Origin of the sequence: Sphingomonas immobilis, from assembly GCF_030580995.1 — a bacterium.
Classification (GTDB): domain Bacteria; phylum Pseudomonadota; class Alphaproteobacteria; order Sphingomonadales; family Sphingomonadaceae; genus Sphingomonas; species Sphingomonas immobilis.
This window is the reverse complement of the sequence record NZ_JAUQSZ010000012.1, coordinates 1-53,344: the sequence shown is the minus strand read 5'-3', so window position 1 is coordinate 53,344 and position 53,344 is coordinate 1. Positions and strand designations below refer to the sequence as shown.

61 protein-coding genes (1 of these 61 cut by a window edge) are annotated in these 53,344 nt (G+C 67.7%); 35 read left to right on the top strand and 26 right to left on the bottom strand.

Going from position 1 to position 53,344, the window contains the following annotated elements; genetic code table 11:
- Positions 1–1,531: the 5' portion of an ABCB family ABC transporter ATP-binding protein/permease gene (locus Q5H94_RS16215; protein ID WP_304562340.1), read on the bottom strand. Its footprint begins 290 nt before the window's first position; the window shows 1,531 of its 1,821 coding nt (coding positions 1–1,531); the start codon lies at positions 1,529–1,531; its stop codon lies off the left edge, out of view.
- Between the two features lie 93 nt (positions 1,532–1,624).
- Here Q5H94_RS16215 and Q5H94_RS16210 point away from each other — a divergent pair, with 93 nt between their 5' ends.
- Both Q5H94_RS16210 and Q5H94_RS16205 read left to right on the top strand, forming a co-directional pair.
- The gene (locus tag Q5H94_RS16210; protein WP_304562339.1) at positions 1,625–1,855 is read left to right on the top strand and encodes a hypothetical protein; all 231 of its coding nucleotides are present in this window, start codon (positions 1,625–1,627) and stop codon (positions 1,853–1,855) included.
- 36 nt (positions 1,856–1,891) lie between these two features.
- Positions 1,892–2,311: a hypothetical protein gene (locus Q5H94_RS16205; RefSeq protein WP_304562338.1), complete on the top strand. Its 420-nt coding sequence runs from the start codon at positions 1,892–1,894 to the stop codon at positions 2,309–2,311.
- 88 nt (positions 2,312–2,399) lie between these two features.
- On the opposite strand, the gene Q5H94_RS16200 is transcribed toward Q5H94_RS16205, so the two are convergent.
- The 3 genes from Q5H94_RS16200 to Q5H94_RS16190 all read right to left on the bottom strand — a co-directional run bounded on the left by Q5H94_RS16200 (position 2,400) and on the right by Q5H94_RS16190 (position 4,555).
- Positions 2,400–3,713, bottom strand: a complete 1,314-nt coding sequence (locus tag Q5H94_RS16200; RefSeq protein WP_304562337.1) for a hemolysin family protein — start codon at positions 3,711–3,713, stop codon at positions 2,400–2,402.
- Between the two features lie 67 nt (positions 3,714–3,780).
- Positions 3,781–4,209, bottom strand: a complete 429-nt coding sequence (locus Q5H94_RS16195) for a nucleoside deaminase (protein WP_304562460.1) — start codon at positions 4,207–4,209, stop codon at positions 3,781–3,783.
- A gap of 58 nt (positions 4,210–4,267) precedes the next feature.
- Entirely contained in the window at positions 4,268–4,555 is a 288-nt protein-coding gene (locus tag Q5H94_RS16190) for a hypothetical protein (protein ID WP_304562336.1), read from the bottom strand.
- Between the two features lie 271 nt (positions 4,556–4,826).
- Between Q5H94_RS16190 and rpmB the strand changes: the two genes are divergently transcribed.
- Complete coding sequence (rpmB, locus tag Q5H94_RS16185; RefSeq protein WP_304562335.1) at positions 4,827–5,126, top strand: 50S ribosomal protein L28; 300 nt, start codon at positions 4,827–4,829, stop codon at positions 5,124–5,126.
- A gap of 22 nt (positions 5,127–5,148) precedes the next feature.
- Here rpmB and Q5H94_RS16180 read toward each other — a convergent pair whose 3' ends face one another.
- Positions 5,149–6,174, bottom strand: coding sequence for an esterase-like activity of phytase family protein (locus tag Q5H94_RS16180; RefSeq protein WP_304562334.1), 1,026 nt, complete (start codon positions 6,172–6,174; stop codon positions 5,149–5,151).
- Between the two features lie 67 nt (positions 6,175–6,241).
- Positions 6,242–6,628, bottom strand: a complete 387-nt coding sequence (locus tag Q5H94_RS20545; RefSeq protein WP_431312183.1) for a hypothetical protein — start codon at positions 6,626–6,628, stop codon at positions 6,242–6,244.
- Positions 6,629–6,640: 12 nt separating this feature from the next.
- Between Q5H94_RS20545 and Q5H94_RS20540 the strand changes: the two genes are divergently transcribed.
- On the top strand, positions 6,641–6,781 hold the full coding sequence (locus Q5H94_RS20540; RefSeq protein ID WP_431312182.1) for a glycine zipper 2TM domain-containing protein: 141 nt from the start codon (positions 6,641–6,643) through the stop codon (positions 6,779–6,781).
- 378 nt (positions 6,782–7,159) lie between these two features.
- Here the strand turns inward: Q5H94_RS20540 and phbB are convergent, their stop codons facing one another.
- The 3 genes from phbB to Q5H94_RS16160 are packed head-to-tail and all read right to left on the bottom strand — an operon-like array spanning position 7,160 to position 11,132.
- Entirely contained in the window at positions 7,160–7,882 is a 723-nt protein-coding gene (gene phbB / locus Q5H94_RS16170) for an acetoacetyl-CoA reductase (RefSeq protein ID WP_304562332.1), read from the bottom strand.
- A gap of 29 nt (positions 7,883–7,911) precedes the next feature.
- Positions 7,912–8,913 carry a ferrochelatase gene (hemH, locus tag Q5H94_RS16165; RefSeq protein ID WP_304562331.1) on the bottom strand — a complete coding sequence of 334 codons (1,002 nt, stop codon included), beginning with the start codon at positions 8,911–8,913 and terminating at the stop codon, positions 7,912–7,914.
- Entirely contained in the window at positions 8,910–11,132 is a 2,223-nt protein-coding gene (locus Q5H94_RS16160) for a xanthine dehydrogenase family protein molybdopterin-binding subunit (RefSeq protein ID WP_304562330.1), read from the bottom strand. Before Q5H94_RS16160 ends, hemH begins: the two co-directional genes overlap by 4 nt.
- A 212-nt stretch (positions 11,133–11,344) precedes the next feature.
- On the opposite strand from Q5H94_RS16160, the gene lgt reads away from it, so the two are divergent.
- From lgt to Q5H94_RS16135, 5 genes are all read left to right on the top strand, one after another.
- Positions 11,345–12,211 carry a prolipoprotein diacylglyceryl transferase gene (lgt, locus tag Q5H94_RS16155; RefSeq protein WP_304562329.1) on the top strand — a complete coding sequence of 289 codons (867 nt, stop codon included), beginning with the start codon at positions 11,345–11,347 and terminating at the stop codon, positions 12,209–12,211.
- Between the two features lie 66 nt (positions 12,212–12,277).
- Complete coding sequence (locus tag Q5H94_RS16150) at positions 12,278–13,369, top strand: class I SAM-dependent methyltransferase (RefSeq protein WP_431312178.1); 1,092 nt, start codon at positions 12,278–12,280, stop codon at positions 13,367–13,369.
- On the top strand, positions 13,366–13,875 hold the full coding sequence (locus Q5H94_RS16145) for a GNAT family N-acetyltransferase (RefSeq protein WP_304562328.1): 510 nt from the start codon (positions 13,366–13,368) through the stop codon (positions 13,873–13,875). The genes Q5H94_RS16150 and Q5H94_RS16145 overlap by 4 nt, the downstream gene beginning before the upstream one ends.
- The gene (gene pgeF, locus Q5H94_RS16140) at positions 13,872–14,642 is read left to right on the top strand and encodes a peptidoglycan editing factor PgeF (RefSeq protein WP_304562327.1); all 771 of its coding nucleotides are present in this window, start codon (positions 13,872–13,874) and stop codon (positions 14,640–14,642) included. Before Q5H94_RS16145 ends, pgeF begins: the two co-directional genes overlap by 4 nt.
- Before the next feature lie 233 nt (positions 14,643–14,875).
- Positions 14,876–16,192 carry a cystathionine gamma-synthase family protein gene (locus tag Q5H94_RS16135; RefSeq protein WP_304562326.1) on the top strand — a complete coding sequence of 439 codons (1,317 nt, stop codon included), beginning with the start codon at positions 14,876–14,878 and terminating at the stop codon, positions 16,190–16,192.
- A gap of 122 nt (positions 16,193–16,314) precedes the next feature.
- Here the strand turns inward: Q5H94_RS16135 and Q5H94_RS16130 are convergent, their stop codons facing one another.
- The gene (locus Q5H94_RS16130; protein WP_304562325.1) at positions 16,315–18,249 is read right to left on the bottom strand and encodes a potassium transporter Kup; all 1,935 of its coding nucleotides are present in this window, start codon (positions 18,247–18,249) and stop codon (positions 16,315–16,317) included.
- A 144-nt stretch (positions 18,250–18,393) separates the two neighbouring features.
- On the opposite strand from Q5H94_RS16130, the gene pdeM reads away from it, so the two are divergent.
- Complete coding sequence (gene pdeM, locus Q5H94_RS16125) at positions 18,394–19,056, top strand: ligase-associated DNA damage response endonuclease PdeM (protein WP_304562324.1); 663 nt, start codon at positions 18,394–18,396, stop codon at positions 19,054–19,056.
- Between the two features lie 151 nt (positions 19,057–19,207).
- On the opposite strand, the gene dprA is transcribed toward pdeM, so the two are convergent.
- Positions 19,208–20,287, bottom strand: coding sequence for a DNA-processing protein DprA (gene dprA / locus Q5H94_RS16120; RefSeq protein ID WP_304562323.1), 1,080 nt, complete (start codon positions 20,285–20,287; stop codon positions 19,208–19,210).
- The gene (gene plsY, locus Q5H94_RS16115) at positions 20,280–20,885 is read right to left on the bottom strand and encodes a glycerol-3-phosphate 1-O-acyltransferase PlsY (RefSeq protein ID WP_304562322.1); all 606 of its coding nucleotides are present in this window, start codon (positions 20,883–20,885) and stop codon (positions 20,280–20,282) included. The genes dprA and plsY overlap by 8 nt, the downstream gene beginning before the upstream one ends.
- Positions 20,886–20,959: 74 nt before the next feature.
- Here plsY and murI point away from each other — a divergent pair, with 74 nt between their 5' ends.
- On the top strand, positions 20,960–21,757 hold the full coding sequence (murI, locus tag Q5H94_RS16110; RefSeq protein ID WP_304562321.1) for a glutamate racemase: 798 nt from the start codon (positions 20,960–20,962) through the stop codon (positions 21,755–21,757).
- Here murI and Q5H94_RS16105 read toward each other — a convergent pair.
- Positions 21,754–21,909, bottom strand: a complete 156-nt coding sequence (locus Q5H94_RS16105) for a hypothetical protein (protein ID WP_304562320.1) — start codon at positions 21,907–21,909, stop codon at positions 21,754–21,756. The two genes, murI and Q5H94_RS16105, sit on opposite strands and share 4 nt — an antisense overlap.
- 249 nt (positions 21,910–22,158) lie before the next feature.
- Between Q5H94_RS16105 and hemA the strand changes: the two genes are divergently transcribed.
- Both hemA and Q5H94_RS16095 read left to right on the top strand, forming a co-directional pair.
- Positions 22,159–23,400: a 5-aminolevulinate synthase gene (gene hemA / locus Q5H94_RS16100; protein ID WP_304562319.1), complete on the top strand. Its 1,242-nt coding sequence runs from the start codon at positions 22,159–22,161 to the stop codon at positions 23,398–23,400.
- A complete protein-coding gene (locus tag Q5H94_RS16095; RefSeq protein ID WP_304562318.1) occupies positions 23,400–23,843 on the top strand; it encodes an SF0329 family protein in 444 nt (147 codons plus the stop codon). Before hemA ends, Q5H94_RS16095 begins: the two co-directional genes overlap by 1 nt.
- A 163-nt stretch (positions 23,844–24,006) precedes the next feature.
- Here the strand turns inward: Q5H94_RS16095 and Q5H94_RS16090 are convergent, their stop codons facing one another.
- The 5 genes from Q5H94_RS16090 to Q5H94_RS16070 all read right to left on the bottom strand — a co-directional run bounded on the left by Q5H94_RS16090 (position 24,007) and on the right by Q5H94_RS16070 (position 28,052).
- Positions 24,007–24,657 (bottom strand): class I SAM-dependent methyltransferase, encoded by a 651-nt coding sequence (locus Q5H94_RS16090; RefSeq protein WP_304562317.1) that lies wholly within the window; start codon positions 24,655–24,657, stop codon positions 24,007–24,009.
- A 1-nt stretch (position 24,658) separates the two neighbouring features.
- Positions 24,659–25,885 (bottom strand): BtaA family protein, encoded by a 1,227-nt coding sequence (locus Q5H94_RS16085; protein ID WP_304562316.1) that lies wholly within the window; start codon positions 25,883–25,885, stop codon positions 24,659–24,661.
- Between the two features lie 260 nt (positions 25,886–26,145).
- Positions 26,146–26,706 (bottom strand): fasciclin domain-containing protein, encoded by a 561-nt coding sequence (locus Q5H94_RS16080; RefSeq protein ID WP_304562315.1) that lies wholly within the window; start codon positions 26,704–26,706, stop codon positions 26,146–26,148.
- Positions 26,707–26,778: 72 nt separating this feature from the next.
- Positions 26,779–27,489 carry an anti-sigma factor gene (locus tag Q5H94_RS16075; RefSeq protein WP_304562314.1) on the bottom strand — a complete coding sequence of 237 codons (711 nt, stop codon included), beginning with the start codon at positions 27,487–27,489 and terminating at the stop codon, positions 26,779–26,781.
- Entirely contained in the window at positions 27,486–28,052 is a 567-nt protein-coding gene (locus Q5H94_RS16070; RefSeq protein WP_304562313.1) for a sigma-70 family RNA polymerase sigma factor, read from the bottom strand. Before Q5H94_RS16070 ends, Q5H94_RS16075 begins: the two co-directional genes overlap by 4 nt.
- Positions 28,053–28,164: 112 nt before the next feature.
- Here Q5H94_RS16070 and rpiB point away from each other — a divergent pair, with 112 nt between their 5' ends.
- The 4 genes from rpiB to Q5H94_RS16050 are packed head-to-tail and all read left to right on the top strand — an operon-like array spanning position 28,165 to position 31,561.
- Positions 28,165–28,611, top strand: coding sequence for a ribose 5-phosphate isomerase B (gene rpiB / locus Q5H94_RS16065; RefSeq protein ID WP_304562312.1), 447 nt, complete (start codon positions 28,165–28,167; stop codon positions 28,609–28,611).
- Between the two features lie 5 nt (positions 28,612–28,616).
- Positions 28,617–29,930, top strand: coding sequence for a serine hydroxymethyltransferase (gene glyA / locus Q5H94_RS16060; RefSeq protein ID WP_304562311.1), 1,314 nt, complete (start codon positions 28,617–28,619; stop codon positions 29,928–29,930).
- A 4-nt stretch (positions 29,931–29,934) separates the two neighbouring features.
- Positions 29,935–30,396 carry a transcriptional regulator NrdR gene (nrdR, locus tag Q5H94_RS16055; RefSeq protein WP_304562310.1) on the top strand — a complete coding sequence of 154 codons (462 nt, stop codon included), beginning with the start codon at positions 29,935–29,937 and terminating at the stop codon, positions 30,394–30,396.
- A gap of 49 nt (positions 30,397–30,445) precedes the next feature.
- A complete protein-coding gene (locus tag Q5H94_RS16050; RefSeq protein ID WP_304562309.1) occupies positions 30,446–31,561 on the top strand; it encodes a TrmJ/YjtD family RNA methyltransferase in 1,116 nt (371 codons plus the stop codon).
- Here Q5H94_RS16050 and msrA (Q5H94_RS16045) read toward each other — a convergent pair.
- The 3 genes from msrA (Q5H94_RS16045) to galE all read right to left on the bottom strand — a co-directional run bounded on the left by msrA (Q5H94_RS16045) (position 31,558) and on the right by galE (position 34,790).
- Positions 31,558–32,205 (bottom strand): peptide-methionine (S)-S-oxide reductase MsrA, encoded by a 648-nt coding sequence (gene msrA / locus Q5H94_RS16045; RefSeq protein ID WP_304562308.1) that lies wholly within the window; start codon positions 32,203–32,205, stop codon positions 31,558–31,560. The genes Q5H94_RS16050 and msrA (Q5H94_RS16045) overlap by 4 nt on opposite strands.
- 62 nt (positions 32,206–32,267) lie before the next feature.
- Positions 32,268–33,665, bottom strand: coding sequence for a M20/M25/M40 family metallo-hydrolase (locus tag Q5H94_RS16040; protein ID WP_304562458.1), 1,398 nt, complete (start codon positions 33,663–33,665; stop codon positions 32,268–32,270).
- Between the two features lie 129 nt (positions 33,666–33,794).
- Positions 33,795–34,790, bottom strand: coding sequence for a UDP-glucose 4-epimerase GalE (galE, locus tag Q5H94_RS16035; protein WP_304562307.1), 996 nt, complete (start codon positions 34,788–34,790; stop codon positions 33,795–33,797).
- Between the two features lie 77 nt (positions 34,791–34,867).
- Between galE and msrA (Q5H94_RS16030) the strand changes: the two genes are divergently transcribed.
- A complete protein-coding gene (gene msrA / locus Q5H94_RS16030) occupies positions 34,868–35,413 on the top strand; it encodes a peptide-methionine (S)-S-oxide reductase MsrA (RefSeq protein ID WP_304562306.1) in 546 nt (181 codons plus the stop codon).
- A 164-nt stretch (positions 35,414–35,577) separates the two neighbouring features.
- On the opposite strand, the gene Q5H94_RS16025 is transcribed toward msrA (Q5H94_RS16030), so the two are convergent.
- The gene (locus Q5H94_RS16025) at positions 35,578–36,579 is read right to left on the bottom strand and encodes an L-threonylcarbamoyladenylate synthase (RefSeq protein ID WP_304562305.1); all 1,002 of its coding nucleotides are present in this window, start codon (positions 36,577–36,579) and stop codon (positions 35,578–35,580) included.
- Positions 36,580–36,626: 47 nt separating this feature from the next.
- Here Q5H94_RS16025 and Q5H94_RS16020 point away from each other — a divergent pair, with 47 nt between their 5' ends.
- A complete protein-coding gene (locus Q5H94_RS16020; RefSeq protein ID WP_431312177.1) occupies positions 36,627–37,454 on the top strand; it encodes an arylamine N-acetyltransferase family protein in 828 nt (275 codons plus the stop codon).
- Between the two features lie 32 nt (positions 37,455–37,486).
- Here Q5H94_RS16020 and Q5H94_RS16015 read toward each other — a convergent pair whose 3' ends face one another.
- Both Q5H94_RS16015 and Q5H94_RS16010 read right to left on the bottom strand, forming a co-directional pair.
- On the bottom strand, positions 37,487–37,843 hold the full coding sequence (locus Q5H94_RS16015) for a GntR family transcriptional regulator (protein WP_304562304.1): 357 nt from the start codon (positions 37,841–37,843) through the stop codon (positions 37,487–37,489).
- 39 nt (positions 37,844–37,882) lie between these two features.
- On the bottom strand, positions 37,883–38,458 hold the full coding sequence (locus Q5H94_RS16010) for a nitroreductase family protein (RefSeq protein WP_304562303.1): 576 nt from the start codon (positions 38,456–38,458) through the stop codon (positions 37,883–37,885).
- Positions 38,459–38,572: 114 nt separating this feature from the next.
- Here Q5H94_RS16010 and Q5H94_RS16005 point away from each other — a divergent pair, with 114 nt between their 5' ends.
- The 8 genes from Q5H94_RS16005 (at position 38,573) to folP (ending at position 46,364) form a co-directional block, all read left to right on the top strand.
- Positions 38,573–40,366, top strand: a complete 1,794-nt coding sequence (locus Q5H94_RS16005) for a peptide MFS transporter (RefSeq protein ID WP_304562302.1) — start codon at positions 38,573–38,575, stop codon at positions 40,364–40,366.
- Positions 40,367–40,565: 199 nt separating this feature from the next.
- A complete protein-coding gene (gene glmM, locus Q5H94_RS16000; RefSeq protein WP_304562301.1) occupies positions 40,566–41,906 on the top strand; it encodes a phosphoglucosamine mutase in 1,341 nt (446 codons plus the stop codon).
- Between the two features lie 11 nt (positions 41,907–41,917).
- On the top strand, positions 41,918–42,085 hold the full coding sequence (locus Q5H94_RS15995) for a hypothetical protein (protein ID WP_304562300.1): 168 nt from the start codon (positions 41,918–41,920) through the stop codon (positions 42,083–42,085).
- A complete protein-coding gene (locus Q5H94_RS15990) occupies positions 42,085–42,315 on the top strand; it encodes a DUF1272 domain-containing protein (RefSeq protein WP_304562299.1) in 231 nt (76 codons plus the stop codon). The genes Q5H94_RS15995 and Q5H94_RS15990 overlap by 1 nt, the downstream gene beginning before the upstream one ends.
- Positions 42,312–43,295: a bifunctional hydroxymethylpyrimidine kinase/phosphomethylpyrimidine kinase gene (gene thiD, locus Q5H94_RS15985; RefSeq protein WP_304562298.1), complete on the top strand. Its 984-nt coding sequence runs from the start codon at positions 42,312–42,314 to the stop codon at positions 43,293–43,295. Before Q5H94_RS15990 ends, thiD begins: the two co-directional genes overlap by 4 nt.
- Entirely contained in the window at positions 43,288–43,923 is a 636-nt protein-coding gene (locus tag Q5H94_RS15980) for a ribonuclease HII (protein ID WP_304562297.1), read from the top strand. Before thiD ends, Q5H94_RS15980 begins: the two co-directional genes overlap by 8 nt.
- Positions 43,924–44,075: 152 nt before the next feature.
- Positions 44,076–45,206, top strand: a complete 1,131-nt coding sequence (locus tag Q5H94_RS15975; RefSeq protein WP_304562296.1) for a site-specific DNA-methyltransferase — start codon at positions 44,076–44,078, stop codon at positions 45,204–45,206.
- Positions 45,207–45,311: 105 nt separating this feature from the next.
- On the top strand, positions 45,312–46,364 hold the full coding sequence (folP, locus tag Q5H94_RS15970) for a dihydropteroate synthase (RefSeq protein ID WP_304562295.1): 1,053 nt from the start codon (positions 45,312–45,314) through the stop codon (positions 46,362–46,364).
- A gap of 101 nt (positions 46,365–46,465) precedes the next feature.
- On the opposite strand, the gene Q5H94_RS15965 is transcribed toward folP, so the two are convergent.
- Positions 46,466–47,893, bottom strand: a complete 1,428-nt coding sequence (locus Q5H94_RS15965) for a DEAD/DEAH box helicase (RefSeq protein WP_304562294.1) — start codon at positions 47,891–47,893, stop codon at positions 46,466–46,468.
- 281 nt (positions 47,894–48,174) lie between these two features.
- Between Q5H94_RS15965 and Q5H94_RS15960 the strand changes: the two genes are divergently transcribed.
- A complete protein-coding gene (locus Q5H94_RS15960; RefSeq protein WP_304562293.1) occupies positions 48,175–48,537 on the top strand; it encodes a response regulator in 363 nt (120 codons plus the stop codon).
- A 3-nt stretch (positions 48,538–48,540) separates the two neighbouring features.
- On the opposite strand, the gene pyk is transcribed toward Q5H94_RS15960, so the two are convergent.
- Complete coding sequence (gene pyk / locus Q5H94_RS15955; RefSeq protein WP_304562292.1) at positions 48,541–49,998, bottom strand: pyruvate kinase; 1,458 nt, start codon at positions 49,996–49,998, stop codon at positions 48,541–48,543.
- Between the two features lie 92 nt (positions 49,999–50,090).
- On the opposite strand from pyk, the gene Q5H94_RS15950 reads away from it, so the two are divergent.
- From Q5H94_RS15950 to ruvA, 7 genes are all read left to right on the top strand, one after another.
- Positions 50,091–50,387, top strand: coding sequence for a DUF1244 domain-containing protein (locus Q5H94_RS15950; protein WP_304562291.1), 297 nt, complete (start codon positions 50,091–50,093; stop codon positions 50,385–50,387).
- Between the two features lie 65 nt (positions 50,388–50,452).
- Positions 50,453–50,692 (top strand): DUF2312 domain-containing protein, encoded by a 240-nt coding sequence (locus tag Q5H94_RS15945; RefSeq protein ID WP_304562290.1) that lies wholly within the window; start codon positions 50,453–50,455, stop codon positions 50,690–50,692.
- Positions 50,693–50,713: 21 nt separating this feature from the next.
- Positions 50,714–51,244 carry a DUF1003 domain-containing protein gene (locus Q5H94_RS15940; RefSeq protein WP_304562289.1) on the top strand — a complete coding sequence of 177 codons (531 nt, stop codon included), beginning with the start codon at positions 50,714–50,716 and terminating at the stop codon, positions 51,242–51,244.
- Positions 51,245–51,285: 41 nt separating this feature from the next.
- Complete coding sequence (locus Q5H94_RS15935; protein ID WP_304562288.1) at positions 51,286–52,029, top strand: YebC/PmpR family DNA-binding transcriptional regulator; 744 nt, start codon at positions 51,286–51,288, stop codon at positions 52,027–52,029.
- An 83-nt stretch (positions 52,030–52,112) separates the two neighbouring features.
- A complete protein-coding gene (locus Q5H94_RS15930; protein WP_304562287.1) occupies positions 52,113–52,478 on the top strand; it encodes an endonuclease domain-containing protein in 366 nt (121 codons plus the stop codon).
- Positions 52,475–52,960, top strand: coding sequence for a crossover junction endodeoxyribonuclease RuvC (ruvC, locus tag Q5H94_RS15925; RefSeq protein WP_304562286.1), 486 nt, complete (start codon positions 52,475–52,477; stop codon positions 52,958–52,960). Before Q5H94_RS15930 ends, ruvC begins: the two co-directional genes overlap by 4 nt.
- Positions 52,961–52,970: 10 nt before the next feature.
- Positions 52,971–53,344 (top strand): Holliday junction branch migration protein RuvA (gene ruvA, locus Q5H94_RS15920; protein WP_304562285.1); only part of this gene is annotated, 374 nt, incomplete at its 3' end.

The window sequence follows — 53,344 nt, the reverse complement described above, 5'->3', positions numbered from 1 at the left end:
GCAGGGTGCGCGCAATCGCCACGCGCTGCTTCTCGCCGCCCGACAGCTTGAGCCCGCGCTCGCCGACGCGGGTCTCGTAATGGTCGGGCTGGCGCTCGATGAAGCCGGCGATGGCGGCCCCGCGCGCGGCGGTGCGGATCTCGTCGTCGCCCGCGCCTTCACGGCCATAGGCGATGTTGTAGCCGATCGTGTCGTTGAACAGCACCGTATCCTGCGGGACGATGCCGATCGCGGCGCGCAGGCTTGCCTGCGTCACCTGCGAAATGTCCTGCCCGTCGATCGTGATGCGCCCGCCCGTCAGGTCGTAGAAGCGGTACATCAGTCGCGCGAGCGTCGACTTGCCAGCACCCGAGGGGCCGACCACCGCCAGCGTCTTGCCTGCCGGCACGTCGAGATCGATGCCCTTCAGGATCGGCATCCCGTCCTCATAGGCGAAGCGCACGTCCTCGAAGCGGACATGGCCGCGCGCGACCTTGAGCGGCTGCGCGCCGGGCGCATCGACCACCTCGCTCGGCGTGTCGATCAGGTCGAACATCGCGCCCATGTCGAGCACGCCCTGCCGGATGGTGCGATAGACCATGCCGAGCATGTCGAGCGGGCGAAAGAGTTGCGCGAGCAAAGTCGACACCAGCACGACGTTGCCCGCCGTGAAGCGCCCCTGCGACCAGCCCCACACGACCAGGGCCATGCCGCCGCCCATCATCAGATTGGTGATCAGCGCCTGGCCGATGTTGAGCCACGCCAGCGAGTTTTCCGACGTGACGGCGGCATTGGCGTAAAGCGTCATCGCCCGGTCGTAGCGTTTCGCCTCGCGCTCCTCGGCGCCGAAATATTTCACCGTCTCGAAGTTGAGCAGCGAATCGACCGCGTGCGCGACCGCGCCGGTGTCGAGGTCGTTCATGCGAGTACGCAGAGCCGCGCGCCAGTCGGTGACGGCGCGGGTGAACCAGATATAGGCGGCGACCATCACCAAGGTTCCGACCACGAGCCACAGCCCGAACTTGGTCCAGAAGATGCCGATGACGAGCGCCAGTTCGAGTACGGTCGGCGCGATGTTGAACAGCAGGAAATAGAGCATCGTGTCGATGCTCTTGGTGCCGCGCTCGACCACCTTGGTGACGGCGCCGGTGCGGCGTTCGAGGTGGAAGCGCAGCGAGAGCTGGTGAAGGTGGCGGAACACCGTCGCCGCCAACCTGCGCGTCGCATCCTGCCCGACGCGCTCGAACACGGCATTGCGGAGGTTATCGAACACGACCGAGCCGAAGCGCGCGGCCGCATAACCGATCACCAGCAGCACGATCAGCGTGGTGAGCGAGCGGTCGTTGGTCCCCATGCCGTCGACCGCGCCCTGCAGCGCGAAGGGCGCGCCGTAGACCTGCACCAGCTTCGACGCCACGACGAGCGTCATCGCGCCGACGATCCGCAGCCGCAGCGCGGGCGCATCGGCGGGCCATAGATACGGCAGGAAGCGCCGCATCGTCGGCAGCAACGGCCGCTCGCGGCTGGTCGGTTCGGAAGTGTCGGGAGGCATAGCGCAAGAATGTAGGCGCTGCGGCCCCTAACCGGAAGGCGGCACGGAACAAACGCCATGCTCCGGGGATTTTTACCGAGATCGGAGACGTTTATGGAACCGCTCTTCTACGTGATGGCGATCATGGGCTGTGGTGACGGACAGGCGGCGTGCGCGCAGGCGCGGGTCGAGACCGTGCAATATCGCTCTATCCGCGAGTGCCAGCAGGCGATGCCCGCTGTCCTCGCGCGCAATACCGATCTCGACTATCCCGAGGTGGCCGCAACGTGCCAGGCCCGCGGTGAACGCCTCGCGCAGGCCGGTCACGCGCGCCGCCGCGGCTGATTGTTTCGTCCCGCCCCGGCGTGATACCGGGAGCGGATGCGGATTGTCCTCTCCCTGTTGTTCGGCGCGATTGCCGCGTTCCTGATCATCATGGCTGTCGAGTGGGTCGACGCCTGGTTCTATCCGCTGCCGGGGCTCGCCGAGGGCTCTGATACCGATGCCGACGCGGCGGCGACGATCATCGCCACCATGCCGCTGCCCGCTAAGATCATCGTCGTCCTTGGCTGGCTGCTCGGCGCGCTCGGCGGCGCGTGGATGGCGCTCAGGATCAGCGACCGGCAATGGACCGGCTGGGTGATCGTCGCGGTGGTGATCGCCGGCGGCGTGACCAACCTCTTCGCGCTGCCGCATCCGCTGTGGATGCAGGCCTGCACGTTCCTGATGCCGATCGCGGGCGGGGCCATCGCGACGCGGTGGCACCGGAAATATTATCCGGGGGAAGCGCTTTTGGGGTAGCGTCGCCCCGGCGGAGGCCGGGGCCGTTACGTTTATGGCGAGCGGGCTGCCCCGAACACAGCGGCCCCGGCCTCCGCCGGGGCGACGGTCATTCCCGCCGAACGAGCAACTTATCGATCCGCCGCCCGTCGAGATCGACCACTTCGAAGATCCAGCCCTGCTCCACGAAGCTCTCGCCCTCGCCGGGGAGGTGGCGGAAGACCGAGAGGCACAGGCCCGCGACGGTCGCGTAATCGCGGTCCTCGGGAAGATCGATGCACAGTCGCTCGGCCAGCGCATCCGCCGCCATCTGCCCCGCCACCAGCAGCGAGCCGTCGTCGCGCTCCACCACCGAAGGGGCGTCGTTGGGGTCGCTGTCCGACAGGAATTCCCCGGCGATCGCGGCGAGCAGATCGGCCGGCGTCACGATGCCTTCGAAATGGCCGTATTCGTCGTGGATCAGCGCCATCGGCACCTCGGCCTGGCGCAGCGCGTCGAGCGCGTCCATCGCGTCGATCTGGTCGAGCACCACCGGCGCCCTGCGCATCAGCGCGCGCAGATCGAGCGGCTCGCCCTTGAACAGGGCGACAGCGATGTCGCGCGCCTGCACCACGCCGATGACGGTATCGACCGACCCCTCCGCCACCGGCAGGCGGCTGTGCGAGGCGTTCATCAGCGCGGCGCGCACGCCCGCCTCGTCGCCTTCGTCGCTCAGCGTCGCGTCGATCCACACGACGTCGGTGCGCGGCGTCATAACCTCGCGCACCGGGCGGTCGGCGAGGCGCACGACGCCCGAGATGATCGAGCGCTCATGCTCCTCGATCACGCCCGACTTGCTCGCCTCGGCGACGATGAGGTGAAGCTCCTCGGCGGTGACATGCTCCTCCGATTCGCGCTTCATGCCCATCAGGCGGAACAGCAGCCCGGTCGACGAATCGAGCAGCCACACGATCGGCGCGCAGACATAGGAGAGCGCGAGGATCGGCCCCGCCGCCAGCGCGGCGATCCGCTCCGGCGCGCGTAGGCCGATCTGCTTGGGGACGAGCTCGCCGACGACGAGCGAGAGATACGTCGTGATGCCGATCACGATCGCGAAGCCGAGCGTCTCGGCGGTTTCGGGCCGCAGCCCCAGGAACTGCATCCGCGCGCCGACCGGCCCGCCCAGGCTCGCGCCCGAATAGGCGCCGGAGAGGATGCCGATCAGCGTGATGCCGACCTGCGTCGTCGACAGGATCTTGCCGGGATCGGCGGCGAGCCGCAGCGCGGTGGCAGCACCCCGCACCTTCGCCCGCGCCATCGCCTCCAGCCGCGCACGCCGCGCCGAGACGATGGCGAGCTCCGACATCGCGAACAGGCCATTGATCACGATCAGCGCGAGGATGATCGCGACGTCGATCCAGGGAAAGGGGGGAAGGGGGTGCATGGCGCCTGATGGTTCTTTGACGCGAATCGGGCGCGGGTACAACAGTCCGTCTCAGGAACGGGTGCGCTTAGCGTCGCCCGGCGAAGAAATCGCGGAGCAGCCCGGCGGCTTCGCCCTCGGCGATGCCGGGATATATTTCCGGGCGGTGGTGGATCGTCGGTTGCGCGAAGAGGCGCGGGCCGTGCTCAACCGCGCCGCCTTTGGGATCGCTCGCGCCGTAATAAAGCCGGGCGATGCGGGCATGGGCGATGGCGCCCGCGCACATCGCGCACGGCTCCAGCGTCACCCACAGGTCGCAGTCGGACAGGCGATCGTCACCGATCGCGGCCGCGGCGGCGCGGATCGCCAGCATCTCCGCATGGGCGGTGGGGTCGTGCAGCGCGCGCGGGGCATTGGCCGAGGTCGCGACGATCTCTCCCCCGCGCACGATGACTGCGCCGACCGGCACCTCGCCGCCTTGCGCGGCGGCGGCGGCGGCATCGAGCGCGGCGCGCATGGGAGGCGGGACGGGGAACATGGGTTCCCCAATGCCAGCCTGTGCGCGACGCGGCTAGTTACTGCGCGGCGGCGGTGTTGGTCGTGCCGTCGCCGGGCTTGTTGACGTGGATCGACGGCACGGCGATGGTCTTCTGCGTGGTCGTGACGGTCGGCACGTCGACGGTCTTGTTCTCGGTGCCGAGCGAGATCGTCGCGACATTGGCGTGGACCTCGGGCGCGGCCCCGCCGGCCACGCTGACGGTGGGCAGCGAACCGGGCTTGGTCTGCAGCGTCATCATGCCGAGCGCCATCATGGCGATGACGATGATCGCGGCGATGCCGACAAGGGCGAGCAGGAAGCGCATGGGCGGTCTCCTAAAAGATCGAATCGTTACCGTAACCAACGCCGCATGCCCGCTATCGTTGCATCGGTGTTTTTGTTTCGCTCACGCGGATAAGCGGTGCCGGCCCGCTCCCCCACCCCGCCTCCCATCGGCATCATGAACTGGGAGGCGGGGTGGGGGAGCGGGCCGGCACCGCCACCGCGGTCCTGACTCATTTGGTTGACCTCCACGGCCAATCTGGTTATGCGCCCGCCCTTCAACGGGGATATCCCCGCTTTTTCAGGATTCGATCATGTCGCGTATCTGCGAGCTGACCGGCAAGGGCCGGATGGTGGGAAACAACGTTTCCCACGCCAACAACAAGACCAAGCGCACGTTCCTGCCCAACCTGCAGAACGTCACGCTGATGTCGGAAGCGCTGGGTTCGAGCGTGAAGCTGCGCGTCTCGACGCACGGCCTGCGTTCGGTCGAGCATGTCGGCGGCCTCGACAACTGGCTGATCAAGACCGGCAACGAGAAGCTCTCGCTGCGCGCACGCCGCCTGAAGCGCGACGTCGTCAAGAAGTTGGCCGGAACCCAGGCAGCCGCCTGAACCCTTTCGGGTTTGACGCGAATCAAGGCCCGCCTGCGCCCCCGCGCTGGCGGGCTTTTGCGCGTGGCGGCAGGTCGAGCCGAAACTTCAACAATAGGCTGCGCTGCAACGCAGACTGATTGTCGTCCGACACCAGCCACAGGATCGTCGCGCCGTTCGCGCGCGCGGCATACATGCCCTCGAAATTCTCGTGGATCAGCGGCGGGGCCAGCGTCGCGATCTCCGTCCCCCGCACCAGCGCACCGGGACGAATCGCCGCCGGATCGATCACCACCAGCTTGCTCCAGAAGGCGAAGGGCGGAACGAAGCGGCGGTTGAGGACGATCAGCCGCCCATCGGGCAGCACCGCGATATCGGTGGGATCATAGAGCGGCGGCGGCGCATAGCCGAAGCGATAGCCCCGGCCGGGCGCGCGAATCGGATCGCCGGTGAAGCGGATGGCGGGTCGGCGGCCGGGCACGGCATGCTTGTCCGGCTCGAACTCGGCGATCGTGATCGCGCCGCCGCCGGGCAGCATCGTGAACGCTTCGGGGCCCCCGTTGATATTCCAGTCCTGCATCGCGCGCGGTGCGGCGTGGTCGATCAGGCGCGTCATGTCCGCCGAATAGCGCCAGAAGGCGTTCGCGCCCTCGAACCCGGCGATCATGCTGCCGTCTTTCGGATCGGCCGACATCGATTCGCTGTCGCGGTCCTCCTTGTCCCAGCCCCGGCCCGGACCTGCCGGCAGATCGCCGAACCAGACGTCGTGCGCGCGGCCCCCGGCATCGAGCGCGAAGCGGACGATATTGCCGCCGTCGCTCAGCAGCGTCAGCCGCCTGCCGTCGCCGTGCAATGCCGAGAAGCCGCCGAAGGCATGGTCCGGGCTGGTCAGCCGCACGCCGCCGATGAAGGTCAGCGCGCCGACGCGGCGCAGTCCGGGGCGATTCGCATCGAGCTGAACGTGCTGCGTCCAGACGACCGGTGTCGCGCCCATCAGCGGCAGGCGCGGCGACCCGCTCCACGACGGCAACAGCAGCAGCAAAAGCAGGCAGGACAGCAGGATACGCACCGCCCAGCCCTGCGCGAGCGCGGCGTCCGGTGCAATGTGAACGATGAACGGCGGATAACGGAGGTGTTCAGCACTGGCTCAAGGCGAGTCGGCCATAACGGCACCATCGACGACGCGGTGGCGAGTCGGGGCATCCGCCCGCCAAGCACCCGCCGCCGAGTTGTTGAAACGTTTTTTCGGGAGACTGACGATGTTGAAGAAAGTTTCGCTCGCCGTTGCCGCCATCGCCATGACCGCAGGTGGCATCGCCGCGACCCCCGCCTCGGCGCAATATTATGGCGGCGACTATCAGGGTGGCCGTTACGACCGTGGCTACAACGATGGCTACCGCGGGTATGACCGCGGCTACGACAACCGTGGGTATGATCGTCGCGGCTATTACGACGACCGTGGCGGCTATGACCGCCGGTATTACAACGACAACCGCCGCTACCGCTCGAACCGCTGCGACAATACCGGCGGCACGATCCTCGGCGCGATCGCCGGCGGCCTGCTCGGCAGCGCGGTGGCCGGGCGTCGTGACCAGGGCCTGGGCGTCGTGCTCGGCGCAGGTGCGGGTGCGCTGGCCGGCAACTCGATCTCGCGGTCGAACAACCGCTGCCGTTGACGGGTGAAGGGGGCGGAGCCATCCGCCCCCGGTCGCCCGCAGGGCGATCACCCGGCCGCGTAGAGATCAGAATCTTCCTCCCCGGTGGCGTATCGGGAGGTGGCGGAGGGCCGGTGCCGAAAGGCGCCGGCCCTTTTGCTGTCGGCCGCAAGCGCGGAGCAATCCGCGCTGGTCGCGCGAAGCGCGAGCGGCCGACACGGACGGCGGACGCGCTGGCGCGATCCGGCCGACGAGGCAGCGGCTTTGCCGTCGCCAACCGTTCTTGTAAGTTCGCCGCCGGCAAAGCCGTCGGCCGGGTTCGGCTTGGCGCCGACCCGCCGGCCGTGCCGGGCAGTGCGCTCTCGCGCACCGGCGCGGGCGTGGCCGCGCCTCTGCCCGTCAGTACATATGCTGCCCGCCGTTGATCGACAGCGTGGACCCCGTCACGAAGCCGCCGTCCTCGGAACACAGGAACGCCACGCCGCGCGCGATCTCGTGGGCCTGGCCCAGGCGGCCGACCGGGATCTTGGCCACGATCTTCTCCAGCACGTCGGCCGGCACCGCCGCGACCATGTCGGTGTCGATATAGCCCGGCGCGATCGCGTTGACCGTCACGCCCATTTTCGCACCTTCCTGCGACAGCGCCTTGGTGAAGCCGTGGATGCCCGACTTGGCGGCGGCATAGTTCACCTGGCCGTATTGCCCGGCCTGGCCGTTGATCGATCCGATGTTGACGATTCGCCCCCATTTGCGCTCGCGCATGCCCGGGAACACCGCCTTGGCCATGTTGAAACAGCCGCCGAGGTTGGTATCCATGACCTGCTTCCACATATCGTAGGTCATCTTCAGGATCGTGCCGTCGCGCGTGATGCCGGCATTGTTGACCAGGATATCGACCGGGCCGAGTTCGGCGGCGACCTTCTCCACGCCCGCCAAGCACGCCTCGTGATCGGAAACGTCCCATTTGTAGGCGGAGATGCCGGTGCGGGCGGTGAACTCGCGCGCCTTTTCGTCATTGCCGGCGTAATTCGCGGCGACGGCGACGCCCTGTTCCTTCAGCGCGAGGCTGATCGCCTCGCCGATCCCGCGGGTTCCACCGGTTACGATCGCTACGCGTGCCATGCATGACTCTCCTGGGGTTTTTTCAATTGCTAGGCGGGCGCGCGCCACCCTTCAAGCTCGCGTGCGATGATTCTACCCAAAAGGAGGAGGCCGGGCGCACTATCGTTGAGGCAGGGCAGGTACGCGAACGTCTCACCGCCATTGGCGAGGAAGGTGTCGCGCCCGCGAATCGCGATCTCCTCGAGCGTTTCGAGGCAGTCGGCGGAGAAGCCCGGCGCGACGATGGCGACGCGTTTCACGCCCCTGCCCGGCAGTGCGGCGAGCGTAGCGTCGGTCGCCGGTTCGAGCCATTTCGCGCGGCCGAAGCGCGACTGGAAGGCGATCACGACCTCGCGCCCCAGCGCCTCGCCCAGCAGCCGCGCGGTCTTCTGGCAATGGCAGTGATAGGGATCGCCGAGCGCGAGCGTCCGCTGCGGCATGCCGTGGAAGCTCGCGACGATCGTGTCGGGCGTGAAATCGAGCGCGGCGAGCGCCGTCTCGACCGAGTCCTTCAGCGCAGCGATATAAGCGGGGTCGTCGTAATAGGGCGGCAGCGTGCGGATCGCCGGTTGCCAGCGCATCGCCGCCAGCGCGGCGAACGCGGCGTCATTGGCGGTGGCCGTCGTCGCCGCGCAATATTGCGGATAGAGCGGCGCGATCAGGATGCGCTCGCACCCCGCCGCTTTCAGGTCCGCGATCTTCGCAGCGATGCCGGGATTGCCGTAGCGCATCGCCCAGTCGACCGTCACGTCCGGCCCGAAGCTGCCCGCCAACGCCGTAGCCTGCGCCCGCGTGATCGCGGCGAGCGGCGATCCATCCTCGCGCCAGACCTGTTGATAGGCATGCGCCGATTTCTTCGGCCGCGTGTTGAGAATGATGCCGCGCAGGATCGGCTGCCACACGATCGGCGGAATCTCGACGACACGGCGATCCGACAGGAATTCGCGCAGATACCGCTTCACCGACGGCGCATCGGCGGCATCGGGCGTACCGAGATTGACCAGCAGCACGCCGATGCGCGGTGTGGGGATGGGGGGATGGTCGGGGGTCACGCTTCCCCCGGCGCAAGCGGGAGGGTGCGGATGCGGATGCCGGTCGAGGCCTGCAGCGCGTTGGCGATGGCGGGCGCGACGGGCGGCACGGCCAGCTCGCTGACGCCGCCGGGATCGGCCTCGCTCGGGATCAGCTCGACGGTGATGTCGGGCGTGTCGGAGAGGCGCGGCAGGCCGAGATCGCCAAAGCCGCGCGCCTCCGCCAGATTCTCGCTGAAGCCGGTCGAGGCGCCCGCCGCCGCCGCCATGCCGAACACGAGGCCCCCCTCGATCTGCTGGCGCACGAGATCGGGATTGATCGCCCGCCCGCAATCCACCGCGGCGACGAGCCGGTCGACCACCACCGACTGGTCCTCGTCGATATGCGCCTCGGCCAGCACGGCGATATGGCTGCCGCGAAAGCTGTGGCAGGCGATGCCCTGGCCGCTTCCCGCCACGCCGCCCTCCCACCCGCCGAGCGAGGCGGCGGTCGACAGGCAGCGCGCGAGCCGCGCCTCGCCGCCGAGCATGCCGATGCGGAAACTCACCGGTTCGGTGCCCGCCGCATGCGCGAGCTCGTCAAGGAAACATTCGTTGAAGAAGGCGGTGTAGCTGTGCGCGCCCGATCGCCAGTGCCCGGTCGGCACGCCGATGTCGCAGGGGTGATGATCGATCGCATAGGCCGGCAGATTGTAGACCGGCCGCGCGCCCGCCACCGCATAGGCATCGCCCACGCGCGGGATGGCCAGCGCCACGCGCGCGGCCTCGTCCGTCGCGAGCAGGCGTTCGGCGAGTTCGCGGCCGGTGCGCGGTGCCGCGATCTTCGCCTGCCAGCCGAGGATCTGGCCGTTGGGGCCGAGCCGCGCCGCCATCCGCGCGGCGGCGGGCGGGCGAAAGCGGTCATGCAGCATGTCCTCGGCGCGCGACCAGGTAAGCTGTACCGGGCGCTTCACCGATTGCGCGAGGATCGCGGCCTGCGCCGCCACCTGATGTTCGAGGTTCGCGCCGAACGATCCGCCGATCAGCATCGCGTGGACCGTCACCGCATCTTCGGAGAAGCCGATCGCCTTCGCCGCCGCCGCGCGCGCCAGCGCCGGGGCCTGGGTCGGCAGCCACAGCTCCAGCCTGCCGCCGTCGATATGCGCGGTCGCGGTCATCGTCTCCAGCGCGGCATGGACGCCGAGGCCCACGCGGTATTCGGCGGTGACGAGCTTCGCGCCCTTGAAGATCGGCGAGAGCGCGCCCTTCTCCCACATCCGCTCGCCATCGGCGGCAAAGGCACCGGTCAGCGCGGCGGCGATGCTGTCGGTGTTGACGAGGCTCCCGCGCGTCTCGAAGCGCGGCTTCAGCGCGTCGAGCGCCTTGTTGGCCGCCCACCAATTGTTGGCGATGGCCGCGACCCAGCGGTCGTTGGTCACGACCTGCAACACGCCGCGCACCTTGTCCGCCGCCGCGCGATCGACGCGGATCAGCTTGCTGTCGCCGACCGGGCCCTGCCGCAGGCTGGCGAACACCATGTCGGGCAGGCGGACGTCGCCCGCGAAATTGGCCGATCCGTCGACCTTGGAAGGCGTGTCGAGCCGGGGGAGCGCCTTGCCCTCCAGTCGCCCCGGCTCGGGCCCGCGCATCGGCAGCGGATCGGGCAGGTTGCCCTTCGCCGCTTCCGCCGCAAGAGGCCCGAAGCGCATCTTCTCCTTGCCGTGGACGACGAAACCTCCCGCCGTCGTGCAGGCGCGCCAGTCGACCCCCCATTGCTTCGCCGCCGCCATGCACAGCAGCGTGCGCGCCGCCGCCCCGCCTTCGCGCAGCTTGCCCTCGAAGGCGCGCACCGAGGTCGATCCCGCCGTCAGCATCAGCGCGCTGCGCGTCGCATGGCCCTGGCGCAGGGGCAGCGGGAGCGTGTCGAACGCCCCTTCGAACAACGTGTCGGCGGCGAGTTCGTTGGCATAGAGCGGGTTGATCGGCGCGGGCTGCACCGCGACCGTACGCCAGTCCGCGCCGAGTTCGTCGGCGATGATCTGCGGGAGCGCGGTGTAGACGCCCTGGCCATGCTCGGCCTGCGGCACCGCGACCGTGACGGTGCCGTCCTCGCCGATCTTGAGATACGCGCCGAACAACGTCTCGCCGGGCGCGACCGTCAGGTTGGGTGCGTATTCCCGCGGCCACATCGCCCAGGCGACGACAAGGCCCACCCCCACGCCGCCGCCGATCAGCAAGGTCCGCCGGTTGAGTGTCGCCATCCTGATGGTCCTACTCCCGCAAGCAGCGCCGTGCCAGTCCCCGCCCGGCGAAACAAAACCCGTTCGTCCTGAGCGAAGTCGAAGGACGTGTTCCGGGCGCAGCGTGTGCGGCACGTGCTTCGACTTCGCTCAGCACGAACGGAAGGTTACGTCGGCGCTTGGGTTTGCCGTTTCACCCCGGTAAGGAAGCGCGAAATACCCGAGGAACCGTCTTGCTTCACGCGCTCGCCAGCACCGCTCATCACCTGCGCTTCGAGGATCTGCACCTCAATCCGGTCGCGCTGAGCCTCGGCTTCTTCGACATCAAATGGTATTCGATCGCCTATATCACCGGCATCATCCTGGGCTGGTGGTATCTGCTCAAGCTGATCGCGCAGCCCGGCAGCCCGATGGCGCGGCGCCATGCCGACGATCTCGTGTTCTACGCGACGCTTGGCATCATCCTCGGCGGGCGGCTCGGCTATGCGATCTTCTACGCGCCGGAGATGTTCCTGCATCCGCTGAACATCCTGCGTCTGTGGGATGGCGGCATGTCGTTCCACGGCGGGATGATCGGCACGTCGCTCGGCATCATCCTGTTCGCGCGTGTCCACAAGCTCGATTGGCTGCGCGTCCACGATTACCTCGCCTGCTGCGTGCCGTTCGGGCTGCTGTTCGGGCGGCTGGCGAATTTCGTGAACGGCGAGCTCTGGGGCAAGCCGAGCGACGTGCCGTGGGCGATCGTGTTCGCACGCGGCGGCGGCGAGGTGGCGCGGCACCCGAGCCAGCTCTACGAGGCGGGGCTGGAGGGCGTGCTGCTGTTCGCCGTGCTGTGGTGGGCGTTCTGGCGCACCAAGGCGCGCTACGATCCGGGCAAGCTCGTCGGCCTGTTCCTGCTCGGCTACGGCCTCGCGCGCTTCACGGTGGAATTCTTCCGCGAGCCGGATTCGCAGTTCCAGGGCACCTTCTTCGCGACGACGATCCACATGGGCCAGTTGCTGACGCTGCCGATGATCTTCGGTGGCCTCTACCTGATCCTCACCGCGAAGAAGCGCCGCACCCGCGTCGAGCCGATCGCGGGCAGCGCGAGCGTCGCATAATAACTCCCCTCCCGCTTGCGGGAGGGGTTGGGGGAGGGGCTGTCCACCTTGAGTTCCGCTAATGATTTGACCGGCCCTCCCCCGACCCCTCCCGCAAGCGGGAGGGGAGAAGAGGCGTCACTCGCCGACCGGCTCGCCCGCGCCATCACGCTGGCGGGGCCGATCCCGATCGCGCAGTTCATGGCCGCCGCCAACGCGCATTATTACGCGACGCGCGATCCGCTTGGGCAACACGGCGATTTCACCACGTCGCCCGAGATCAGCCAGATGTTCGGTGAGCTGATCGGCCTGTGGGCGGCCGACCTGTGGGACCGCGCCGGGCGGCCCGATGCCGCGTGGGTCGAGCTGGGGCCGGGGCGTGGCACGCTCACCGCCGATGCGCTGCGCGCCGCCGCGAAGGCGGGGTTCGTGCCGCCGGTCCATTTCGTCGAGACGAGCCCTGTCCTGCGCGCGGCGCAGGCGGAGCGCGTGCCGGGCGCGACATGGCACGACGACGTCACGACGCTGCCCGAAGATTGCCCGCTGATCGTCGTCGCCAACGAATTCTTCGATGCGCTGCCGGTGCGCCAGCTCGTGCGCTATGGCGGCGGCTGGGCCGAGCGCTACGTGGCGTGTCAGGACACTTTGTTCCTCCCCATCGCCGGCAAGGGCCTCCCGGCGGAGATCATCCCCGCGGGCCTGCGCGACGCGCCCGCCGGATCGATCCTCGAAACCTCTCCCGCCTCGGTCGCGATCTTCCGCGCGCTCGCCCGCCGCGTGGCGCATCAGGGCGGCGCTATGCTGACGGTGGATTATGGCTATGAAGGCCCCGCGATCGGCGACACGTTGCAGGCCGTGCGGGGCCATGCCTTCGCCAATCCGTTCGACCAACCGGGGGAAAACGATCTGACCGCGCATGTCGATTTCGCGACGCTCGCCGCCGCCGCCAGCCTCGAAGACGTCCGCCTCAGCCCCGTCGTCGGCCAGGGCGCGTTCCTGCGCGCGCTCGGTATCGACGCGCGCGCCGCCGCGCTCGCCAGGGCCGCGCCGGAGCGCGACATCGCCGCCGACCGCGACCGGCTGACGGTGGCGATGGGCGATCTGTTCAAGGTTCTCGCCGTCTCCGCGCCGACGTGGCCGGAGCCTGCCGGATTCGGGCCGGCCGGGTTCGCGGCATGATAACCTACCGCGACGCCCGCGCGATCGATGGGCCGAAGCTCGGCGCGATGGCGCGGCAGTCCTTCACCGAGACGTTCGGCACGCTCTACCGCGCGTCCGATCTCGCCGCCTTCCTCGACGAGGCGTTTGGGCCGAACGGGTTGCCGGCGCAGCTTTCCGATCCCGATTTCGCCGTCCGCCTCGCGCTCGACGGCGAAGAGATCATCGGTTTCGTCAAGATGGGGCCCGTCACCTTCCCCGGCGAATGGCGGCCCGACGCGATCGAGCTCTATCAATTCTACGTCCTCGCGCCGTGGCAGGGGCAGGGCGTGTCGCAGGAGCTGATGGCCTGGTCGCTGGAGCACAGCCGCAGCCACGGCGCGAAGGAAGTCATCCTCAGCGTCTATGTCGACAACGCCCGCGCGCGGCGCTTCTACGAACGCTACGGGTTCGAGGAGATCGGGCGGTATGCCTTCCGCGTCGGCGAGACGCTCGACGACGACCGGCTGATGCGGCTGATCCTGTGAGCGTCCCCGAATCCGTCGAGGTCATCCAGTCGCGCGCGCTGGAGGGCGTGAAGCACGGCTTCCTCGGGCGGCGCGGCGGCGTGTCGACGGGGCTGTACGCGGGGCTCAACGTCGGGCTCGGCTCGGACGATACGCCGGAGCTGATCGCCGAAAACCGCGCCCGCGCGGTCGCGGCGGTCGCGCCGGGTGCCGCGCTGACGACGCTCTATCAGGTCCATTCCGCCGATTGCGTGACGGTGCTCGCCCCGTTCGAGGAGCGGTTGCGCCCGCATGCCGATGCGCTCGTCACCGACCGGCCCGGCATCGCGCTCGGCATCCTCACCGCCGATTGCACGCCGGTGCTGTTCGCCGACCGCGAGGCGGGCGTGATCGGCGCGGCGCATGCCGGGTGGAAGGGCGCGATCGGCGGCGTCACTACCGCGACGATCCTCGCGATGGAGGCGCTGGGCGCGAAGCGGGAACGCATCGCCGCCGCCATCGGCCCGACGATCGCGCGCGCCAGCTACGAGGTCGACGATGCCTTCGCCCGCCGCTTCGAGGCGGCCGATCCCGAGAACGAACGCTTCTTCGCGCCCGGCAAGCCCGGCCATCACCAGTTCGATCTCGAAGCCTATGTCACGCACCGCCTCGCTGCCGAAGGCGTGCGCCGCATCGAGGCGCTCGGCCTCGACACCTATGCCGATGAGACCCGCTTCTACAGCTTCCGTCGGGCCACGCACGCCGGCGAGCCGGGTTACGGGCGGCAGATCTCGATCATCGCGCTGTAGTCGGGTTCGCGCAGAGGGCGCAGAGAACGCAGAGGAGAAGCGCCCTCGCGCCGCAGGCGCTCTCAAACCGGCTTTCGGAAGAAGAGAGCCGCTTCGCCGCAAGCAAAGCACCTCCGCGTCCCCTGCGCCCTCTGCGCGAAATCCTCTTCTCAACGGTGCTGCCATTTCCCCTGCTCATCGGTTACACCCGTCACTATCCGGGCCGCGACAGACGGCCTCCCCAGGAGATAAAGATGACCGACGAGACCGAAGCCGACCTGACCGGCGTAGAGCCCCCCCGCCGTCCGCGTGCCGAACTCGGCAAGATCGCGGGGCGCAAGCTCAAGCCCGCGACGATGATGATGGGCCACGGCTATGATCCCGTCCTGTCCGAAGGCTCGCTCAAGCCGCCGATCTTCCTGACCTCGACCTTCGTCTTTCCGAGCGCGGCGGCGGGCAAGCGCCATTTCGAGGGCGTCACCGGCAAGCGCCCCGGCGGTGCCGAGGGCCTCGTCTATTCGCGCTTCAACGGCCCCAATCAGGAGATCCTGGAGGATCGCCTCAGCGTGTGGGAAGAGGCCGAGGACGCGCTCGCCTTCTCGTCCGGCATGTCCGCCATCGCCACATTGTTCCTCGCGATGGTCGGCCCCGGCGACACGATCGTCCATTCCGGCCCGCTCTACGCGGCGACCGAGACGCTGATCGCCAAGCTGCTCGGCAAATACGGCGTGAAATGGCTCGATTTCCCGGCGGGCGCGACCCGCGCCGAAATCGACGCGGTGATGGAAAAGGCCAAGGCGCAAGGCAAGGTCGCGCTCATTTACCTCGAAAGCCCCGCCAACCCGACCAACGCGCTCGTCGATATCGAGGCGGTGGCGGCATCGCGCGACGCGATCTTCGGGGAGGACAAACCGCCGATCGCGATCGACAACACCTTCCTCGGGCCCTTGTGGCAGCAGCCGCTGCGCCACGGCGCCGATATCGTCGTCTACAGCCTCACCAAATATGCCGGCGGGCATAGCGATCTGGTGGCGGGCGGCGTGCTGGGGTCGGCCGCGCACATCAACACGATCCGCTCGACGCGCAACACGATCGGCACGATCTGCGACCCCAATACGGCGTGGATGCTGCTGCGCAGCCTGGAAACGCTCGAACTGCGCATGAGCCGCGCGGGCGAGAATGCGGCGAAGGTCTGCGCCTTCCTCGATCAGCACCCGAAGGTCGAGCGCGTCGGCTATCTCGGCTTTCTCGAGGCGCAGGGCGATGCGCGCCAGGCCGACATCTACCGCCGCCACTGTCTCGGCGCGGGCAGCACCTTCTCGCTGTTCCTGAAGGGCGGCGAGGCGGAGAGCTTCGCCTTCCTCGACGCGCTCAAGATCGCCAAGCTCGCGGTCAGCCTCGGCGGCACCGAGACGCTGGCGAGCCACCCGGCGGGCATGACGCACCTCTCGGTGCCCGAGGAGCGCAAGAAGGCGCTGGGGATCACCGACAATCTCGTGCGCATTTCGATCGGCGTGGAGGATGCGGACGATCTGGTGGCGGATTTCGATCAGGCCCTAAACGCGATCTGACTTCTTGAGCCCCTCCCCTTCAGGGGAGGGGTTGGGGGTGGGGCGTCTCAGTCTCACCGAGACCTGCGTCTGCGGCACGGCCCCACCCCAACCCCTCCCCTGAAGGGGAGGGGCTAAGGCGCTCAGACAGTCACCTGTTCCCCCAGCTCCAGCACCTTGCCCGGCGGGATGTGGAAGAAGTCGGTCGGGTCGCTCGCGTTCTTCTGCAGGAACATGAAGACGCGGTCCTGCCAGAGCGGCATGCCCTGGTCGGCGGCGGGCTTCAGCGTGTTGCGGCCGATGAAATAGCTGGTCAGCGCAGGGTTGAGCACCTTCTTCGCCTTGTTCGCGCCGAGCCCGAGGTCGCTCGGTACGTCGGGCGATTCCATGAAGCCGTAGGTCAGCACCACCGTCACGAAATTATCGTCGATGATCTTGCCGGTCGTCCGCTCCTCCGGGCCGACGAAGGGCCGGTCGGCGGTGCGGATGCTGACGACGAGGTTCTTCTCGTGCAGCACCTTGTTGTGCTTGAGGTTGTGGAGCAGGGCACCGGGCGCGCTGTCCGGGTTCGCGGTCAGGAACACCGCCGTGCCTTCCACCCGCTCCGGCGGGCGCTTGGCGAGCGCGGCGGCGAGATCGGCGAGCGGCACGCTCTGGCGGCTTTCGAACGCGCGCACGATGCCGCGCCCGCGCACCCAGGTGTAGATCAGGAAGCCGATCACCGCCGCCACCACCAGCGGCACCCATCCGCCCTCGATCACGCGCAGGATGTTCGCGCCGAAGAAGATCAGGTCGAGGAACAGGAACGGCACGATCAGCGGGATCGCCTTTGCCCGGCTCCAGCCCCAGACGTGGCGCACAACGATATACGCCAGGCACGTCGTCACCACCATCGTGCCGGTGACGGCGATGCCGTAGGCGGCGGCCATCGATGCCGAAGTGCGGAACTGCACCACCAGGGTCAGCACGCCGGCCAGCAGCATCCAGTTGATCGACGGCAGATAGATCTGCCCGGCCTGCGTCGCAGACGTCTGGCGGATGCGCAGGCGCGGCAGCAGGCCGAGCTGGATCGCCTGCTGCGTCAGCGAATAGGCGCCGGTGATCACCGCCTGGCTGGCGATGACGGTCGCCGCCAGCGACAGCACGATCAGCCACGGGCGCACCGCATCGGGCGCCATCAGGAAGAACCAGTCCTGATCGCCGACCGGCCGGCCCGCCGCATTGGCCGCCTCGACCGCGTTGAGCACGAACGCGCCCTGCCCGAAATAATTGAGCACCAGGCACGGCGCCACCAGCGCGAACCAGCCGAGCCGGATCGGCCCGCGTCCGAAATGCCCCATGTCGGCGGTCAGCGCCTCCGCGCCCGTCACGGTCAGGAACACCGCGCCCAGCACGAACAGCCCCATCTGGCCGTGCGTCGCCATGAACATCACGCCGTAATAGGGCGAAATGGCGCGGACGATCGAAGGCTCGTCGGCGATATGATAGACGCCCAGCGCGCCGATCGCGAGGAACCACAGGATGCAGACGGGGCCGAACAGCTTCGAGACGTGCGCCGTGCCGCGCGACTGGATCAGGAACAGCGCGAGCAGGATGACGATCGTCAGGAACAGGATCAGGTCGTCGCCGAACATATGGCCCGCGCCGGGCAGCGTCTTGAGCCCCTCGACAGCCGACAGCACCGACAGCGCGGGCGTGATGATCGCATCGCCGTAGAACAAGGCCGCGCCCGAAGCGCCCAATACCAGCGCGATCACCGATCGCGCGCCCAGCGCCCGCCGCGCCAGCGCGGTCAGCGCCAGCACGCCGCCCTCGCCGTGATTGTCGGCACGCATCAGGAAGAGGACGTATTTCACCGTCACGACGATGATCAGCGACCACAGCGCAAGGCTCAGCACGCCGAGCACCTCGTTCACCTCCGCCCCGTCCGCCGTCGTCAGCGCAAGCGCGGTGCGGAAGGCGTAGATCGGGCTGGTGCCGATATCGCCGAACACCACGCCGATCGCGCCGATGGTCAGCGCGAGTCTGGCGGGATGGGGGTGCGTGGTGTGTCCTTGGGTATCGGACGCGGAAGTCATGCGGCGCTAGCCATACAAGGGGGGCCTCGAACTGACGGCGCGCTGTGCGCCTCGCGGTGCGGACAAGCAAGCGCTTTTGTTGCACCGCGATAACGACCGATCGAGGGTCTTGATCCCGAGCGCGAAACCCCGGCATAGCGGGGCATGGTTCACTTTTCGTTCGCAGGTCATGATCTGGTCGCGCTGCCGCAGGGCGCGCTGTTCTGGCCGGCGCGGCGCGCGCTGCTGGTGGCGGACCTGCATTTCGAGAAGGCGAGCTGGTTCGCCGCGCGCGGACAGATGCTGCCGCCCTACGATTCGATCGCGACGCTGACCGATCTCACCGCCATCGCCGTGACGACGGGTGCGCAGGAGATCTGGTGCCTCGGCGACAGCTTCCACGACGCGAAGGGCTGCGACCGCTTGCCCGAGCGCGCGACGGTGATGCTGCGCGCGCTGACGGGCACGCGGCGCTGGACGTGGATCACCGGCAACCACGACGCCGGCTTTATCGATCGCTGCGGCGGGACCGTGGTGGCGGAGGCCGAGGTGGATGGGCTGATCCTGCGCCACGAGGCCGACCCGCGCGAGACGCGGCCGGAGCTGTCGGGCCATTATCACCCCAAGCTGCGCGTGAGCGTGCGCGGGCGGCAGGTCTCGCGGCGCTGCTTCGTCGCGACCCCCGCCAAGCTCATCCTGCCCGCCTTCGGGTCGCTGACCGGCGGGCTCGACGCGGGCCACCCGGAAATCGTCCGCGCCGTCGGGCGCGGGGCGGAGGCGCTGATCGCGGTCGAGGATAGGCTGCTGAGATTCCCGATCGCGGCCTGATCGCGCTGTCCTACAGGCGCGAAAGCTGCGATGGTCGCGCTTCCGCTCTTTGACACCGCTGGCCCGATTATGACGTTTTCGGAAACGATCGCGCCTTACATTTTCGATTCAGGTGTCAATCTGTCAAGCGAGCTATCACTCTAGCGCGCGGTCAGACCAGCGCGACCAGACCGCCCGCGCGCCGTTCCAGCCGCCCGGCGAGTTCGAGTTCGAGCAGCACCGTCTGCACCACCGCCGGCGACAGGCCCGACTGGCGGATCATCTCGTCGACCGAGACCGGCACCGGCCCGAGCAGGCCTGTCACCGCCCGCCGCTCGGCATCGCTGGCGTCCTCTGGCTCGCTGACGAAGCGCCCGGCCGGCGATCGCACGCCGCGCGCATCGATCGGGCGGATCTGTTCGAGCACGTCGGCGGCCGACTGCACCAGTGTGGCGCCCTCGCGGATCAGCCCGTTGCAACCCTGCGCGCGCGGATCGAGCGGGCTGCCCGGCACCGCCATTACCTCGCGCCCAGCCTCGCCCGCCAGCCGCGCGGTGATCAGCGAGCCCGAACGCGGCGCCGCCTCGACTACGACGGTGCCGAGCGAAAGCCCGGCGATGATGCGGTTGCGGTATGGGAAGTGGCGCGCGCGCGGCTCGGTGCCGGGCGGTTGTTCGGCGATCAACAGGCCCTCGCTGGCGATCCGCTCCTGCAATTCGGCATTCTCCGGCGGGTAGACCACGTCGATCCCGCCCGCGATCACGCCGATCGTGCCGCCCTCCAGCGATCCGACATGCGCCGCGGTGTCGACCCCGCGCGCCAGGCCCGACACCACGGTCGCGCCCTCGCGGCCCAGTTCGGCGGCGAGCTGGCGCGCAAAGCGGCACGCGGCGGCCGAGGCGTTGCGCGCGCCGACCATCGCCACCGTCGTGCGCTGCGCGAGCGCGACGTTGCCGCGCACCATCATCGCCGGCGGCGCATCGTCGAGTTCGGCGAGCAGCGCGGGATAGTCCTGATCCTCGATGAACAGGTGCCGCGCGCCGAGCTTCCTTGCCGCCGCCAGCTCGCGCTCCGCGACCGCCACCGGCGCGACCGCGGGCGCGCGCCCGCCGCCGCGCTGGGCAAGCTGCGGCAGCGCCTCGATCGCGGACGCCGCATCGCCGAAGCGCGCGACGAGCTGGCGGTAGGTGACCGGACCGATCTGCGCGGTGCGGATCAGCCGCAGCCGGGCGACGGCGGTATCGTCAGCCACGCGACGTGCCGACCCGTGGTTCGGTGCCCGAGAGCAGGCGGCCGATATTGGCGGAGTGCTTCCACAGCACCATCAGCGCGAGCGCGATCAGCAGCGGCACGATCTCGAACCGTCCCAGCACCGCCGCCGCGACCGGCGCGGCGACGGCGGCGCTCATCCCCGACACCGACGATATCCGCACGACCGCCAGCAGCCCGAGCCACACCAGCGCATAGACCAGCCCGACCGGCCAGCTCAGCGCGAGCGCGATCCCCAGCATCGTCGCCACGCCCTTGCCGCCGCGAAAGCGCAGCCAGACCGGGTAGAGATGCCCGACGAACGCCGCCGCCGCCGCGACCGCGCCGTTGCCCGGCGACACCGCCTCGACGATCGCCACCGCCGCGAAGCCCTTGGCCGCATCGAGGATCAGCGTCGCCGCCGCCAGCCCCTTGCGCCCGGTGCGCAGCACGTTGGTCGCGCCGATATTGCCCGATCCGATGCTGCGCAGATCGCCCGCCCCGGCCAGCCGCGTCAGGATCAGCCCGAACGGGATCGATCCGAGCAGATAGCCGAACAACAGCGCTGCCGCTGGTGCGGCCCAGAGATATTCGGTCGGCATGTTCGTTCTTTGTCCCCGTGGCGATGCTTCTAGCGGGCGTTGTCAAATCGCGCCACCCGACTATGCGGCAGAATATGGGGGACGCGCGACCGATCCTGTTCTTCGATTCCGGCGTGGGCGGGCTGTCGGTGCTCGGCCCGACGCGGGCGTTGCTGCCGCGCGCACCGTTCGTCTACGTCGCCGATTCGGCGGGTTTCCCCTACGGTACCAAGACTGAAAGCGAGATCGCCGCCCGCGTGCCCGCGCTGCTCGGGCGGCTGGCGGAGCGCTATCGCCCGCGCCTGATCGTCATCGCCTGCAACACCGCGTCGACCATTGCGCTGGGCGCCGTGCGGGCTGCGCTCGACCTGCCGATCGTCGGCACGGTGCCCGCGATCAAGCCCGCCGCGCTCCTCAGCAAGACGCGCACGATCGGCGTGCTCGGCACCGAGGCGACGGTGCGCCAGCCCTATGTCGACGATCTCGCCGCGCGCTTCGCGAGCGACTGCCTGGTGCTGCGCCACGGATCGGCGGAATTGGTGACGCTGGCGGAAGCCGCGCTGCGCGACGAGGAAACCGCGCTCGACCGCTACCGCGCGATCCTGTCGGGGCTGCTCGACCAATCCGGCGGCGACCAGATCGACGTAATCGTCAACGCCTGCACGCACTTCCCGCTGGTCGCGGATGCGCTGATCGCCGCCGCCCCCCGCCCGATCGCCTTCGTCGATGGATCGGCAGGGATCGCGCGTCGTGTCGCGCATCTGACGGAAGGACAGGACTGGCCCGAGCAGGCGGGCGAGGGGATAGCCGTCTTCACCGGCGAAGGCGCGAACGACCTTCGCCTGCGACCCGCTCTGACGCGATTCGGACTGTCTAGGGTCGAGTCGCTCTAAGCGGTGACGGGTGCGATCATCTCCGCATAGCGCGCGGCCAGTTCGGCGTGGATGAGGCGTGCCGACGGGTCTTTGCTACGTTCGGCGAGCGCGCGTTCCTGCGCGGCGCGGCGTGCGTAATAATCCGGTCTCTGTGCGTCTTGCGAAGTCATGGCCCGAGCTCCTGAAGAGCAAGCGGGAGCGCCCAATGGGTATCAGGATCTCTCATCGCGGGCATGCTTGCGACACAACACGGCCCGCGATGGCGCACTTTAACATATGTCGGGTTGCGAGTCGCTTGATCCAACGCAAGATCGGCGCGTTCCTGACGCAGATTTCATCCCAAGGTCGCATTTTTGTGCGGCGCTGGCGCTCGTAAAACTCTGGAAATCGTCAGGCTGAGCGGGTAGAGCGCGCCGATTATGGATTTCGATGCACAGACGCGCGGGGTCGACTACTCGCGAATCTTCACCCAGGCGATCGATCGCCTGCATGCCGAAGGGCGCTACCGCGTCTTTATCGACATCCTGCGCAACAAGGGCATGTACCCCAATGCGCGCTGCTTCGCCGGGCATAACGGGCCGAAGCCGATCACCGTCTGGTGTTCCAACGACTATCTCGCGATGGGCCAGCATCCGAAGGTGATCGCGGCGATGGAAGAGGCGCTGCATGACGTGGGCGCCGGGTCGGGCGGCACGCGCAACATCGGCGGCAACACGCATTACCATGTCGATCTCGAAGGCGAGCTTGCGGACCTGCACGGCAAGGAAGGCGCTTTGCTGTTCACCAGCGGATACGTCTCGAACGAGGCGACGTTGGCGACGCTCGCCAAGATCCTGCCGGGCTGCATCATCTTCTCGGACGAGATGAACCACGCGAGCATGATCGCGGGCATCCGCAATTCGGGCTGCGAGAAGCATATCTTCCGCCACAACGACCTCGCGCATCTCGAGGAATTGCTGGCGAGCGTCGATCCGGCCGCGCCGAAACTGATCGCGTTCGAAAGCGTGTATTCGATGGAAGGCGACATCGCGCCGCTCGCCGCGATCTGCGATCTCGCCGACAAGTACAACGCGCTGACCTATCTCGACGAAGTTCACGCCGTCGGCATGTACGGCGCGCGCGGCGGCGGCATTTCGGAGCGTGACGGCGTTGCCGACCGGATCACCATCGTCGAAGGGACGCTCGGCAAGGCGTTCGGCGTGATGGGCGGTTATATCGCCGCCGACCAGATGATCATCGACGTGATCCGCAGCTATGCGCCGGGCTTCATCTTCACGACCTCGCTGTCACCGGTGTTGGTCGCTGGCGTGCTGGCGAGCGTGCGCCACCTCAAGGCCTCCTCGGTCGAGCGCGACGGGCAGCAGGCGGCGGCCGCGCGGCTGAAGGCGATGATGACCGAGGCGGGCTTGCCGGTGATGCTCGGCGACACGCATATCGTGCCGTTGATGGTCGGCGATCCGGTCAAGGCCAAGCGGATCAGCGATATCCTGCTCGCCGAATACGGCATCTACGTGCAGCCGATCAATTACCCGACCGTGCCGCGCGGTACCGAGCGCCTGCGGTTCACGCCCGGCCCGAGCCACACGCCCGCGATGATGCGCGAACTGACCCAGGCTCTGGGCGAGATCTGGGGCCGGCTCGAACTGCGCAAGGCCGCGTAATGCGCTGGAGCGGGCTCCGGGCGATCGTTATCGACAAATTCGCTCCGGAACTGCGTGGACGGCTCGATCTTTATAGCACTCGATATGGCAACTGCACGTGCGGTCATGCCTGGATGACGTTCGATGGCACCGTGATCGCCAACTTCTGCACGCGCGCAAAATACATCGCCGACGGCTATGAGCACGGGTCGGCGAAACGCAACAATGCCTATGCCCACCAATTTGCAGACTTCGGCGAACTTAGTCGGCAGGACGCCTATCGGGCGTGCTGGGAGTTTGCCCACGAGATGTCGATCGAGCAAGCGATGCAGGATGACGATCCGCTGATCCAGTCGCTGGCGATGGCGGACGGTCGCCTCGGCAAGCGTCGCTTGGCGCAGATCGATACGACGAAGCTGCATCGTCTGGCTGCACACGTCCTGGAACTGCGCAAGGCTGCGTAATCAGGCGGAACTTTCGGAAGCGTCGCGCCGTTTTCCTCCCGTAACGACACGGAGAGGACCAGTACGATGAACTTGCCCAAAGGCTGCCTGCTCTGGGTGCTCGGCGTTCCGCTGCCGGTGATCCTGATCCTCTATCTGCTGTTCCACAAATAGCGGAAAGACGTCAGTCCTCGCGCGCGAGCCGTGCCGACCAGGCGTAGCCCTTGCGCAGCGTCGCGAAGCTCGCCGTCAGGCCGGTGTCGGCGGCGATCTGGCAGACGGTCGGTTTCAGCTCCGCGCGCGGCGTTACGTCGAACTTGGCGAGCCACGCGAACAGCATCGCCTTGAACGCAGCGGGCAGGCGTTCCTGCTGGCCGAAATCGACGATGTCGAGCCGCCCCCCCGGCGCGACCTTCGACGCGCCTTCCCGCAGCGCGCCCTTCCAATCGGGGATCATCGACAGCGTATAGCTCTGGAAAACGCGGTCGAAGCGCGCGACGCCGAACAGCGCCTGCGCGTCGAACGCGGTCGCATCACCTTGCGCCAGCATGATCTTGTCGGACAGCCCCGCCTTGGCGACGCTCTCGCGCGCGGTCTCAAGCATCGCCTCGGAGATATCGATCCCGAAATAGCGCGCATCGGGCCACGCCTTCGCCGCGGCGATCAGGTTACGTCCGGTGCCGCAGCCGATCTCGATCACCGTGCCGCCCGGTGGCGGTGCCAGCCCCTCGATCAGCGCATCGCGGCCGAGCAGGTAATATTTGCGCGTGAGGTCGTAGATATGGCGCTGCGACCTGTAGATCGCATCCATATGCCCGGCGTGATTCGCGTCCATCTTACTTCAGAACGTAGAGGTGGACGCCGCCATAGATCGAGGAGCGGTCGCGCTTGGTGTAGTCGAGCGAGTCCTCCGCGCGATAATCCCACTTGCCAAGCACGGCGTCGGGCACGCGGCCCGGCAGGATCGTCGCGACGCCGGCGGTGCGGAACAGCACGCGGCTGCCCGGCTTGGCGGTGCGCGTGATCTGCGTCCACAGGTCGGTGAGCTGCTCGTCGGTCATCCAGTCCTGCGCGTCGAGCAGGATGTAACGATCGAGCGAGGCGTCATCCTGGCTCTTGAGATAATCGGTGAAATTGGTGTGGCGCACCTCGATGCGGTTCACGCGCTCGACGATCTCGTCGTAATGCTCCTTCTGGAGGTACGGCGGCAGCGGTGCATTGGGATCTTCGCTATAGCCGCGGTTGAACGCCTGCCATGCGAAGTAGTTGTCCTTGAGATCGAAATCGCAAGCGAGCTTCTCGAGCCGCTCCCGCAGCACGACCGCCATCTTCTCGTCGCCAGCCAGCGCCTCGTACTGGGCGGGCGGAATGCCGAGGCCGAACAGCGACGCGGGCTGGTCGGTCAGCCACTTGACGAAGCCCTTGTCGAAAACCGGCGCGAACTCGCGGTCGAAGATTTCGCGCTGTTCCTCGATCGACTTGGCCGTCAGCAGCACTTTGGGATTCACGCCGTTCAGGCGCGCAACGAGATGCGCCGCCCCGATGAAATTGCCGAGCAGCCCGCGCTTGTAGACGCCCTTGGCGAAGCCGCCGATCCGCCTGCGGCCGACCATGTCGCGGCTTTCCCAGTAACGCTTGCTGGTCTCGTCGAGATGCGGGCGCACCCAGGTGCGATAGGCGAGGATGTTCTGGCGGCTGTTGGCGCGCGCGAAGAAGCGGTGGAAGGTTTCGTAATCGGGCAGATGCCGCGCTGCCGCCACCTTCAGCTTGTTGAGCGCGATATGCGCGGTGTTGAGGTCGACCGCGGTGATCGCGCGCGGATTCGCGGTGAGGTACGACATCATGTTGCACCCGCCCGAGGCGATCGTGACGACATGGCTGTCCGGCGTGATCGCCAGCGCTTCCATGTCGACGGCGGGATCTTCCCAGATCTGCGCATAGACAAGGCCGCGAAAGGCGAAGGTGAAGGCGCGCTCCAGAATGCCCTGTTTCGAAAGGTGATCGTGCCGGTGGACCGCGGCGCGGACGGCGCGGTTCTTGGGGCTGCGGACGGCGGGGGCCATGGTCTTCTCCTGCGGGCCTTAACCGGCATGGCGCGCGGTGGCTCGGCTACGACAATACGGTGACGCCTCCATGACGGTTCTGTGGCCAAATGAAAAGAACCTGTCGGCACATGGGGGGCACCGACAGGTTCTCTACGCATAAGCCGGATCGGGAGGAACCTCCGGCAGGGTCTACACGGCCTTTCCCGTGGGAAATCGGGAAAGACCGCAGAAGGTACGGACGCGCGCAGACAATGGATGCGCACGCACCGAAAAATACTTTACGGCATCAGCACCGTGTCGATGACGTGGATCACGCCGTTCGACTGCATCACGTTGGCGATGGTGATCTTGGCATGGCCGCCCTTGGCATCCCACACCTGCCAGCCCATTCCGGCCTTCTTGAAGCTGAGCGTGCCGCCCTGCACCGTGGTGTAGGTCGCGGTGCCCTTGTTGGCCTTCGCCTTGGCGGCGATGTCGGCGGCGGTGATACGGCCGGGGACGACGTGATAGGTCAGGATGCTGGTCAGCATCGCCTTGTTCTCGGGCTTCACCAGCGTCTCGACGGTGCCGGCGGGCAGCTTCTTGAAGGCAGCGTCCGTCGGCGCGAAGACAGTGAAGGGGCCCGGACCGGAGAGCGTCTCGACCAGGCCGGCAGCCTTCACGGCCGCGACGAGCGTCGTATGGACCTTCGAATTGACGGCATTCTCGACGATGGTTTTGGTGGCATACATCGGCGCGCCGCCAACCATTGGGTTCGCGGTCATCTTCGCCTGCGCGGCGAACGGCACGCTGACGGTAAGGGCGGCGAGTGCAAGACTCGCGCGGAAGATCGGGTTCATCGGATGCTCTCCTGTTGTCACCCGAAGACCGGGCGCGGCAGGAGCTACGGCGGGGCCGTCGTTAAGGATGCGTCAGACGGTGGAAAGTTTGCCCATCGCCACGATCGGCCCGGTCGGCTTGCCGCTCGGTGATCCGCCGAGCGGCTCGATCGTGACGGCGAGCATCGCCCCCGGCGCCAGATGCGCGCGCATCGGCATGGCGACGGCGCGCATCCCGCCCTCGGGCTTCATCATGCCGAGCGAGTGCGGGGTCTTGTCGTCGCCGATCACCCAAAGTTCGGCGCTGCGGTTCGCCGCCGGGGCGCTGGCCTCGGTCAGCCGCAACTGGCCGCGCGCCGGATCGTAGACCGCGGCCATCGCCGTCGCGGATTTGTCCATCGGCGCGAGCGAGGCGACGAGCATCGGCGCTGCGGCGGGCGCAGCGACCGGCGGCGGGGGCGCGGGAAGCGGGTTTGGCCGCACGACGATAAAGACCAACGCTGCCGCAGCCGCGATGCTGGTAAGCCCGGCAAGCGCCGGCCAAAAGCGCGCCGGCGCCCGCACCGACGCGATCTGTGCTGGCGCATCGAGCGTCCGCTCGACCCGCTCGAACACGCCCGCAGGTGCCGCCGCCTCGGGCCACAGATCGAACAGCTGGCCCAGATAGCCGCGCCACACCTCGACCTCGCCCGCGAAGCCGGGCTCGGCCAGCACGCGGCGCAGCGCGACCGCGCGCTCCTCGCCCTCGAGCAGCCCGAGCGCGAGTTCGGCGGCGGCGACATCCGGGCCTTCCTCCGCGCTCATCGCTCCAGACACTCCTTGAGCCGCGCGAGGCCGCGCCGCACCCAGCTCTTCATCGTGCCGAGCGGCACGCCGACGCGCTCCGCCAGTTCGGCATAGGTCACGCCCTGGAAGAAGGCGGTGCGGATCGAATCGCGCTGGTTGGGTTCGAGCTCGTCGAGGCAGACCTGAATGCCGTGGCGGCTTTCCTCGGCCAGCATCGCGTCGCTGGCGAGCGGCGCCGAATCGGCGACGTCGGGCGCATCCTCCAGCGGGGTCGCGACGCGGATCTTCTGCGCGCGCCGCCAGTCGATCGCGCGGTTGCGCGCGATCGTGGCGAGCCATGTGATCGGGCTCGCGCGCGACGGTTCATAGGCGCCCGCGCGCTTCCAGATCGTCAGATACACGTCATGCAACACGTCGGCCGCGGCCTCCCTCTCCCCGCAGATACGCAAGACGATGCCGAAAAGCTTCGCATTGGTGCGCAGGTAGAGTTCGCGGAACGCGGCGCGGTCCTCGTCGCCGGTGCGGACGAGATACTCCGCGAGTTCGGCGCGGGCGCGTATTTCGGGCGAAACATCCGTCACAGGGCAGGGGCTTAGGGCCAATCGGGCGGTTCTACAACGCAGGGTGTAGCGTTTGCGGCCCGCTTTGCGTAAAGGCCGCGCATCCTTGCAGACCTAAGGGAATCGAGCCTTCTTGCGCATCGCCTTTGCTTCCGATCACGCCGCCGTCTCGCTGAAAGCCGCGCTCGTCGCCTGGGCACGGGAGGCGGGCCACGAGGTCGTCGATCTCGGCCCCGAAACCGATGCGCGGGTCGATTATCCCGACTACGGCTACAAGCTCGCAGATCATGTCGGCGCGGGTCATGCGGATTTCGGCGTGGCGCTGTGCGGATCGGGCGTCGGCATCTCGATCGCGGTCAACCGCCATCCCGCCTGCCGCTGCGCGCTGGTGAGCGATCCCTTCACCGCCGCCCTTTCGCGCGAGCATAACGATGCCAACGTCATCGCGATGGGCGCGCGCCTGACCGGGCCCGACATGGCGCAGGCGTGCCTCGAAGCCTTTCTCGCCGGCAGCTTCGCCGGCGGCCGTCATCAACAGCGCATCGACAAGCTCGCCGCGCCCGCATTCGCGAAGGATTGATCCGCATGAGCACCAACCCCCAGACCCTCAACGACGTTCAGCCCGATGGCTTCTTCACGCGCGGCCTGGCCGAGGCCGATCCCGCCATCTTCGCGGGCGTGCAGCATGAGCTCAAGCGCGAGCAGGACCAGATCGAGCTGATCGCCTCCGAGAACATCGTCTCCAAGGCGGTGCTGGAGGCGCAGGGTTCGGTCTTCACCAACAAATATGCGGAAGGCTATCCCGGCAAGCGCTACTATCAGGGCTGCCACCCGTCCGACGAGGTCGAGCAGCTCGCGATCGATCGCGCGAAGGCGCTGTTCGGCTGCGGCTTCGCCAACGTCCAGCCGCATTCGGGCGCGCAGGCCAACGGCGCGGTGATGCTGGCTTTGGTCAAGCCGGGCGAGACGATTTTGGGCCTCAGCCTCGACGCCGGCGGCCACCTGACTCATGGTGCCAGGGCGGCAATGTCGGGCAAATGGTTCAACGCGGTGCAATACGGCGTCGATCCCGTCACGCACCTGATCGATTTCGATCAGGTCGCAGCCCTTGCGCGCGAGCATAAGCCCAAGCTCATCATCGCCGGCGGCTCGGCCTATCCGCGCACGATCGACTTCGCCAAGTTCCGCGCCATCGCTGATGAGGTCGGCGCGTATCTGATGGTCGACATGGCGCATTTCGCCGGGCTCGTCGCGGCCGGCCTGCATCCCTCGCCGCTGCCGCACGCGCATGTCGTGACGACGACCACGCACAAGACGCTGCGGGGCCCCCGCGGCGGCATGGTGCTGACCAATGACGAGGCCATCGCGAAGAAGATCAACTCGGCGGTGTTCCCCGGCCTGCAGGGCGGGCCGCTGATGCACGTCGTCGCCGCCAAGGCGGTGGCGTTCGGCGAGGCGCTGCAGCCCGGCTTCAAGACCTATGCCGCCGCTATCATCGAGAATGCCAAGGTGCTGGCGGCGACGCTGAAGGAGCGCGGCGCGGAGGTCGTCTCGGGCGGCACCGACACGCATCTCGCGCTGATCGACCTGACTCCGCTCGGCGTGACCGGCAAGGACGCCGACGAGGCGCTCGAGCGCGCCGGTATTACCTGCAACAAGAACGGCATCCCCAACGATCCGCTGCCGCCGACCAAGACCAGCGGCATCCGCGTTGGCTCGCCCGCCGGCACGACGCGCGGCTTCGGCGCGGCCGAGTTCCGCGAAATCGGCAACATGGTCGCCGACGTGCTCGACGGGCTGCGCAAGAACGGCGAGCAGGGCGATGCGCAGATCGAGGCGGCGGTACGCGAGCGCGTGCGGGCGCTGTGCGCGCGCTTCCCGATCTACCCGGAGGGCTGATTTTTTGCGCTGTCCCTTCTGCGGCCATGAAGACAGCCAGGTAAAGGACTCGCGCCCGACCGACGACGGCGCAGCGATCCGGCGGCGGCGGCAGTGCGAGGGCTGCGCCGCGCGTTTCACCACGTTCGAGCGCATCCAGCTCCGCGAGCTGGTGGTGCTGAAAAGCGAGGACAAGCGAGAGCCGTTCGACCGCGAGAAGCTGCTCCGCTCGATCATGATCGCCGCGCGCAAACGCCCGATCGACCCGGCGCGGCTGGAAAAGCTCGTTTCCGGCATCCAGCGCCAGCTCGAAACCCAGGGCGACCCCGAAATCCGCTCCGGCCGCATCGGAGAGATGGTGATGGACGGCCTGAAGGGCCTCGACTCGGTCGCCTACATCCGCTTCGCGTCGGTCTATAAGGACTTCCGCGAGGCAAAGGATTTCGAGGAATTCGCCGGCAGCGTGACGTCGGTGGCGAAGGGGTGATGTGCGTCCCTACCGCCGTTCGTCCTGAGCGAAGTCGAAGGACACGGACGTGAGCTTCCACGCCTATATCCTGCGCTGCTCCGACGGCAGCTATTACACTGGCCACACGGACACGCTCGAAACCCGCATCGCACAGCACGAGCGGGGCGAAATCGAAGGCTACACGCACAGCCGTCGCCCGGTGAAACTGGTCTGGTCACAGGATTTCGGCTCGCGCGCCGAGGCGCTGGAGGCCGAGCAGCAGATCAAGGGCTGGACCCGCCGGAAGAAGGAAGCCCTCATCCGCGGCGATTGGGCGGACCTGCATGACGCTGCAATTCCGCCGTCCGAGCGTGCCCTTCGACTTCGCTCAGGGCGAACGGAGCTTGGTATCGAGACCGAAATCCCCTCCTCCGTTCGTGCTGAGCGAAGTCGAAGCACAAGCCCTCAGCCAACCCCTCCCCCCGTCATCGTCCTAGTCCGCCCGCAGCTCGGGGAGAATATTGGGAAGGCGGCGCGGGCTATGCTCAATTTCGGTCTCACGGAAATGCGGTTGGTGAGCCCTCGGGACGGGTGGCCGAATCCGGCTGCCGGGCCGGCCGCTTCGGGGGCGGATGTCGTGCTGGAGCAGGCGAAGGTGTTCGACACGCTGGCCGAGGCGATCGCCGATTGTCCCAACGTCTATGCCACCACGGTACGCAAGCGCGGCGTCACCAAGCCGGTCGAGACGCCCGAGGAGGCCGCGCGCGCCATTCATGCCGGGCCGGGGCGTTCGGCGATCCTGTTCGGGCCCGAGCGGTCGGGGCTGGAGACCGATGACGTCGCCGTCGCGCGCACGATCATCACGGTGCCGATCAACCCCGAGTTCGGCTCGCTCAACCTCGCGCAGGCGGTGATCCTCGTCGCCTACGAATGGTCGAAGGGCGTCGCGCTCGCGCAGCCGTCGATCACCGACCTGCCCGAACCGGCCGCGCAGGAGGAACTCGACGGCATGATCGCGCAGCTCGACGACATGCTGGTCGCCGCGCATTTCTTCTTCCCGCCCGATCGCACGCCCGTCACGCGCCGCACGCTGCGCACGCTCCTCACCAAGCCGCGCTGGTCGAGCCAGGAGGTGCGCACCCTGCGCGGCGTGCTCTCCGCGCTGGCGGGCGCGAAGCGATCGAAGGAGCCGCGTTCGTCCTAGCTGGCGAGCGCCGGGAAGGCCGCGCGGAACGCCGCGACCTTGGGCTTGTCCCACCGCACGATATACGGGTGGTTCGGGTTCTTCTGGAAGAAGTGCTGGTGATAGGCCTCGGCCGGGTAGAAGCCGCCGCTCTCCACCTTCGTCGCGATCGGCGCGCGGAACGCCTTCGCCTTGTCGAGCTGGGCGATATAGGCCATGGCGACCGCGCGCTGCACCGGCCCCTGCGGGAAGATCGCCGAGCGATAGCTGGTGCCGCTGTCGGGCGTCTGGCCGTTCACCTGCGTCGGATCGTGCGCGACCGAGAAATAGACGCGCAGCAGCGTGCCGTAGCTCACCAGTTTGGGATCGTAGACGATGCGGATCGCCTCGGCATGGCCGGTCGTTTCGCTGCTGACCTGATCGTAGGTGGCGCTGTTCGCGGTGCCGCCGGCATAGCCCGCCGTCACCGATTTCACGCCCTTCACCTGCTCGAACACCGCTTCCATGCCCCAGAAGCAGCCGCCCGCCAGCACCGCGACCTGCGGCGTTGCGCCGGCGGTCGCGTCCTTCTGCGCCGCCGGGATCGGCACGGCGCGTTCGGCATTGGCGGCGCCGCCCGACAGCAGGGCTGCCGAGCCGATCAGGGCGAGGATGGCTTGCTTCATCGAATGTCTCCGTGGGATGTCACGGAGATAAGTACGGGCGGCCCGTGCGAAAAGATGAGGCCTCAGCCGGCATAGGCCTTGGCGAGATCGTAGAGATAGTCGCGCCCAGCATAGAGCGATTCCACCCCGATCCGCTCGTTCAGGCCGTGCATGCCGTTGCCGTCCTGATCGAAGAACAGGCCGGGCGCGCCGTAGACCGGGATGCCGATCGCCTCATAGAAGATGCCGTCGGTCGCCCCCGTCGACATCAGCGGCAGCATGGCGAGGCCGGGGAAGTGCTTCGCCGCCACCGCCTTGGCGGGCCCCAGGATCTTCGGGTCGAGCGCGGGCGGGATCGCCACCGGCCGGATCGGCGCATTGGCGGTAACGGTCACTTTCGGTCCGGCAAGCTCCTGCAGTTTCGCGAGCGTCGCCTGAACGGTCTCGCCCGGAAAGATCCGGCAATTGACGTTGGCGGTCGCGCGCTGCGGCAGCGCGTTCTCGGCGTGGCCCGCATTGAGCAGCGTCGCGACGCAGGTGGTGCGCAGCGTCGAGTGGAAGGTCTTGTCGCGGCTCAGCAACGCCGCCGCTTCCGCGTCCTTCGGGTCGGCGAGCAGCCGCGCGATCGCGGCGGAAACCGGCTTCGGCGTCGTCGGAGCGCCCGCCAGCGCGCCGAAGAAGGCGCGCGTCGTGTCGGTGAACTTCACCGGGAATTCATAGCCCTGCACGGCCTTCAGCGCGTCGGCGAGCTGGTAGATGGCGTTGTCGGGCACCGGCTGCGAGCTGTGCCCGCCGGGATTTGTGACGGCGAGGGTGTAATTCTGCGCGGCCTTCTCGCCGACCTGGATCGCCAGCACCTCGTGCTTGCCCTGCTTGGTGTTCTGCCCGCCGCCGCCCTCGTTGAGCGCGAATTCGGCGGCGATCAGATCGGGCTTGTTCGCCGCCAGCCACTGCGCGCCGTTGAAGGCGAAGGTCGTCTCCTCGCCGCAGGTCAGCGCGAGCTTGATCGTGCGCTTGGGCGTGTAGCCGGTCGTGCGGAAGCGGACCATCGCATCGGCCCAGATCGCCGACATCGACTTGTCGTCGGCGGCACCGCGCGCATAGAAATAGCCGCCCTCCTCGATCAGCGTGAAGGGATCGCGCACCCAGTCGGCGCGCTTCGCCTCCACCACGTCGAGATGCCCCATCAACAGCATCGGCTTCTTCGTCCTGTCGCTGCCCGGCAGGATCGCGACTATGCCGCCTTCTTTGGGATGCTCGGGCGTCGAAAAGAGCGTGATGTCCTTGTCGGGATAACCCGCCGCCTTCAGCCGCGCGGCGATCTGCTCCGCGGCCAATGTGCAGCTGCCTGACGATAGCGTGGTGTTGGTTTCGACGAGTTGCTTGTAGAGATCGCGGAAGGCCTTCTGGTCGGGCCGGTCCTGCGCGGATGCGGGGAGGGCGACCGCGAGCGCCACCAATCCAAAAATCCCGGCGAACATTTTCATACCTTAACCCCCCGTTCGCCCTGAGCTTGTCGGGCCGTAGGCGACCGTAGGTCTACGGCTGTCCTTCTCCCAGCGTAGAAGGAAGGGCAGGGCTTCGACAAGCTCAGCCCGAACGGTTCTCTTCTATTCGCGCTCCGCCAGCTTGCGTTCCCACGCCAGCGCGTCCTTGACGATCGTGTCGAGGTCGTCGCGCCGCGGCACCCATTTGATCGTCTCCAGGATGCGGGCATTGTCGCTGATCAGCATCGCGGGATCGCCCGCGCGGCGCCCCTCCAGCTTGCGGTCGATCGTCATGTTGGTGACGCGGTCGACCGCGTCGAGCACTTCCAGCACCGAGAAGCCGTGGCCGTATCCCGCGTTCATCGTGTGGCTTTCGGCCGGGTTCGCCACCAGCAGATCGAGTGCGGCGACATGCGCCGCCGCGAGATCGCTGACGTGGATATAGTCGCGCACGCCGGTGCCGTCGGGCGTGTCGAAATCGGTGCCGAACACGCCGACCGAGGCGCGCTTGCCGGTCGCCGCCTCGACCGCGACCTTGATGAGGTGCGTCGCGCCTGCCGTCGACTGGCCGGTGCGCCCCTCGGGGTCCGCGCCGGCGACGTTGAAATAGCGCAGCGCCGCGTAATTGATCGGATGCGCCGCCGCCACGTCGCGCAGCATGTGTTCGGTCATCAGCTTCGACCAGCCATAGGGGTTGATCGGGCTCTTGGGATCGTCCTCTGCGACCGGCACCTTCTCGGGCGTGCCATAGGTCGCGGCGGTGGAGGAGAAGATGAAATGCGGCACGCCTTCCGCGACGGCGCTTTCGATCAGCGCACGGCTCGCGGCGGTGTTGTTGCGGTAATATTTGAGCGGATCGCTGACCGATTCGGGCACCACCACCGATCCGGCGAAATGCATGATCGCCTTCACGTCGTGCATACGGATCGCGGTGCGGACCTTGTCGTCGTCCTCGATGTTCGCCTCGACCAGGGTCGCGCGCGGATCGACTGCCCAGGCGAAGCCGGTGACGAGATTGTCGACCACCACCACGCGGTGCCCGGCATCGAGCAGCGCCAGCACCGCATGGCTGCCGATATAGCCGGCACCACCCGTCACCAGAACCGATCCGTCCAGCATCGCACGTTCTCCGAGAGGATTGATTGTCTTGGGGCGTTTGCACCCTACATCTTACGAAATCGAGAAAAGGAGCAGGTATGGCAAGCGAAATCGCGACGCTGGCGGGCGGGTGTTTCTGGTGTACGGAAGCGGTGTTCGCCGACGTGATCGGGGTCGAAAAGGTCGAGAGCGGCTATATCGGCGGCGCGGTCGAGAACCCGACCTACAAGCAGGTGTGCAGCGGGGAGACCGGCCATGCCGAGGCGATCCGCGTGACGTTCGATGCCGATCAGGTGCGCTATGCCGATCTGCTCGACATCTTCTTCGCCACGCACGATCCGACGACGCTCAACCGTCAGGGCAACGACGTCGGCACGCAGTATCGCTCGGCGATCTTCCCGGAGACGCCCGACCAGCGCGAAGAGGCGCAGGCGGCAATCGAGCGTGCGGCGGCGGACTGGCCCAACCCGATCGTCACGACGATCGAGCCCGCATCGACCTGGTATCCGGCGGAGGACTATCACCAGGAATATTGGGAGGGCGAAGGCCAGCGCAATCCGTATTGCCTGGCGGTGATCCCGCCGAAACTGGCGAAGCTGCGCAAGAGCTTCGCCAAGCGTTCGAAGGCGGTGGAGGCGGCCTGACACCTGAATCTCCCCTCCCGCTTTCGCGGGAGGGGCAGGGGAGGGTCTTCTTCTTCTCGCAGGTCGAAAAGAAGAAGGCCCTCACCGACTGCGACTAGGTCCGCGCGGAAGTGCGCGCACCAAGTCTCCGTTGCCTCTCCCGCGAAAGCGGGAGAGGGTAAAAGTCAATCCACCCCCGGATGCGCCGCGCGGCGCAGGCGGTCGTTGATCGCGGTGCCGACGCCGTCGCCGGGCACCGGCGCCACCGCGATCTTCGCCTTGGGGCTCGCGTCCGCCTCGTGCAGCAGGTCGAACAGCCGCGCTGCCGCCTCGATGACGTTGCCGGTGCGCGAGAGCGTGGCGTCGCCGAAGATCGGGCCGAAACCGATCATCCATTCGTCATGTTCGGCATGGATGGCGTTGATGCGCAGCGGCTTGGACGGCGCGTAATGCGAGGCGAGCTGCCCCGGCGCGTCGATCCGCGAGACATAGCTGCCGAGGCCGGGATCGAAGCGATCGACCCCGCCCGCGCCGCCTTCCGCGTGCAGCAGCGTCGCGAGCAGCGCGTTCACGCCGATGGGGCCGTGGCGCAGCACGCGCGTTGCGCCGTCGATCTCCATGACGATGGTCGATTCGACCCCGCATTCGCAGGGGCCGTCGTCGACGATCAGCGGGATGCGCCCGCCCAGGCTCGCCAGCACATGGTCGGCGCGCGTCGGGCTGATCGCGCCGCTGCGGTTGGCGGACGGTGCTGCGAGCGGGCGGCCCGACGCCGCGATGAGGTCACGGATCGCGCGGTGCGCTGGCATGCGGATCGCGATGGTGTCGAGTCCGGCGGTGGCGAGCGCGGCGATCCCCGCGCCCGCACGGCGCGGCACCACCAGCGTGAGCGGTCCCGGCCAGAAGGATTCCGCCAGCGCCTTCGCGCGCGCATCGAACTCGCCGAGCCGCAGCGCCATCGCCATGTCGGTGACGTGGACGATCAGCGGGTTGAACGCCGGGCGGCCCTTGGCGGCATAGACCTGTGCGACCGCACCGGGCTGCGTCGCGTCGGCGGCGAGGCCGTAGACCGTCTCGCTGGCGACGGCGACGACGCCGCCGCCCTTGATCATCGCCGCCGCCTCGGCGATGGCGTCGGGGCCGTAGTGCAGCAGGCGGGTCTGGTGGAAAGTGCCGGGCGCGTTCATCGAGTCCGCAATCTAGCATGCTGCAACGCAATATATAAGAGGAACGGATGGTTACCGTGTTCGATCTCGACGCCTATCTCGCGCGGCTGCATGTCGCCGCGCATCCCGCCGCCGATCTGGACGGGCTCGCCGCGCTCCAGCGCGCGCACCGCCTCGCGATTCCGTTCGAGGATCTCGACGTCGTGCTGGGGCGCGGCGTCGCCATCGACAGCGCGTCGGTGTTCGCCAAGCTGGTGACGGCCAAGCGCGGCGGCTATTGTTTCGAGCACAACCGGCTGTTCGCCGATGCGCTGGCGGCGCTCCGGTTCGAGGCGCGGCCGGTGCTGGCGCGCGTTTGGCTCGGCGCGACCGAGGTGCCGCCGCTGACGCATGTGTTCAGCCTCGTCACGATCGCCGGGCAGGAATGGCTCGCCGACGCCGGTTTCGGCGGCAGCTACACCCCCGTCCTGCCGCTTGCCGACGGCGCGGAGGCGGCCGCGCCCGACGGTGCGCGCTACCGGCTGAGTGCGGATTCCGATCACGGCTGGCTGCTGTGGCGCGACGGCGACGCCGCGTCGACCGACGGGCGGGGCACGCACGAGGGCTGGCAGCGGCAGTACAGCTTCACGTTGGCGACCGTATGCGATGCCGATCTCGCGATGGGCAATTTCTGGACCTCGACCTGGCCGGAAAGCCGCTTCCGCACCACCGCCATCGTCAGCATCGTGCTGCCCGCCGGCTTCGCGAGCCTGAGCGGGCGGATGTACCGCCGCCGCTCGGGCAGCGAGCAGACCGAGGCGGAAATCACCGATCCGCGCGTCTACCGCCTGCGGCTGAGCATGATGTTCGGGATCGATCTCAGCGCGGACGAGGTCGCGGCGCTGGGGGTGTTCTAGAAAAATCCTCCCCGGCCAGGGGGAGGATTGGCTTACGCCCGCTCGCGCTCCAGCAGGTCGGCGGCGTCGAGCCCCAGCAGCGCGATATGGTCGCGGATGCGCGGCCAGCTGTCGGAGAGGAAATGCGCGCGTTCGGCCAGCCGCAGCTTCTCGGCCGCGCCCGCCAGCACGAACATGCCGACGCCGCGCCGCACCTCGACATAGCCGTCGTCCTGGAAGGTCTGGTACGCCTTGGCGACGGTCAGCGGGTTCGCCCCGTGCTGCGCCGCCAGCGCGCGCACCGAGGGAAGCTGATCGCCCGCGCGGAAATCGCCGCGCAGGATGGCCGCCGCGATCGATCCGCGCAGCTTGATGTAGACGGGGCTGTCGTCGTTGCTAAGGGCTGTCATGCTTCTCTAATACAGCAAATGACTCGAAAGTCGAGCGATTCAGCCGCCCCATTTTGTAACGATACTGCTCAAATCGGGCCTTGGACGTTCTTCTAGTGCGCGCGCTGGCGTGCCGAGGAAAATGAAGCCGGCGATCTGTTCCGGTGCCGCACCGAACGCATCGCGCACCGCATCCGAATAGCTCGGCCAGCCGGTCAGCCAGCCGCCGGCGAAGCCCAGCGCGTGCGCCGCGTGCAGCAGGTTCATGCACGCCGCCCCCACCGACAATTCCTGCTCCCAGGCCGGAATGTGGCTGGGCTTCGGCGAATAGAGCACCACGACCAGCGCCGGAGCCTGTTTCGCGAACTGGTCGAGCGAGGCGAGCTCGGTCTGTGCGGCGAGCGGGCGCTCGGCGAGATAGGCGCTCTTGATCACCTCGGCGAGCGCCTCGCGCCTGTCATCGGGCACGACCACGAAACGCCACGGCGCGAGCTTGCCGTGATCGGGCGTGCGTGCGGCGATTTCCAGGATCTGCGCCATCTGCGCATCGTCGGGACCGGGGGCGATCAGGTCGCGCGGCTTGCCCGAACGGCGCGTGGCGAGAAGGGCGAGCGGGGAGGAGGTGTCGTTGAACATGGCGGCGATGTAGCGAGCGTGCCCGCGTATTTACAGCCCGGCGATTGCCGCTAGTGTCGCCTGCAACCAAAAGCGCCCGCAGACGGCGCTACCTTGTTCTGGGAGCGTATAAAAATGGTGGACACCCCGACGGCGGACACGCCGGCCGAGCCGGATATCAGCCACGTCAATCCGGCCGCGGGGGAAACCTGGTTCGGGCATCCCCGCCAGCTCGCGCGGTTGTTCTCGACCGAGATGTGGGAGCGGTTCGGCTATTACGGCATGCGCGCGCTGCTCACGCTGTACCTCACCAAGCATTTCGTGTTCGGCGACCGGGCAGCGACGGGGCTCTACGGCGGCTATACCGCGCTCGTCTATCTCACGCCGCTGATCGGCGGTTATCTCGCCGATCAGTATCTGGGGGCGAAGCGCGCGGTGAAGTTCGGCGCGATCCTGATGTCGCTCGGCTATTTCACGCTTTGCTTCGGCGGCGAGACCGCCAAGCCCTATGCGATGATCGACGGCGCGCGCCACGAGGTCCAGATCGCCAGCGTCGCGGGCGAGGAGGTGCGCTACGTCGTCGACGGCGCGAGCAAGCTCAAGATCAAGGGCAATGACGACGGCAGCGTCTCGCTGCTCGGCGCGAACAACGAAGCGGTGCGCACCGTCGCCAAGGGCGGCTTCGTGTCGGAGGCCGATCGATCGCCCTTCTACATCGCGGTGATGCTGATCGCGCTGTCGATGGTCTCGGTCGGCAACGGCTTCTTCAAGCCCAACATCTCGACGATGGTCGGCGAGCTCTATGCGCAGGGCGACCGCAGGCGCGACGCCGGCTTCACGATCTTCTACATGGGCATCAACCTCGGTTCGCTGGGCTCGCAGATCCTGTGCCCGTTCCTCGCCGATGCGGTCGGTTGGTGGGCGGGCTTCGGCCTTGCCGCGATCGGCATGGCGTTCTCCTGGACGCTGATCCAGTTCGACGGCGGCAAGCTCGCCGGATACGGCGAGCCGCCCAACAAGGAGGCGGGGAAGGACCGCGCGCTCGGCATCTATGCCGCCGCGCTGATCGGCATTCCGATTTTCTACCTGCTGTTCGTCAACCTGATGAACATGGCGCCGCCGGTCGAGGGATCGGGCTTCGTCGGCTATATCGCCTCGCTCTCGCTGATGGGAAAACTGCTGTTCGGCACCTTCCTGATCGGCGTGCCGGGCATCCTGATCTGGTCCTTCATCGCGGGCAGCCGCAAGGAATTCCAGATGATGATGGCGGCGATGGTGCTGGTCGTCTTCAACACCGTGTTCTGGACCTTGTTCGAACAAGCCGGATCGTCGCTGACGCTGTTCGCGGACCGCAATACCGAACCGCAGATGTTCGGCATCCCGATCTCGGCCGGGCAGACGCAGTTCTTCAACGCCTTCTTCATCGTGGCCCTCGCGCCGGTGATGAGCTGGCTGTGGACCAATCTCGCCAAGCGCGGCCTGGAGCCGTCGATCCCGGTCAAGTTCGGCATCGCGCTCATAAGCGTCGGGCTCGGCTTCCTGTTCCTCGTCTGGGGCACGGCCTATGTCGGGCCGGATTACAAGGTCGCGATGCTGTGGCTCGCCGGCCTCTATTTCATCCACTCGTTCGCAGAGCTGTGCATCTCGCCGGTCGGCCTGTCGATGATCACCAAGCTGTCGATCGCGCGCGTCGTCGGGCTGATGATGGGCGTGTGGTTCCTGTCGATCTCGGTCGCGCAGTACGTCGCGGGCGTGGTCGCGCAATTCGCGAGTGTGGAGACGGTCGGCGGGCAGGTGACGAACCTCAAGGTCAGCCTCGACACCTATGTCAGCGTGTTCGTGACGATCTCCGAAGTGTCGATCGTGCTCGGCCTGATCCTGCTGGCGCTGTCCTTCCCGCTCAAGCACTGGATGCACGGGGTGAAGTAAGCTCGGGCGAGCGAAATAGCGCAGCTATTTCGCGTCGCGCGCCCGAGCGCGGCCGGCGGGGCCGAAGGCTCCGGCCGACCCCGGCCTTCGCCGGGGCAGGCTTGCGGATTTACTCCGCGCCGCCAGGTCCGGCATGACGGCTTGGGGTTGTCGCGCCCGCACGCTATGACCGCAGCCGGCGAACCGACGCGAGACACACATGGCACGCAAATATTTTGGCACGGACGGCATCCGCGGCCTCACCAACAAAAAGCCGATGACGGCGGCGATGGCGATGCAGGTCGGCATGGCGGCGGGCGCGCATTTCCGCCGCGGCGATCATCGCCACCGCGTCGTGATCGGCAAGGATACGCGCCTGTCGGGCTATATGCTCGAAAACGCGATGGTCGCGGGCTTCACCTCGGTCGGCATGGACGTCGTCCTCGTCGGGCCGATGCCGACGCCCGCCGTGGCGATGCTCACCCATTCGATGCGCGCCGATCTCGGCGTGATGATCTCGGCGAGCCACAATCCCTATCAGGATAACGGCATCAAGCTGTTCGGCCCCGACGGCTACAAGCTCTCCGACGCCGACGAACTCGCGATCGAGGCGCTGATCGACGGCGAGATCGAACTCGCCCCTGCCGCCGACATCGGCCGCGCGCGGCGCGTCGAGGATGCGCGCGGGCGCTACATCCATTTCGCCAAATCGACTTTCCCGGAGGATCTGACGCTCGACGGCCTCAAGATCGTCGTCGATTGCGCCAACGGCGCCGCCTATCAGGTCGCCCCCTCGGCGCTGTGGGAACTGGGCGCGGAGGTCATCACCATCGGTGTCTCGCCCAACGGCAAGAACATCAACGACGGCGTCGGCTCGACCGCGCCCGATCTGCTGCGCGAGACGGTGGTGGCATCGGGCGCGCAGCTCGGCATCGCGCTCGACGGTGATGCCGACCGGCTGATCGTGGTCGACGAGACCGGCCATGTCGTCGACGGCGACCAGTTGATGGCGACGATCGCCAGCGGCTGGGCGCGCGCGGGCCGGCTGGCGCAGGGCGGGCTGGTCGCGACCGTCATGTCCAACCTCGGCCTCGAACGCCATCTCGCCACGCAGGGCATCCGCCTGATCCGCACCTCGGTCGGCGACCGCTACGTGCTCGAGGGGATGCGTGCGGGCGGCTACAATGTCGGCGGCGAGCAATCCGGGCACATCATCCTCTCGGATTACGCGACGACCGGCGACGGCCTCGTCGCGGCGCTGCAGGTGCTGGCCGAACTGGTGCGCTCGGGCCTCCCGGCAAGCGAGCTGCTCCACCGTTTCGAGCCGCTGCCGCAACTCCTCAAGAACGTCCGCTTCGCCGGCGGCAAACCGTTGGAAGCGGACGCGGTGAAGGCGGTGATCGCGGAGGCCGAGGCGGAACTGGTCGGCAAGGGCCGCCTCGTCATCCGTCCCTCGGGCACCGAACCCGTCATCCGCGTGATGGCCGAAGGCGACGATCTCCAGCAGGTCGAGCGCGTCGTCGACCGGATCTGCGACGCCGTGAAGGCAGAGGCGGCGTGAAGGCTAGGGTCGTGCGCTCGCTCAGTATCGGTGTGGCCGGTGCGATCGGAGGCGCCGCTGGCGGTCTTGCGCGCGGCAACGTTACGCCATCTGACAGCGCTATCGTAGCGCTCATGACCTTCGTCTTCACCGCTGCGATCTGGTTCGTAGGCGGAATTTTGAAGGACAGGATTTTCTGATGCTCGAAATGCGACCCGATTGCGAACGCTGCGGCACCGATCTTCCGGCGAACGCGCCGGGCGCGTTCATCTGCTCGTTCGAATGCACCTTCTGCGCGGAGTGCGCCGAGGCGCTCGACGATCGCTGCCCCAATTGCGGCGGCGAGCTGATGGATCGCCCCGGCCGCACCGGCAAGGCGCTCGCCGGCAACCCCGCCTCGACGCAGCGGCGCTTCAAGGGGCACGCTTGATCCCGCGCATTCTCATCGTCGCGGGATCGGATTCGGGGGGCGGCGCGGGCATCCAGGCCGATATCAAGACGGTGACGATGCTCGGCGGCCACGCCATGACCGCGATCACCGCGCTCACCGCGCAGAACACGACGGGCGTGCAAGGCGTGATGCCGGTGCCGGCCGATTTCGTCGTGCGGCAGATGCGCTCCTGCATCGACGATATCGGCGTGGACGCGGTGAAGATCGGCATGATCGGCTCGGCGGAGACGGCGCACGCGGTGGCGGATGTGCTGGAGGGGCTTCTTTCTAGCCCCTCCCCTTCAGGGGAGGGGTCGGGGGTGGGGGAAATCTCACCGAGACCATCGCTCGCGGCCTTCCCCACCCCAACCCCTCCCCTGAAGGGGAGGGGCTTTTCTGTCCCGGTCGTGTTCGATCCGGTGATGATCTCCACCAGCGGATCGGTGCTGGCGGATGCCGACACGATCGCGGCGTTCGATCGGCTGATGCGGCTGGCGACGTTGGTGACACCCAATCTGCCGGAACTCGAGGCTTTGGTTGAATCCCTTTTTCCCGTTCGCCCTGAGCGTGTCGAAGGGCTGCTCTTTTCTTCTGACGCAGAGAAGAACAGTGCTTCGACAGGCTCAGCACGAACGGGAGAGTATCTGGCTCGTGCCACAGGTGCCGCGCTTCTGGTGAAAGGTGGCCACGGCGAAGGCGATACGCTGACCGATCGCCTTGTCACCGCTGACGGCGAAATCGCGCATTGGTCCAACCCCCGTATCGACACCCGTCACACTCACGGCACCGGCTGCACGCTCGCCAGCGCCATCGCCACCGGGCTCGGTGCCGGCCTTCCGCTCGTCGACGCCATCGAACGCGGCATCGCCTTCGTCCGCGCCGCGCTTGCGCACGCGCCCGGCCTTGGGGCAGGACACGGGCCGATGGGGCACGCACTCGGGCTCGCCCCCTTCGACAGTCTCAAGAACCGCGATGCCTAGTCCCAGACCGTCCCTGCGCCATGAAAAGCTCTGCCTCGCCCCCGTCGCGGGCGTGGACGAAGCGGGGCGCGGACCGCTCGCCGGGCCGGTGGTCGCGGCCGCCGTCATCCTGCCCGCGAAGGGCGTGCCGCGCGGGATCGACGATTCGAAGAAGCTCTCCCATGCCGAACGCGCACGCCTGCACGACCGGCTGCGCGATTGCGCGGTGATCGGCATCGGCGTGGTCGAGGCGCCCGAGATCGATGTGCTCAACATCTACTGGGCGACGATGAAGGCGATGACGCTGGCCGTGGAGGCGCTCGGCTGCGCGCCCGGTCATGTCCTTGTCGACGGCAACCGCCTGCCGAAATGGGGCCATTCCGCCACCGCGATCGTCTCGGGCGACGCGATCAGCCTGTCGATCGCCGCCGCTTCGATCATCGCCAAGCACACGCGCGACACGATCATGCTCGCGCACGCCGAGGCGCATCCGCATTACGGCTGGCATTCGAACAAGGGCTATGGTGCGCCCGAACACCTCCGTGCGCTCGCCGAACACGGGCCCACGCCGCTCCACCGCCGCAGCTTCGCGCCGGTCGCGGCGGCTTTTTCGAAAATCGAGTCTTTGGTGCCACACACCATAGCTTGAGCCTGTGGATAACTTCGGACTCAACATCTGGGCACCTTCCCAAAATGTTCCGCTAAGTTAACGATTTCGCAACCAGAATCGTTAACCAATCTTCGCTTGACGGAGTCGCCGCGATCCGCAGGGATCGGGGGCTGACGAAGCGGGGGCAAGCAATGGGCGTTCTGGAAAAGATCAAGAAGGCGCGCGTCGCCGCGCCTGTGGCCGCGGTGGAATTGCCGCTCGACCAGATCCTGCAGCGCGATTGCATCGCCGCGATGCGCGATCTGCCCGCCGCCTCGATCGACATGATCTTCGCCGATCCGCCCTACAACCTCCAGCTCGGCGGCGATCTCTCGCGGCCCGACGGCAGCCATGTCGACGCCGTCACCGACGATTGGGACAAGTTCGACAGCCTCTCGGTCTACGACAAATTCACCCGCGAATGGCTCGCTGAAGCGAAGCGCATCCTGAAGCCGAACGGCGCGATCTGGGTGATCGGCAGCTATCACAACATCTTCAAGGTCGGCTCGGCGATCCAGGATCTCGGCTTCTGGATCCTCAACGACGTGGTGTGGCGCAAGTCGAACCCGATGCCCAATTTCAAGGGCACGCGCTTCACCAACGCGCACGAGACCCTGATCTGGGCGTCGATGGGCGAGAAGGCGCGCTACACCTTCAACTATCGCAGCATGAAGACGCTGAACGACGAGCTGCAGATGCGCAGCGACTGGGAATTTCCGGTCTGCGGCGGGCCCGAACGGCTGAAGAAAGACGGCGTCAAGGTCCACCCGACGCAGAAGCCCGAGGCGCTCCTGTACCGCATCCTGCTCGCCTGCACGAAGCCGGGCGACGTGGTGCTCGATCCGTTCTTCGGCACCGGCACGACGGGTGCCGTCGCCAAGCGCCTCGGCCGCCACTGGATCGGCATCGAGCGCGAGGACGATTATGTCGCGGCGGCGCGCGAGCGGATCGACGCCGCGCTGCCGCTCGACGAAAGCGCGCTGACGACGATGCAGTCGCCCAAGTCCGCGCCGAAGGTGGCGTTCGGCGTGCTGGTCGAAAACGGCTATCTCACCCCCGGCGTCGTGCTGACCGATGCCAGACGCAAGCACCGCGCGCTTGTCCGCGCCGACGGCAGCCTGGAAAGCGTGTGCGGCCAGACGGGCTCGATCCACAAGCTCGGCTCGCTCCTGCAGAACGCGCCGGCGTGCAACGGCTGGACCTTCTGGCACCATGATGGGCCGGACGGGCTCAAGCCGATCGACACGCTCAGGCAGACGTATCTGCTGGCGACGCAGCCATAATCCTGACCGTCGCCCCGGCGGAGGCCGGGGCCGCTATGTTTTGCGCGCGCGGTCTGCCAGATACCCCAGCGGCCCCGGCCTCCGCCGGGGCGACGGGATGATCCGATGACCCTCCACCTCCGCCCCACGCAATTCGTCGACACGCCCGTCACCCACCCCGACGGCGCGGTCGCGCGGCTTGCGGGCGGGATGCTGTGGTTCGCCGCTTACGAGGTGATCCGGGGCAAGGCGCGCGAGACGATCCCCGTCGCCGATATCGCCAGCCTCGGCGACGCCGCGCTCGCCATCCACGCGCGCATCGTCGCGCCGCGCCCGCCGCTGGTGTTGGGGGAGCGGACCTTGCGGTTCGATCAGCCGCTGGTCGCGGGCATCGTCAACGTCACGCCCGACAGTTTCTCCGACGGCGGCACGCATGCCGACGATCCCGAAGCCGCGGCTTCCGCAGGCGTCGCGATGGCGGCGCAGGGTGCCGCGCTGATCGATGTCGGCGGTGAATCCACGCGGCCCGGCGCGCCGCTCGTCTGGGAAGGCGACGAGGCCAAGCGCGTCGCCCCGGTGGTCGAGCGGCTTGCGCGCGCGGGCACGCTCGTCTCGGTCGACACGCGCAAGAGCGCGGTGATGGAGGCGGCGCTGGCGGCGGGGGCGGGGATCGTCAACGACGTCTCGGCACTGCTGTGGGACGATCGCTCGGCCGCAATCGTCGCGGCCGCAGGCTGCCCGGTGATCCTGATGCACACGCCCGACCCCAAGAAGGGCCCGCACGGCGGGGAGGGGTATGGCGACGTGCTGACCGAAGTCTACGACTGGCTGGAGGCGCGCATCGAAGGCGCGGTGGCGGCGGGCATCGACCGGGCAAGGATCATCGTCGATCCCGGCATCGGGTTCGGCAAATCGCTCGCTGACAATCTCGCGCTCATCAACGGGCTGGCGCTGTTCCACGGGCTGGGCGTGCCGGTGATGCTCGGCGCGAGCCGCAAGCGCATGATCGGCGCGCTCTCCAACGAGGCCCCTGTCACCGAGCGCCTCGGCGGATCGGTCGCGCTGGCGCTCAAGGGCGTGGAGGCGGGCGTACAGATCGTCCGCGTCCACGACGTGCCGGAGACGGTGCAGGCGCTCAAGGTGTGGCGCGGGCTGCGGGACCGGGCGCTGGTCGGCTAGCCAGGCACGTCGCCCCGGCGGAGGCCGGGGCCGTCATATTGCTTGGCGAAACGCGCGCCAAAAACGCAGCGGCCCCGGCCTCCGCCGGGGCGACGCGAACCTCAGCCCGCCGCGGGCGACCGGCGACCGCCGCCGCCCGAACCCGAGCGACCCTGACCCCCCGAGCGCTGACCGCCACCCGGACGACCCTGGCCACCGGGGCGGCCATGACCGCCGGGACGGCCCCCATGCCCATTGGCACCACCCGGACGACCCGCGCCACCCGCCGGGCGCTCGCCCGTCGGCCGTGCCGCATGCGTCGCGCGCGGGCCTTGGCGGTGACGGCCCGAATCGTCCTGACGGCGCTCATGCGTGTCGGAACCGGCCGGGCGTGCCGCCTTGATGCGCGCCTGCTCGGCCGAGAAATCGGCGGGCAGCGGCAGCGGCGTCGGCTTGACCTTGGTCAGCCGCTCGATGTCGCGCAGGAACGGCTTCTCGTCATCGGCGCAGAAGCTGATCGCCACGCCCGATGCGCCCGCGCGCGCGGTGCGGCCGATGCGGTGGACATACTGCTCCGGCACGTTGGGCAGCTCGAAGTTGAAGACGTGGCTCACGCCCGAAACGTCGATGCCGCGCGCGGCGATGTCGGTCGCGATCAGCACCTTGACGCTGCCCGACTTGAACTCGGCGAGGGCGCGCTCGCGCTGCGGCTGGCTCTTGTTGCCGTGGATCGCGTTGGAGGCGATGCCGTTCGCCGCGAGCAGCTTCACGACGCGGTCGGCGCCGTGCTTGGTGCGCGTGAAGACGAGGCAGCGGTCGATCTCCGGGTTGCGGAGGTGGATCGTCAGCAGCGCCTGCTTCTCGCTCTGGTTCACGAGCGTGACGAACTGATCGACGCGCTCCGCCGTCGAGGCGACCGGCGCGACCTTGACGGTGGCGGGGTCGGTCAGGAACTGGTCGGCCAGCTCGCGGATCGCATTGGGCATCGTCGCCGAGAAGAACAACGTCTGGCGCTGGCGCGGCAGCATCTTCACGATCTTGCGGAGCGCGTGGATGAAGCCGAGGTCGAGCATCTGGTCGGCCTCGTCGAGGACGAGGATCTCCAGCATCGCTAGCGACACGAAACGCTGCTCGATCAGGTCGAGCAGGCGGCCCGGCGTGGCAACGAGGATGTCGACGCCGCGGCTCATGTCCTGGCGGTTCTTGTTGATGCTGGTCCCGCCGAACACGGTCGCGACCGACATCTTGGAGAACTTGCCATAGTCGCGCGCGCTCTCGGCGATCTGGCCGGCGAGCTCGCGCGTGGGGGCGAGCACCAGCATCCGGCAATGCGTCGGGAGAACCTTCTTGCCGCTCTCGGTGAGGTTCTGGATGGAGGGGAGGACGAAGGCGGCGGTCTTGCCGGTGCCGGTCTGCGCGATGCCGAGCAGGTCGCGGCCCTCGAGCAGGGTCGGGATCGACTGCTGCTGGATCGGCGTCGGCGTCTGGTAGCCCTTGGCCTCGAGCGCGCGAACGAGCGGGTCGGCAAGGCCGAGATGTGCGAAAGTCATGTGTGAATCAGTCCAGATATAGGGCGCTGTCCGCATATCCGAAAAGGACACACGGGTGGCGCGGGGAGAATGACACCCCGCGTGAAAAGGGAAGCCTGTGAAATCGACCGAGGCGGAGCCTGGACCCGGGATGTATCCCCTGATCCGATCACGCTGCATGACGCCTCGATGGCGGCCATATGCCCGCTACGGGGTTAAAAGTCAATGTCGGGCGGACACAACGCCCGGACCGGACGTTGATACGGATTAGCAGCAGCGATTTTTGTCTAGGAGTTACAGGGGTGTGTCACGTTCTGATCATCGAGGACGAGCCTCTCGTCGCGATCGACCTGCAGGACATGCTGGCCGCCGCCGGCGCGACCAGCTTCGCCTTCGCCGAAACCGAGGATGATGCCATTGCCGAGGCCCGCGCCCACCGGCCCGACGTCATCACCTCGGACGTGATGCTGCGCGAGGGCACCGGCCCGCACGCGGTCGCGGCGATCCTGAGCGAGGGCGGGCCGTGCCCTGTCATCTTCATCACCGGCACGCCGGAGGCGTGCGACGATTGCGATCCGCCCGCGCAAGTCCTGTCGAAGCCGGTGGTCAGCCGCGCCGTGTCGGAGGCGTTCCAGCGCGTCGCCCCGCACCCGACCTGCGACTAGGCTTCAGCTCGCATAGCCCTTCAGCTCGTCGCCGACGATGCGGACGACATGCAGCACGTTGGTCGATCCCGGCGTCCCGAACGGCACGCCGCCGATGATGATGACGCGGTCGCCCGCCGCCGCCAGGCCGTGGCGCAGCGCCATCCGCTTCGACTTCGCCACCATCTCCTCGAACGAGGCGACGTCCTTGGTGTGGATCGGATAGGCGCCCCACAGCAGGCCGGATCGCCGCGCGGTCTCCGGCTTGGGCGTCAGCACCATCACCGGCACGCCCGGCCGCTCGCGCGCGACGCGGCGCGCGGTCGATCCCGACAGCGTGAAGCAGATGATCGCCGCTGCCGACACGGTGGTGGCGATGGTCTTGGCCGCTTCGGCGATGGCGTCGGCAGTGGTCGGATCGGATCGGATGACGGTGAAGTGGATGCGGTCGCCGTGGCTCGGGTCGCGCTCCACCGCGACGCCGATCGCGTCCATCATCGCCACCGATTCGGTCGGCCACGCGCCCGCGGCGCTCTCCGCCGACAGCATGATCGCGTCGGCACCGTCGTAGATCGCGGTCGCCACGTCGGACACTTCCGCGCGCGTGGGAGACGGCGACGTGATCATCGATTCCAGCATCTGCGTCGCCACCACCACCGGCCGGCCGAGCCGCCGCGACACCTCGATGATGCGCTTCTGCAGCGGCGGCACGCTCTCCGGCGGCAGTTCGACGCCGAGGTCGCCGCGCGCGACCATCACGCCGTCGCACATCTCGACGATCTCCTCGAGCCGGTCGATCGCGCTCGGTTTCTCGATCTTGGCGAGCAGCGCCGCACGCCCCTCGATCAGTTTCCGCGCCTCCGCCAGATCCTCCGGGCGCTGCACGAACGACAAGGCGATCCAGTCGACGCCCTGCTCGCACGCGAAGGCGAGGTCGCTCCTGTCCTTCGCGGTCAGCGCCGCCATCGGCACCACCACGTCGGGCACGTTCAGGCCCTTGTTGTTCGACAGCATCCCGCCGACCACCACTTCGGTGACGATCACGTCCGCGTCGTGGCTGGTCACGCGCAGCACCAGCTTGCCGTCGTCGAGCAACAGCCGCGCCCCCGCCTCGATCGCCGCGAAGATCTCCCTGTGCGGCAGCTCGACGCGCGTGGCGTCGCCCGGCTCCTTCGAACGGTCGAGGATGAAGGTCGAACCCGTTTTCAACTCGACCTTGCCGTCGGCGAACTTGCCGACGCGCAGCTTCGGCCCCTGCAGATCGGCGAGGATCGTCGAGGGCCGGCGGTATTTCTTCTCCAGCGCGCGGATCGCCTCGATCACTGCGATCTTCGATTTCTGGTCGCCGTGGCTCATGTTGATGCGGAACGCATCGGCGCCCGCCTCGTAGAGTTTCGCGATCATCTCGGGGCTGCTGCTCGCCGGCCCAAGGGTGGCGAGAATGCGGACCTTCCGCGCACGCGGGCTGATGGCCTTGGTCATGTATGTTCTCGCCCTGGGGATGGCTGACGCGATTGGCTTGGTTCGCGCGGCTGTAACGCCTATCTCGCGACGATCCAACCACGGAGCGGCAGATGGCGAAGATCGAAGAGCTGGACGATGCGATTGCGGCGGCGGCGTTCCGGCGGCTGGTCGCGCACCTGCGCCACCGCGACGATGCGCAGAATGTCGATCTGATGGGCCTTGCCGGCTTCTGCCGCAATTGCCTGGGCGATTGGGTGGCGGAGGCCTCGGGCGGCGCGCTGGACAGGGAGGCCGGGCGCGAAGCGGTCTACGGCATGCCCTATGCCCGCTGGAAGGCCGAGCATCAGACCGAGGCGACGCCCGAACAGCTCGCGCGCATGGCGGAGAGCGTCGCGAAGAATCGGTGATTCGCAGGGGTGACGGCACCGCCCCCGATGGTTAAAGCGCGCGGCTTTCCAACGGGGATTTACATATGAGCGAGATCATCGCCGCCGACCAGCTTCGCCTCCTCATCGAGCGTATCGAGCGGCTGGAAGAAGAGAAGAAGGGCATCGCCGACGACATCAAGGACGTCTACGGCGAAGCCAAGTCGACCGGCTTCGACGTCAAGACGATTCGCACGATCGTGCGCCTGCGCAAGATGGAGAAGCACCACCGCGACGAGGCGGAGATGCTGCTGGAAACCTACAAGCAGGCGCTCGGCCTGGCGTAACGCGAACGGGGGCGCACGGGCATGGCCGAACACCGCATCGCCGATCTCGCGCAGCGTCTGCTCGGCAAGCCCAGCGCCGCGCTCGACGATGAGGAGCGCCGCGTCCTCGCCAATATCGAGGCCGGCACGGTCGTCGCCCGCGACGCCGCCGACGAGGCCGACGCGCGTTCCGATTTCGGCGACCGCCTGTCCGATCAGGTCGCGGCGGTCGGCGGCTCGTGGGGCTTCATCATCGCCTTTTCGGTGGTGCTATTCGGCTGGATGCTGCTCAATTCCGACGTGCTCGCGCATTTCGGGGCGGCGTTCGATCCCTACCCGTACATCTTCCTCAACCTGATGCTGTCGACACTGGCCGCGGTGCAGGCGCCGATCATCATGATGAGCCAGAATCGCCAGGCCGCGAAGGACCGCGTCGCCGCCAGCCTCGACTATGAGACCAATCTGCGCGCCGAGCTCGACATCCTGCGCCTGCACGAGAAGCTCGATGCGATGGTCATCGCCCGGCTGGACGCGATCGAGGCCAAGCTCGACGACTTGGCTTCGCGCGCCTAAGACCCCGTCAAGAACGGACACGACGACGTTAAGAGAGACTCATGGCAGGCCATTCCAAGTTCAAGAACATCATGCACCGCAAGGGTGCGCAGGATAAGAAGCGTTCGGGCATGTTCTCGAAGCTCAGCCGCGAAATCACCGTCGCGGCGAAGATGGGCCTGCCCGATCCCGACATGAACCCGCGCCTGCGCCTGGCGATCAACGCCGCCAAGGCGCAGTCGATGCCCAAGGACAATATCCAGCGCGCGGTCGACAAGGCGTCGAAGGGCGATACCGAGAATTACGAGGAAATCCGCTACGAAGGCTTCGGCCCCGGCGGCGTCAGCCTCATCATCGAGGCACTCACCGACAACCGCAACCGCACCGCCACCAACGTGCGCGTGGCGGTGGCCAAGAACGGCGGCAACCTCGGCGCGTCGGGCTCGGTCAGCCACGCCTTCGACCGTGTCGGCCTGATCACCTATCCGGCGAGCGCCGGCGACGCCGAGAAGGTGTTCGAGGCGGCGCTGGAGGCGGGGGCCGAGGACGTCACCTCATCCGAGGACGGCCACGAGATCTGGACCGCGCAGGCCGATCTGCACGAGGTCGTCAAGGCGATCACCCCCGTGCTCGGCGATCCCGAAGGCGCCAAGCTCGCCTGGAAGCCGCAGACCACCGTCGAGGTGGACGAGGAGGACGCCACGCTCCTCTTCAAGCTGATCGACACGCTCGACGACGACGACGACGTGCAGACCGTATGGGGCAATTACGAAGTGTCGGATGCGGTGATGGAGAAGCTGGGCTAGTTTCTTGAGCCCCTCCCCTTCAGGGGAGGGGTTGGGGTGGGGCAGTGGTAACAGAGCAAGAGCTCCTCGAACGCGCCCGAGAGATGCGCCGCAATCCCACGGAATGGGAAAAACGATTGTGGCGTGCGCTATCCAATTCGCAAATCGGCTACAAATTTCGGCGGCAGGCGGTCACTTTCCCTTACATCTGTGATTTCTTCTGCCCGACCAAAGGTCTGATCGTAGAGGTCGATGGTGATACGCACGATTCCGTCCACGACGATCGTCGCGACAGCGTGCTTGACGATAAGGGTTTTCGAGTAATTCACGTCACCAATGTCGATGTGCGCGATAATATCGCGGGTGTCGTCGAGCATATCGCCGGCGTCTTGGCTGGACGTCGCGATCGCTGGTCCGGCCCCCACCCCAACCCCTCCCCTGAAGGGGAGGGGCTCGTGAGCGCACCGTGATCATCCTCGGCCTGGATCCCGGCCTCGGCACGACCGGCTGGGGGGTGATCCGCGCCGAGGGCAACCGGCTGTCGCACCTCGCCAACGGCCGCCTCAAGACCGACAGCGCCGCGCCGCTCGCACGCCGCCTCGCGCATCTCGATACGATGCTCGCCGCCCTCATCGCCGATCACGGTCCGCAGGCGGCGGCGGTCGAGGAGGTGTTCGTCAACGCCAACCCGCAATCCACGCTGAAGCTCGGCCAGGCGCGCGGCGTCGTGCTGCTCGCCGTGGCGCGTGGCGGGATCGACCCCGGCGAATATGCTGCCCGCCTCGTCAAGAAGGCGGTGGTCGGCGTCGGCAATGCCGAAAAGGCGCAGGTTCACGCGATGGTCCAGCGCCTGCTGCCGGGCGTGAAGATCGACGGCCCCGACGCCGCCGACGCGCTGGCGGTGGCGATATGCCACGCGCATCATCTGGCGTCGTCGCGTCGGATGCCCTAGCCCTCATCGCATGATCGCGCATCTCAAAGGAAGACTGGACTCGACCGGCATCGACAGCGCGGTGATCGATGTCGGCGGCGTCGGCTATCTCGTCGGCGCGTCGGCGCGCACGCTCGCCGCCATCGGCCCGGTCGGCGAGGCCGTCATGCTGCATACCGAGATGCTCGTGGGGGAGGATTTCCTCCGCCTCGTCGGCTTCGCCTCGGCCAGCGAGCGCGACTGGTTCCGCCTGTTGACCGGCGTGCAGGGTGTCGGCGCGCGCGTCGCGCTGGCGATCCTCTCGGCGCTGGAGCCGGGCGACCTCAGCCGCGCCATCGCCAGCCAGGACAAGGCGATGGTCGCGCGCGCCAACGGCGTCGGCCCGAAGCTCGCCGAGCGCATCGT

Excerpts from the sequence above, each read along its gene's own strand:
- Q5H94_RS16040 (WP_304562458.1), bottom strand. The coding sequence starts at position 33,665 with ATGTTCGCCGGGATTTTTGGATTGGTGGCGCTCGCGGTCGCCCTCCCC.
- Q5H94_RS16025 (WP_304562305.1), bottom strand. The coding sequence starts at position 36,579 with ATGAACGCGCCCGGCACTTTCCACCAGACCCGCCTGCTGCACTACGGC.
- Q5H94_RS16085 (WP_304562316.1), bottom strand. The coding sequence starts at position 25,885 with ATGGCCCCCGCCGTCCGCAGCCCCAAGAACCGCGCCGTCCGCGCCGCG.
- msrA (WP_304562308.1), bottom strand. The coding sequence starts at position 32,205 with ATGAAGCAAGCCATCCTCGCCCTGATCGGCTCGGCAGCCCTGCTGTCG.
- pyk (WP_304562292.1), bottom strand. The coding sequence starts at position 49,998 with ATGACCAAGGCCATCAGCCCGCGTGCGCGGAAGGTCCGCATTCTCGCC.
- glyA (WP_304562311.1), top strand. The coding sequence starts at position 28,617 with ATGAGCACCAACCCCCAGACCCTCAACGACGTTCAGCCCGATGGCTTC.
- phbB (WP_304562332.1), bottom strand. The coding sequence starts at position 7,882 with ATGGCACGCGTAGCGATCGTAACCGGTGGAACCCGCGGGATCGGCGAG.
- Q5H94_RS15930 (WP_304562287.1), top strand. The coding sequence starts at position 52,113 with ATGCGCCGCAATCCCACGGAATGGGAAAAACGATTGTGGCGTGCGCTA.
- Q5H94_RS16205 (WP_304562338.1), top strand. The coding sequence starts at position 1,892 with ATGCGGATTGTCCTCTCCCTGTTGTTCGGCGCGATTGCCGCGTTCCTG.
- Q5H94_RS16200 (WP_304562337.1), bottom strand. The coding sequence starts at position 3,713 with ATGCACCCCCTTCCCCCCTTTCCCTGGATCGACGTCGCGATCATCCTC.
- Q5H94_RS16020 (WP_431312177.1), top strand. The coding sequence starts at position 36,627 with ATGGTTACCGTGTTCGATCTCGACGCCTATCTCGCGCGGCTGCATGTC.
- Q5H94_RS15975 (WP_304562296.1), top strand. The coding sequence starts at position 44,076 with ATGGGCGTTCTGGAAAAGATCAAGAAGGCGCGCGTCGCCGCGCCTGTG.
- Q5H94_RS16135 (WP_304562326.1), top strand. The coding sequence starts at position 14,876 with ATGACCGACGAGACCGAAGCCGACCTGACCGGCGTAGAGCCCCCCCGC.
- Q5H94_RS15935 (WP_304562288.1), top strand. The coding sequence starts at position 51,286 with ATGGCAGGCCATTCCAAGTTCAAGAACATCATGCACCGCAAGGGTGCG.
- Q5H94_RS16190 (WP_304562336.1), bottom strand. The coding sequence starts at position 4,555 with ATGCGCTTCCTGCTCGCCCTTGTCGGCATCGCCGCGATCATCGTCATC.
- Q5H94_RS16195 (WP_304562460.1), bottom strand. The coding sequence starts at position 4,209 with ATGCGCGCCGCGCTCGATGCCGCCGCCGCCGCCGCGCAAGGCGGCGAG.
- Q5H94_RS16075 (WP_304562314.1), bottom strand. The coding sequence starts at position 27,489 with ATGAGCGCGGAGGAAGGCCCGGATGTCGCCGCCGCCGAACTCGCGCTC.
- Q5H94_RS16010 (WP_304562303.1), bottom strand. The coding sequence starts at position 38,458 with ATGTTCAACGACACCTCCTCCCCGCTCGCCCTTCTCGCCACGCGCCGT.
- Q5H94_RS15965 (WP_304562294.1), bottom strand. The coding sequence starts at position 47,893 with ATGACTTTCGCACATCTCGGCCTTGCCGACCCGCTCGTTCGCGCGCTC.
- Q5H94_RS15940 (WP_304562289.1), top strand. The coding sequence starts at position 50,714 with ATGGCCGAACACCGCATCGCCGATCTCGCGCAGCGTCTGCTCGGCAAG.
- folP (WP_304562295.1), top strand. The coding sequence starts at position 45,312 with ATGACCCTCCACCTCCGCCCCACGCAATTCGTCGACACGCCCGTCACC.
- Q5H94_RS15990 (WP_304562299.1), top strand. The coding sequence starts at position 42,085 with ATGCTCGAAATGCGACCCGATTGCGAACGCTGCGGCACCGATCTTCCG.
- Q5H94_RS16145 (WP_304562328.1), top strand. The coding sequence starts at position 13,366 with ATGATAACCTACCGCGACGCCCGCGCGATCGATGGGCCGAAGCTCGGC.
- glmM (WP_304562301.1), top strand. The coding sequence starts at position 40,566 with ATGGCACGCAAATATTTTGGCACGGACGGCATCCGCGGCCTCACCAAC.
- hemA (WP_304562319.1), top strand. The coding sequence starts at position 22,159 with ATGGATTTCGATGCACAGACGCGCGGGGTCGACTACTCGCGAATCTTC.
- rpmB (WP_304562335.1), top strand. The coding sequence starts at position 4,827 with ATGTCGCGTATCTGCGAGCTGACCGGCAAGGGCCGGATGGTGGGAAAC.
- Q5H94_RS16095 (WP_304562318.1), top strand. The coding sequence starts at position 23,400 with ATGCGCTGGAGCGGGCTCCGGGCGATCGTTATCGACAAATTCGCTCCG.
- Q5H94_RS16105 (WP_304562320.1), bottom strand. The coding sequence starts at position 21,909 with ATGACTTCGCAAGACGCACAGAGACCGGATTATTACGCACGCCGCGCC.
- Q5H94_RS15945 (WP_304562290.1), top strand. The coding sequence starts at position 50,453 with ATGAGCGAGATCATCGCCGCCGACCAGCTTCGCCTCCTCATCGAGCGT.
- Q5H94_RS16005 (WP_304562302.1), top strand. The coding sequence starts at position 38,573 with ATGGTGGACACCCCGACGGCGGACACGCCGGCCGAGCCGGATATCAGC.
- Q5H94_RS16160 (WP_304562330.1), bottom strand. The coding sequence starts at position 11,132 with ATGGCGACACTCAACCGGCGGACCTTGCTGATCGGCGGCGGCGTGGGG.
- msrA (WP_304562306.1), top strand. The coding sequence starts at position 34,868 with ATGGCAAGCGAAATCGCGACGCTGGCGGGCGGGTGTTTCTGGTGTACG.
- Q5H94_RS15980 (WP_304562297.1), top strand. The coding sequence starts at position 43,288 with ATGCCTAGTCCCAGACCGTCCCTGCGCCATGAAAAGCTCTGCCTCGCC.
- pdeM (WP_304562324.1), top strand. The coding sequence starts at position 18,394 with ATGGTTCACTTTTCGTTCGCAGGTCATGATCTGGTCGCGCTGCCGCAG.
- Q5H94_RS16080 (WP_304562315.1), bottom strand. The coding sequence starts at position 26,706 with ATGAACCCGATCTTCCGCGCGAGTCTTGCACTCGCCGCCCTTACCGTC.
- Q5H94_RS16210 (WP_304562339.1), top strand. The coding sequence starts at position 1,625 with ATGGAACCGCTCTTCTACGTGATGGCGATCATGGGCTGTGGTGACGGA.
- Q5H94_RS16130 (WP_304562325.1), bottom strand. The coding sequence starts at position 18,249 with ATGACTTCCGCGTCCGATACCCAAGGACACACCACGCACCCCCATCCC.
- Q5H94_RS16015 (WP_304562304.1), bottom strand. The coding sequence starts at position 37,843 with ATGACAGCCCTTAGCAACGACGACAGCCCCGTCTACATCAAGCTGCGC.
- murI (WP_304562321.1), top strand. The coding sequence starts at position 20,960 with ATGGGGGACGCGCGACCGATCCTGTTCTTCGATTCCGGCGTGGGCGGG.
- Q5H94_RS15950 (WP_304562291.1), top strand. The coding sequence starts at position 50,091 with ATGGCGAAGATCGAAGAGCTGGACGATGCGATTGCGGCGGCGGCGTTC.
- galE (WP_304562307.1), bottom strand. The coding sequence starts at position 34,790 with ATGCTGGACGGATCGGTTCTGGTGACGGGTGGTGCCGGCTATATCGGC.
- Q5H94_RS16090 (WP_304562317.1), bottom strand. The coding sequence starts at position 24,657 with ATGGACGCGAATCACGCCGGGCATATGGATGCGATCTACAGGTCGCAG.
- plsY (WP_304562322.1), bottom strand. The coding sequence starts at position 20,885 with ATGCCGACCGAATATCTCTGGGCCGCACCAGCGGCAGCGCTGTTGTTC.